Annotated in this window: 39 protein-coding genes and 4 pseudogenes; 28 read left to right on the top strand and 15 right to left on the bottom strand. The window is 69.3% G+C overall.

From position 1 onward, the window contains the following. The first annotated feature begins 593 nt into the window (after nt 1–593). Together ACFU8W_RS45170 and ACFU8W_RS45165 are read left to right on the top strand one after the other, a co-directional pair. A complete protein-coding gene (locus tag ACFU8W_RS45170) occupies nt 594–917 on the top strand; it encodes a hypothetical protein (protein ID WP_327243793.1) in 324 nt (107 codons plus the stop codon). Between the two features lie 75 nt (nt 918–992). Beyond that, a complete protein-coding gene (locus ACFU8W_RS45165) occupies nt 993–1172 on the top strand; it encodes an HNH endonuclease signature motif containing protein (RefSeq protein ID WP_384050986.1) in 180 nt (59 codons plus the stop codon). A gap of 325 nt (nt 1173–1497) precedes the next feature. On the opposite strand, the pseudogene ACFU8W_RS45160 reads toward ACFU8W_RS45165, so the two are convergent. From ACFU8W_RS45160 to ACFU8W_RS45150, 3 genes and pseudogenes are all read right to left on the bottom strand, one after another. Then, nucleotides 1498–1686 (bottom strand): annotated as a pseudogene (locus tag ACFU8W_RS45160) (hypothetical protein); the annotation flags it as partial. A gap of 341 nt (nt 1687–2027) precedes the next feature. After that, on the bottom strand, nt 2028–2480 hold the full coding sequence (locus tag ACFU8W_RS45155; RefSeq protein WP_384050983.1) for a hypothetical protein: 453 nt from the start codon (nt 2478–2480) through the stop codon (nt 2028–2030). A gap of 42 nt (nt 2481–2522) precedes the next feature. Beyond that, nucleotides 2523–2822: a hypothetical protein gene (locus tag ACFU8W_RS45150; protein WP_384050980.1), complete on the bottom strand. Its 300-nt coding sequence runs from the start codon at nt 2820–2822 to the stop codon at nt 2523–2525. A gap of 241 nt (nt 2823–3063) precedes the next feature. On the opposite strand from ACFU8W_RS45150, the gene ACFU8W_RS45145 reads away from it, so the two are divergent. After that, on the top strand, nt 3064–3645 hold the full coding sequence (locus ACFU8W_RS45145; RefSeq protein WP_384050977.1) for an AAA family ATPase: 582 nt from the start codon (nt 3064–3066) through the stop codon (nt 3643–3645). A 7-nt stretch (nt 3646–3652) separates the two neighbouring features. Next, nucleotides 3653–3829 (top strand): annotated as a pseudogene (locus ACFU8W_RS45140) (transposase); the annotation flags it as partial. A gap of 5 nt (nt 3830–3834) precedes the next feature. Here the strand turns inward: ACFU8W_RS45140 and ACFU8W_RS45135 are convergent. The 3 genes and pseudogenes from ACFU8W_RS45135 to ACFU8W_RS45125 form a co-directional block, all read right to left on the bottom strand. After that, a pseudogene (locus tag ACFU8W_RS45135) lies at nt 3835–4311 on the bottom strand (alpha/beta hydrolase); the annotation flags it as partial. A 534-nt stretch (nt 4312–4845) separates the two neighbouring features. Next, complete coding sequence (locus ACFU8W_RS45130) at nt 4846–5757, bottom strand: calcium-binding protein (protein ID WP_384050974.1); 912 nt, start codon at nt 5755–5757, stop codon at nt 4846–4848. 460 nt (nt 5758–6217) lie between these two features. Beyond that, entirely contained in the window at nt 6218–6679 is a 462-nt protein-coding gene (locus ACFU8W_RS45125) for a hypothetical protein (RefSeq protein ID WP_384050971.1), read from the bottom strand. Between the two features lie 263 nt (nt 6680–6942). On the opposite strand from ACFU8W_RS45125, the gene ACFU8W_RS45120 reads away from it, so the two are divergent. Both ACFU8W_RS45120 and ACFU8W_RS45115 read left to right on the top strand, forming a co-directional pair. Continuing rightward, nucleotides 6943–7587: an SMI1/KNR4 family protein gene (locus ACFU8W_RS45120; protein ID WP_384050968.1), complete on the top strand. Its 645-nt coding sequence runs from the start codon at nt 6943–6945 to the stop codon at nt 7585–7587. Between the two features lie 637 nt (nt 7588–8224). Then, nucleotides 8225–8416 carry a hypothetical protein gene (locus ACFU8W_RS45115; protein ID WP_384050965.1) on the top strand — a complete coding sequence of 64 codons (192 nt, stop codon included), beginning with the start codon at nt 8225–8227 and terminating at the stop codon, nt 8414–8416. 156 nt (nt 8417–8572) lie between these two features. Here the strand turns inward: ACFU8W_RS45115 and ACFU8W_RS45110 are convergent, their stop codons facing one another. The 5 genes from ACFU8W_RS45110 to ACFU8W_RS45090 all read right to left on the bottom strand — a co-directional run bounded on the left by ACFU8W_RS45110 (nt 8573) and on the right by ACFU8W_RS45090 (nt 14797). Further along, nucleotides 8573–9010 carry a nuclear transport factor 2 family protein gene (locus tag ACFU8W_RS45110; RefSeq protein ID WP_384050962.1) on the bottom strand — a complete coding sequence of 146 codons (438 nt, stop codon included), beginning with the start codon at nt 9008–9010 and terminating at the stop codon, nt 8573–8575. Nucleotides 9011–9365: 355 nt separating this feature from the next. Next, entirely contained in the window at nt 9366–9749 is a 384-nt protein-coding gene (locus ACFU8W_RS45105) for a DUF6009 family protein (protein ID WP_345519778.1), read from the bottom strand. 202 nt (nt 9750–9951) lie between these two features. Further along, complete coding sequence (locus tag ACFU8W_RS45100) at nt 9952–11502, bottom strand: phage/plasmid primase, P4 family (RefSeq protein ID WP_384050959.1); 1551 nt, start codon at nt 11500–11502, stop codon at nt 9952–9954. Then, nucleotides 11499–12569 carry a bifunctional DNA primase/polymerase gene (locus tag ACFU8W_RS45095; protein ID WP_384050990.1) on the bottom strand — a complete coding sequence of 357 codons (1071 nt, stop codon included), beginning with the start codon at nt 12567–12569 and terminating at the stop codon, nt 11499–11501. Before ACFU8W_RS45095 ends, ACFU8W_RS45100 begins: the two co-directional genes overlap by 4 nt. Before the next feature lie 1013 nt (nt 12570–13582). Further along, a complete protein-coding gene (locus ACFU8W_RS45090) occupies nt 13583–14797 on the bottom strand; it encodes an RNA-guided endonuclease InsQ/TnpB family protein (protein WP_384050956.1) in 1215 nt (404 codons plus the stop codon). 51 nt (nt 14798–14848) lie between these two features. Here ACFU8W_RS45090 and tnpA point away from each other — a divergent pair, with 51 nt between their 5' ends. From tnpA to ACFU8W_RS45075, 3 genes and pseudogenes are all read left to right on the top strand, one after another. Beyond that, a complete protein-coding gene (tnpA, locus tag ACFU8W_RS45085) occupies nt 14849–15277 on the top strand; it encodes an IS200/IS605 family transposase (protein WP_384050953.1) in 429 nt (142 codons plus the stop codon). A 382-nt stretch (nt 15278–15659) separates the two neighbouring features. Next, nucleotides 15660–16229: a GNAT family N-acetyltransferase gene (locus ACFU8W_RS45080; protein WP_384050950.1), complete on the top strand. Its 570-nt coding sequence runs from the start codon at nt 15660–15662 to the stop codon at nt 16227–16229. Nucleotides 16230–16238: 9 nt separating this feature from the next. Further along, nucleotides 16239–16791, top strand: a pseudogene (locus ACFU8W_RS45075) (IS1182 family transposase); the annotation flags it as partial. A gap of 409 nt (nt 16792–17200) precedes the next feature. Here ACFU8W_RS45075 and ACFU8W_RS45070 read toward each other — a convergent pair. Both ACFU8W_RS45070 and ACFU8W_RS45065 read right to left on the bottom strand, forming a co-directional pair. Beyond that, entirely contained in the window at nt 17201–17587 is a 387-nt protein-coding gene (locus ACFU8W_RS45070; RefSeq protein ID WP_384050947.1) for a fic family toxin-antitoxin system, toxin component, read from the bottom strand. Next, a complete protein-coding gene (locus ACFU8W_RS45065; RefSeq protein ID WP_384050944.1) occupies nt 17584–17880 on the bottom strand; it encodes a DUF1778 domain-containing protein in 297 nt (98 codons plus the stop codon). Before ACFU8W_RS45065 ends, ACFU8W_RS45070 begins: the two co-directional genes overlap by 4 nt. 483 nt (nt 17881–18363) lie before the next feature. Here ACFU8W_RS45065 and ACFU8W_RS45060 point away from each other — a divergent pair, with 483 nt between their 5' ends. Beyond that, nucleotides 18364–20712, top strand: coding sequence for a SpoIIE family protein phosphatase (locus tag ACFU8W_RS45060; protein WP_384050941.1), 2349 nt, complete (start codon nt 18364–18366; stop codon nt 20710–20712). 141 nt (nt 20713–20853) lie between these two features. Here the strand turns inward: ACFU8W_RS45060 and ACFU8W_RS45055 are convergent, their stop codons facing one another. Continuing rightward, nucleotides 20854–21699: an alpha/beta fold hydrolase gene (locus ACFU8W_RS45055; protein WP_384050938.1), complete on the bottom strand. Its 846-nt coding sequence runs from the start codon at nt 21697–21699 to the stop codon at nt 20854–20856. 215 nt (nt 21700–21914) lie between these two features. Between ACFU8W_RS45055 and ACFU8W_RS45050 the strand changes: the two genes are divergently transcribed. From ACFU8W_RS45050 to ACFU8W_RS44975, 16 genes are all read left to right on the top strand, one after another. Next, nucleotides 21915–22826, top strand: coding sequence for a VOC family protein (locus ACFU8W_RS45050; RefSeq protein ID WP_384050935.1), 912 nt, complete (start codon nt 21915–21917; stop codon nt 22824–22826). Next, entirely contained in the window at nt 22823–23665 is an 843-nt protein-coding gene (locus tag ACFU8W_RS45045; protein WP_384050932.1) for a fumarylacetoacetate hydrolase family protein, read from the top strand. The genes ACFU8W_RS45050 and ACFU8W_RS45045 overlap by 4 nt, the downstream gene beginning before the upstream one ends. A gap of 56 nt (nt 23666–23721) precedes the next feature. Then, nucleotides 23722–24915: a sugar ABC transporter substrate-binding protein gene (locus ACFU8W_RS45040; RefSeq protein ID WP_384050929.1), complete on the top strand. Its 1194-nt coding sequence runs from the start codon at nt 23722–23724 to the stop codon at nt 24913–24915. Nucleotides 24916–24918: 3 nt separating this feature from the next. Next, nucleotides 24919–26508 carry a sugar ABC transporter ATP-binding protein gene (locus ACFU8W_RS45035; protein WP_384050926.1) on the top strand — a complete coding sequence of 530 codons (1590 nt, stop codon included), beginning with the start codon at nt 24919–24921 and terminating at the stop codon, nt 26506–26508. 2 nt (nt 26509–26510) lie between these two features. After that, on the top strand, nt 26511–27593 hold the full coding sequence (locus ACFU8W_RS45030) for an ABC transporter permease (protein WP_384050923.1): 1083 nt from the start codon (nt 26511–26513) through the stop codon (nt 27591–27593). Nucleotides 27594–27623: 30 nt separating this feature from the next. Continuing rightward, a complete protein-coding gene (locus ACFU8W_RS45025) occupies nt 27624–28796 on the top strand; it encodes a hydroxylase (protein WP_384050921.1) in 1173 nt (390 codons plus the stop codon). Between the two features lie 105 nt (nt 28797–28901). Then, nucleotides 28902–29753, top strand: coding sequence for an alpha/beta fold hydrolase (locus ACFU8W_RS45020; RefSeq protein ID WP_384050918.1), 852 nt, complete (start codon nt 28902–28904; stop codon nt 29751–29753). A 59-nt stretch (nt 29754–29812) separates the two neighbouring features. After that, complete coding sequence (locus ACFU8W_RS45015) at nt 29813–30985, top strand: acyl-CoA dehydrogenase family protein (RefSeq protein ID WP_384050915.1); 1173 nt, start codon at nt 29813–29815, stop codon at nt 30983–30985. A 33-nt stretch (nt 30986–31018) separates the two neighbouring features. Next, nucleotides 31019–31945, top strand: coding sequence for a VOC family protein (locus tag ACFU8W_RS45010; RefSeq protein WP_384050912.1), 927 nt, complete (start codon nt 31019–31021; stop codon nt 31943–31945). 7 nt (nt 31946–31952) lie between these two features. Then, nucleotides 31953–32909 carry an oxaloacetate decarboxylase gene (locus ACFU8W_RS45005; protein ID WP_384050909.1) on the top strand — a complete coding sequence of 319 codons (957 nt, stop codon included), beginning with the start codon at nt 31953–31955 and terminating at the stop codon, nt 32907–32909. Further along, a complete protein-coding gene (locus ACFU8W_RS45000; RefSeq protein WP_384050906.1) occupies nt 32906–34336 on the top strand; it encodes an FAD-dependent oxidoreductase in 1431 nt (476 codons plus the stop codon). The genes ACFU8W_RS45005 and ACFU8W_RS45000 overlap by 4 nt, the downstream gene beginning before the upstream one ends. Then, the gene (locus ACFU8W_RS44995; RefSeq protein WP_384050903.1) at nt 34330–35100 is read left to right on the top strand and encodes an SDR family NAD(P)-dependent oxidoreductase; all 771 of its coding nucleotides are present in this window, start codon (nt 34330–34332) and stop codon (nt 35098–35100) included. Before ACFU8W_RS45000 ends, ACFU8W_RS44995 begins: the two co-directional genes overlap by 7 nt. A 56-nt stretch (nt 35101–35156) precedes the next feature. After that, complete coding sequence (locus ACFU8W_RS44990) at nt 35157–35747, top strand: isochorismatase family cysteine hydrolase (RefSeq protein ID WP_384050900.1); 591 nt, start codon at nt 35157–35159, stop codon at nt 35745–35747. Then, nucleotides 35744–37198, top strand: a complete 1455-nt coding sequence (locus ACFU8W_RS44985; protein WP_384050897.1) for an FAD-dependent oxidoreductase — start codon at nt 35744–35746, stop codon at nt 37196–37198. The genes ACFU8W_RS44990 and ACFU8W_RS44985 overlap by 4 nt, the downstream gene beginning before the upstream one ends. A 1-nt stretch (nt 37199) precedes the next feature. Beyond that, nucleotides 37200–38012: an aspartate/glutamate racemase family protein gene (locus ACFU8W_RS44980; protein ID WP_384050894.1), complete on the top strand. Its 813-nt coding sequence runs from the start codon at nt 37200–37202 to the stop codon at nt 38010–38012. 2 nt (nt 38013–38014) lie between these two features. Further along, nucleotides 38015–39352, top strand: coding sequence for an FAD-binding protein (locus ACFU8W_RS44975; protein ID WP_384050891.1), 1338 nt, complete (start codon nt 38015–38017; stop codon nt 39350–39352). A 298-nt stretch (nt 39353–39650) separates the two neighbouring features. On the opposite strand, the gene ACFU8W_RS44970 is transcribed toward ACFU8W_RS44975, so the two are convergent. Continuing rightward, nucleotides 39651–40901 carry a flavin reductase gene (locus ACFU8W_RS44970; protein ID WP_384050888.1) on the bottom strand — a complete coding sequence of 417 codons (1251 nt, stop codon included), beginning with the start codon at nt 40899–40901 and terminating at the stop codon, nt 39651–39653. Nucleotides 40902–41112: 211 nt separating this feature from the next. Between ACFU8W_RS44970 and ACFU8W_RS44965 the strand changes: the two genes are divergently transcribed. After that, nucleotides 41113–41748, top strand: a complete 636-nt coding sequence (locus ACFU8W_RS44965) for a TetR/AcrR family transcriptional regulator (RefSeq protein ID WP_384050885.1) — start codon at nt 41113–41115, stop codon at nt 41746–41748. Then, nucleotides 41745–42389: a TetR/AcrR family transcriptional regulator gene (locus ACFU8W_RS44960; protein ID WP_384050882.1), complete on the top strand. Its 645-nt coding sequence runs from the start codon at nt 41745–41747 to the stop codon at nt 42387–42389. Before ACFU8W_RS44965 ends, ACFU8W_RS44960 begins: the two co-directional genes overlap by 4 nt. The last annotated feature ends 328 nt before the right edge of the window (nt 42390–42717 follow it).

Here is a 42717-nt window from a genome sequence, read left to right as displayed (position 1 = left end):
CGAGGTCCTCGCGAAGGTCAGGCTCGTCGCGACCAACGTGAAGAAACTCGTCAATAACAACTCGAACTGACATGGACAGGATCACGAGACACTAGATGCTCCTGGGGCACACCTGGGGGAAGGGGCCCCGGGAACGCCGCGGGATTTGAACCCACGACCCCTTCGCCCCGAATAAGGTCCGAGCGAGAACTGCACCTGGCATGCCACACATCGGCCCAGGTCAACGCGTTGGCATGAGTTGGTGTGGCACTGCGGGCGGAAGATCCGGGGAGAAGATCTTCTCCCCGATTTCTCCCAGGTGCGCATCATCCGCCTACCGCTCTGCCGTCAGTAGTTTCGATCCACGGCGAGAGCCCGTTTTTCGTCGGCTTCCCCGATGATCGTCACGAAGATTGCCGATAGCCGATCTTCCTCACGGCGACTATTGTGGATGGTTGTTATTGGAGACCTCCACTCCTAGGACGGCCGGTTTGATGCGCGCTCTGCCGAGTGTGAAGCTCCTGCTGGGAGCGGCGTTCGGCCCTACGAGGTGCTGAAACACCGTTGGTGAACGAGCGCCTGTCTTTCGCTCCGGTAGTCGAAGGGAGAAAGTCATGCGTGGCAAGCGGTACCTCGTCCGGCTCAGCCCACTGCTCATCGCTTCTCTGGCGTTCCCAGCAGGTTTCGCCGCGGAAACGGCCAGCGCCTCACCCCCAGCCGCTGTGGCGGCATCGGCCCCCGCGAAGGCAGCGCCCACGACCATCGACCAACCGCGTTTCCCGGGTCAGCAGCAACAGCAGCAGGGCGGCCTGCCGTGCTTCTTCGATGGGCAGCAACAGCAGCAGGGCGGCCAGCAGCAACAGCAGGGCGGCCTGCCGTGCTTCTTCGATGGGCAGCAACAGCAGCAGGGCGGCTGGCAGCAACAGCAGCAGGGCTAGTTAGAGCGTGCAAGGCGCAGCATTGCCCCTGCTAGTAGCGAATCATGGGGTTGAGCTGCGCACTAGCGTCTAGCAGTGGGCGCGAGAAGACCCCAGTCCCGCTTGGAAACCGGGGTCGAGGGGCTCGCCCTGGGAGCTAGCGCCAGCCTGCCAATCCTGCAGGTCGACCACGTCAAAGACCTGGCCAAGGGCGGGCCCGACGCCCCATGGAACATGATCGCTCTGTGCCCGAACTGCCACGCTCTCAAGACCTAAGGCGAGAACAAGGAAAAGCTCCGACACCTCCTCGCAGCTACAGCACGCCGCCTCCACGCGGCGATTGACCATCCACTGACCTGCGCTTACGCCCGAGGCAGCACCCCGGGCGTCTCGCCTGGCCCACACATGGCTCACGACTGGCCAGTCCAAGTCGATCACGTTCTGGGCCCGGCGTCGCAGGGCGCTGGCAGGTAGCCCACACTCTGAGCTTGGGAATCACGAGTGGTTTCGCTCGGTAAGGCCTGTTGAACTGCGGAAACAGTCGGGATCGGGGTGGGAAGGGGCGTACCGCCGTGACCGTGGTTGACCGCTGATCCCTGGCCTACCTGGTGCGCATCTGGTGCGTCCGCCACTGTTCACAGTGGCCCGGATGATCGGTGTACGGCAGGGCCAGGTCCAGGAGGTCGGGACAGGGCCAGTCCTCGCCGTCGTACTGGCAGTCGTTTCGGTTGTCCCAGGGCAACTCTGGGTCGTCGATTGAGGGGCTGAGCATGTGTCGCGCCAAGACACGGCGCTTGGCTTCTCAGTAGCCGCCCACGGCGGCCGGGCCGCGATCGGGAGGGCGGCCGAAGAGCGCCCGCCCGAAGAGCGGTCCTTCTTGCCCTTCCTCCACCCGACAGCCCGGCCTCGCGGGAGATGGCGTCGGCGCCCTTGTCTTGTCGCTTGTCGTGCCAAGCGGCCGAGACCGTGGCTGGAGACCCCGAAACAGGCTCTGACCTGCAACCCGACAAGCGACAAGCCAGACGACAAGCCGCCGACCGCACAGCGTGCCCCGAGGTGGGCCGTCTGTGGGCCGTCCGAGGGGAACCGACGACGACAAATAACGACAGGCGACAACAGTCGAACTGCAGGTCAGAGACCCGTCAGGCTCCGGCGACCGAGGCCAGATAGGCGGCCGTCTTCTCCGTGACGGGTAGTGGGTATGGGGGGTTCACCTGGGGATCCCTTGATCCATCTATCCGGATCCCACGGGCTGCTATCCATACTCGACACGGATCCGGCCGTGATTGGTAACTCTGTGTCGACGCGGGGCTGGATCTCCACCGTGAAGACGGCGTCGCCGGGGTCGGTGCCTTCTTCGCCCGCCCACACGATCACGCGCACGTGTTGCTCGCAGATGCCGTTCACCTTCCACTCGGTCACCAGGTCGGTGACGACGAGCGCGGCCGCGTACTCGGCGCCCTGCCTGGGGGTGTCGGTGGTGATCTTTCCCCGCCAGCGATGGGAGTGGCCGCCGAGGGGGCGCCAGCCGGCGGAGCCGTGCGGCTCCTCCACCCGGTACGCCCACGTCCTCTCGGTACCCATGGCACCGATCCTGTCACCGTCTGGAGCCTCATGCGCCGGAGATCACGCTGCGTCGATGTCCGACCGGGGTCGGAGCTCCACGATGAAGTTCGCGTCCTCCGTGTCGCCCGCCTCTTCGTGCCAGAGGAAGACTCGCACGTGCATGGCATGGTGGAGGCCGATCCTCCTCCACTCGGTCATCAGATCGCCGACGATCCGGCCGATGGCGTACTTGGCACCCTCGGGCGAGTCGGAGGCGGTGATCGCGCCGTGCCACCGTTCGGGGTCGCTGCCGTAGGGGCGCCATCCCTGGGAGCCGTGCGGCTCGAACACCCGGTACACCCAGTCCGTCTCGGTGTTCATAACACCGATCCTGTCACCGAGGAGTCCCATGCGCCGCATCGGATCCACTCCCGCCGAGTGGGGGTCGACCGGCTACAACAACTGCCCGGACGTCTGCGTTGTCACGCAGTTAGGCACTCACTCGGGGAACGACCCACCCAGGGCGTGTGTCGAAAGTGGATCAAGCGGTCGCTGACTCGGCGAATGATGGGGCAACGCGTACTCTCCCAAGGTCCTGATCGTTTGCGCTTGGAGAACTCGCATGAGCTTGGATCTGGTGCCCGTCGACCGTGAGCCAGCCGCCGGGGCTGTCCTGCTGACCGGCATCCCCGGGAGTGGGAAGTCGACGGTGGCTGCTGCGCTGGCTAAACGGCTCCGGATGTCGGCCCATATCGAGGTGGACGCACTCCAGGAGATGATCGTCAGCGGTGGGCGATGGCCCTCGCCGGCCGCGAACTTGGAAGCCGACCGCCAGATTTTCCTGCGGGCCCGCAATGCGTGCCTTCTGGCGGACAGCTTCGTGCGGGCCGGTTTCATCCCGGTGCTCGATGATGTTGTGGTCCGCCGTTCCCACCTGGACTTCTACCGCACGACGCTGGCCGCCGTGCCGCTCCACATCATCATCCTGGCCCCCGGCCCGGCAGAGACGTGGCGGCGCAACAAGGCTCGGGAGAAGGCCCTGGCCACGGACTGGTCGCCGCTGGATGAGGCGATGCGCTCCGAGCTCGCGCAGCAGGGAACCTGGATCGACAACGCTGCGCAGACGGTCGAAGAGACAGTCAAAACGATCCTGTCCGCGACCGGTCTGGTATCCAGCTCCGAAGTCGATCAGCCTCTGCAATGATCGCCAGGTGGCGCGTGGAGATCTGACGGATACCCAGTGGGACCGGCTGGCACCGTTGTTGCCCCGGGGCAAGAAGTTGGGACGTCCGCCGATATGGACGAGACGGCAGCTGATCGACGGCATACGGTTTCGGACCCGCACCGGCGTCCCTTGGCGTGACGTCCCGGAGCGATACGGCCCCTGGGGCCGGGCCGAGATGCGCGGCTCGACCACCGCCAGCCGAATGCCGATGGCGATCATCCCGTCGTACCCGACCGGGCCGCCGATCTCGGGCAGCGAAAGGAGGGCGTCCAAGGTGGTCCGCCATTCCGGGACCGCCTTTTCGACCAGCGGAACGATGAAGGCATCGACGATCTCATCGACCGGCTCGCCGGCCTGCATCGCCCGGCGGAGGTCAGCGCGGAACTGCTCGGCGGCCGCGGAACGGGGCCGGTCACCACACCCGGGGGCGTCGATGGCGGCCACCGCGAAGCCGTACTGCGCCGCGTAGTGCCGGGCCCGGGCCACCAGCCGGGGGAGCCGCTTGTGCAAGCCGCCGGGGTGGCCGATCAGGATCAGCGGGGCCGGTGCGGCCCCAGGCGTCCACAGGACACCGGGGATCTCACCGAGGGTGAATTCGCGTTCGAGGACGCCGTCGTCGAGGCGCTGTTCAGAAGTGAATTGCATGGTCGTGCCTTTCGGGAGCGCTCTGGAACGGCGCTCCCGGACGACCTATCGCCCGACCGTGACCCCGGAGGAGAGCACCCATGTCGATACGTTCACGGGTACCACCTCCTCATTCTCTCGCACGGCCTCCGGAAAAGTAGCAGCGGTCGCCGTGGTCCGCCAAACGGGTTTTTGCACCTGCGGCAGTTGAAGGCCCCCGTCCACCCCGCTTCGGTCTCGTCCTCCTGCACGCCGTCCCCGTCAGCGTGCAGACCACCAGGGCGTCCCGCCATGAGTCGCCCCTCACTATGGCGATCTCGGCTTCGTGCAGGGCTCGTTGATACGCCGCGGCGTTCCCTGGTTCCTTCTGCCAGACGCGGATCGTGACGGTGGAAGTGTGCAGCGAGCCCAGCGGGATCCCGAGGTGGCGGGCGGCGGAACGCTGGGAGTGGCCGGTGGCCATCTGGACGAGGCGGATCACCGCGTCCCGCCGCAGTTGCCGTCTCGGTGCGTCGCGCTCGCCGAACGGAACGTCCCGCCCGGCCCTGCTGGCCGTCAGACAGGACAGCCGGGCCCGGTGGCGGGGTTGGTGCAGGTGTTGAGGCCGGGACCACCGTCATTGCGGTTGATGCCGACACCACCGTCGAGGCTGTCGTTGGCCTCACCGCCGAAGAGGTCGTCATTACCGGCCCCACCGAAGAGCGTGTCATTGCCGGTGTTGCCGAACAGGTCGTCGTTGCCGTCACCGCCGTCAAGACTATCGTTGCCTTCGCCTCCGAAGACGATGTCATTGCCGTCATCGCCAAAGAGGCTGTCGTCTCCGTCGCCGCCATTGAGTCCGTCGCCGCCGTCGCCTCCGGCAAGGCTGTCGTTGCCAGCGCCGCCGTTGAGGCCGTCGATGCCCTTGCCACCGTCGAGGTTGTCGACACCGTTGCCACCGTCAAGACTGTCGTCGTTGGCCTCGCCAGACAGGGTGTCGCTACCGTCGCCGCCGGAGAGGACGTCGTCACCGTTGCTGCCGTTGAGATCGTCGTTGCCGGCGCCACCGTCGAGTCCGTCGTTGCCGTTACCGCCGAAGATGACATCGCTGCCGCCCCCACCGGAAAGGCTGTCGTCGCCGGAATCGCCGCAGATGCGGTCGTCGCCACCCAGGCCGTCGACGCGGTCGTTCCCGGCCAACGCGACGATCACATCATTGCCCGGGGTACCCACGATGTCGTCGTCGCCGTTCGTACCGACGATCGTCGCGGGCACGCCCTCACAGGTCGGGACGGGCTGCGCGTGGGCGGCAGGCACCACGGCGGGTGGGCGAGCGGCGCCGGTGACGAAGCCCGCGGTCGCCACGGCCAGCAAAGGCAGCAGCAGGCGGCCGACACGGCGTGCCCTGGGCCGAACGCCCGGAGCCATGGCTGACCCGGAATTTCCATGGGGACGGTTGTTCCGGCGGACCGACAGATCCAGTTCCATCGACGTGCACCCTTCAACGGGAAGATCAGTTCCCGTCCAGCAGGCCATGTACCGGCCCCTTTGTAGGTCAGGCCCAGGCACAACACAGAAAGAATCACTCCCGCGGCTCTCCCCGCCGGCGAAGCTCTGTTGTTGACACGGACACTGCTCTGCCTCAAGGTGCGCGGGGGCCAGTCCTCGGAGAAGGCCGCGCGGATCTGTCAGCGCTCGGTGGAGGCTCAGCCGGTAAGTCCAGTCCGCGAGCGATCTTGAAAACCGTCGTGGCAGCGATGTCACCGTGGTTTCAAATCCCACACCCACGGCAGATGAAGGGCCCCTGATCGGGTGAGGCGGATTCAATCGGTCGGGGGCCGTACTCATGGGCGCTGTCCGTCGATCACCGTGAGTCCCCGCCCGATCTGGCGCGGTTGTGGCACGGCGCCTTCTGATATGGCTCCGCTCGTGACAGGGCTGCCGGTGCTCAGGCGGGACGCCACCGAGGCAGGTAGTCCGGGCCTTCTGGGAGGTAGCGTCCGCCCGGTCGCTCGTAAGACCGCCACTCGGGCACGAGGTGTCTGGCATCCGCCGGCGCCCTGCGCTGAGGGTCGAGCAGCACCTGCAACTCGTCGTAGCGCGCGTCGACACCATCGCCGCCTGGATGCGTGTCAGCGGCAACCTCGCCTCCCTCGTACCGGGCATTCCATGAGCAGAAGATGTTCCACTGCTCTCGTTCCATGTCCAGGGTCAGACGGTCGGCGGGCCAGACGAGGAACTCCTCAGTGTCGACTTCAGGGTTCGCATAGCCGTCGACTGACTCGAAGTAATGCGGCATCCCTCCAACGGAGGCCAGGCCCGAACGAGGGCCGTCGTACCAGTCGTTCTCCACGTAGACCTGCTCGAACCCCGTCTCCAACAGGCGCGCCCATTCACCCCGTTCACTCATCCACCCATGATCCATCGGACAGACCTTGGAAGAACAGTTCGCGATGTCCCTGGTTTGGAAGATCGCGTACGCGGGTGGGCGCTGACCTGGTGAGACGGTGACCTGCGCGTTCCTGGGAGGCTCACCGCCGTTCCTCGGTGTTCCCCGTCATCGTTGAGTCCCCTCGCACGGCCCAGGGCCGGCCCCCGTCGGATGTATCGGGGACATGCCACCGTCGGCGGTTCCCCGGCGGTTGTCAGCACCAGGTGGCAGGATGCCGGGCCATGACCGCACCGATCAGTGAGTCGTGGACGCGAATCGAGAACTGGCTGGCCGAGCACGCGCCGGCGACCTACGCCGCGCTGGCACCGCCCGCGAATCCGGCGGACATCGCCGCGACCGAACGCGTCATCGGCCGGCCACTGCTGAAGCCCTTGGTGATGTCGCTGCTGCGGCACGACGGTCTCCTCCATCAGCGGGGCTGCCTGCTGCCAGGGTTCTACAGACCGATGAGTGCACGCGAGATAGCGGCTGCGTGGCAACTTTTCACCGGCTTCTACGACAAGCGCACGGCGGATGAGGAAGGAGAGGAGGCGGACTACGACTTCATGAAGATCGGGTTCAGCAGCGTCCTGTACGGACATCCGCAGTTGATCCCCATTGCGCGGGACGTCAGCGGGGGTTGCCTCGTACTGGACCACCGCCCCGAGATCGACCGGGGACGCGTCCACGAAGCCGAGGCCGTAGAAGGCATTATGCGCGTATCACACGAGATGTGGACGTCCCTGCCGCTGCTCATGAAGGCGATCGCCACGTCTCTCGAGACCTCCCAGCCCCTCAACGGCTACACGCCCGCAGTGGACGAGGAGCAGAGGCTGTACTGGGACTTCATGGCGCTGCGCAATGATCGGACCTTGTACCGGTCATGACGCAGCAGCAGATAGCGAGATCGGTGGAGCGGCTTTGGGCTGGAGTTTCAATGGGTGAGTCAACAGTTTCGTCGAGACCTTCTACAACCGACAGCGACTACGCCGCCATCCGCGCTGGGGCTACTTCACCCGACCACCTCAGCGCGGCCCTGACAGCCGCCTCGCAGTCGTCGGTGGTTGTCAGCGTTGGTTGTCGTTGAGCGCCCTTTGACGGCCCCGAGACGGACCGAGAACGCGTTTGACGGCCCCGGTCGGTCGTACGCTCAGGTACTGCCGCGGGGCGATGTACATCAGTCAGCCTCGATGACCGGCATGGGGCCCGGGAAATCTGGCGGCAGCCCGTCCGGAGGAACCGTCCCGCGCACCATGCCCGCAAGATACGAGGTGAGGCTCCCCTCGTACTCGCACCAGTCATCGTTACGCCCCTCGACCAGCACGGTCCACGACTCAGCGTCCGTGCTCGATGTGCGCCAATAGAAGACGTCACCTTCTGCGGAATCACCCCACGGCAGGAGCCCCCAGGCTCGGGGAACGGGACGTGGCCGTGCGACATGCCGGCGTCACGCAGCCCCGCCAGGTCACGTAGGAGACTCTGCACCCCGGCGATGAAGTACCACTCTTCGCCAACCGATGGAATGTGCAGGCTCAGGAAGTCGTCGACCGTGAACAGCGGGTAGGCCTCCGCGAGGGCAATGAAGTCCGAGGGCAGGACGACACCTGTCTCACGGCGGATGAACTCCCAGTCGACGAGTCGGCGCTCGGCCGACCGGATGTCAAGCAAAGCTGGGACAGCTTCTTCGAGTTCGCGCAGACTCACCAGATCACCTGACTTCTGGGAAGGATGCTGACGATCACACGGCTCCAGCGCAAGTCATGCCGCACCCGGTGAGCCCCTCATCGAGGGCACCCCGGCGCCCTGGGATCGTACGCACCGGACGCATCGAGGCCCGCCCTCCTGGCGGACGACGAGTATGTCAGTCAGGTCCTAAGCGCGCAGGTGACGGCTGACATCGCCCACCAGATGGATCCGGACCCGGCGCTCCGTGAATCGCCAGCGCCCGTCCCGGCGCTCGAAGCGGTCGCTGTAGCGCCCCGCGGCCACCGGCTGCAGCGGAAAGTCGGGCAGGGACTGAAACACCGTGACGTAGGACCGCGCGGCGGCGGTTCCCGCCTCCTCGTCGACATCGACGGCGATGTTGGTCGTGACGTGGTGCGTGCGCGGAGTGCCGTCCTCGTAGAGGATCACGCTGTCCCGGAGCATCTTCTCCACTCCCCCGTCCCGGCCCGGGACCGGTGCGCCGCTGCCGATGAACACGGCGTCGGCGAACAGTTCGCCCACGCCGGCGAAGTCTCCGGTGTCGACCAGCTCGGCGTACTCGGCGATCAGGTTTGTTATGGCAGCTGTATCCGCAGTCGTGCTCATGAATCCGAGAATACATTTCCGTGACCGCATGGGGATCCGGTCGCCGCCCACCGGGGGGCTGGCATACATGTGAGGGCACCGTACACGTCCTCGACCAAGCGAAGCCGAAGGTCCTCTCCGAGGCCGGGGCGGTCGGCGACTTCGTCCTCGGGACTGCAACGCGGCAAGAGCGTGCCACAGAGAACGACGGGAGAACTTCCGTGACGTACGTCGGCCGAAGAAGGGCCGGCGCACGTGAACTCTGCAAGAGGCACGGTCAGTTGTCCTCATGAAGGGTTGTCGGCTCCCCCGCACGCCGCGCGTCGCGTGGACCGCCTGCGTGTCGCCCCGGCCGGCCGAAGCCCGAGGTCCTGCCTCAGGGTGCCAACGTCGCTACGGCCACAGAACCGCTCTGGGACCTGGGTGTCTTCGCTCCCGGCTTCTTCGGGGCGATCGTGCGCGGGTCGACTGCCTCGCCCGGCGCGCCCTCGCGGTAGAGGCCGCCGGGAAGGCTGTCCCGGTCGTGGGGCAGCAGGAAGAACACGCGACGCTTGTACAGGCCGCTGTCCGGGTCCGGGGAGGCGCCCTCGTCCAGCAGGACGTACCCCACCATGCGTCCGTCACGTGCGTACGGTGGCTTGGTGTTCCGCCGCCTGGTCTTGTCCAGTGCCTGACGGACGTAGTCCAGCCTTTCGAGGTTCTCCAGCCACACCACCTCTGCCTCGTGGAGGAGATCGCTCTCGGTCAACAGCGAACTCATGGCTGCAGCCCCTCCTTCGTCGGCATGCCCCCGACCATGGGGACGTGGCCGAGCATCTGGCCGTTCCGCTCCGACCCGCACACCACCAAGTGACGAGCCGCTCTGTGGGGGCCACCGCGTAGGGAGGCCTGTCCACCATCGTAAGGCGCGCGACGACAGTGGTGTAGGGCACGTGCTGCGCACAGGTCACGTGCGACGGCCGTCATGCGTGCTCCAGCAGCGCGATACCCGGATAGTACTTGCGCCCGTTCGACTTGATCATGTCGGTCGGCGAGGTCACGCCCACCTCGTGACGGACCCGATTGGCGAAGGCCCGAGGCGTGGCGGGCCGAATCCCTTCGCCCGCGTTGCACCAGGAGCTGTACTCCGCGTAGAGCAGTCCCTGCTCGACCCGAATTTCCTTCCCCGAGTCGGCGTCCCGCGTGCAACATTCGGCCAGGAAGCGGCCGATGTGGTCCTCGGTGGTGGCGTATGCCGTCGTGGCGATACGGACCCGGTCGGGACCCTCCAGGGGATCACGCGTGCGCAGATAGCGCTGCGCCCCTTCGATGAGCCACTGCAGGATGCCCGGCCCCTCGTCGCGGACAAGTTCGAAGGCGAGGTTGTCGATCCTGCGCTGCGCCGGGACGGTCCGGGTGAAGGGCAGCAGGCGGATGCGGCGCCAGAATGCGAAGCCGCCCGTGGAGACCTCGGGGCGGTGGTTGCCCAGGAGCCACAGATGGTGGGTGGGGGTGAACGAGAAGTAGTCCTGCCGCATGCGACGGGCCTTGATCTTGTCGCCGCCGGTCAGCAGGCGGACGCGGGCCTCGTCGAATGTGTCGTTGGGCTTCAGTTCGCTGCAGACGACCAGGCGGCGGCCGTGCAGTTCGGTCAGCTCTGTGGAGTGTTCCGAGAAGGCCCCGCGGTCCATCAGAAAGCCCGGCGGAGCCGCGTCCGCATAGTCACCCAGGATCTGGATCATGATGTCGAGCAGCACGGACTTGCCGTTCTTTCCCTCACCGTGCAGGAACGGCAGAACCTGGGCGCCGACGTCGCCCGTGATGGAGTACCCGAGCAGCAGATGCAGGAAGTCGATCATCTCCCGGCCATCGTCGTCGTCACCGAAGGTGTCGGCGAGGAACCGGTGCCAACGCGGGGTCTCCATGTCCTGCGGCGCGACGCTGGTAACACGGGAGTGGAAGTCACGGGTGGGGTCGGGCTTGCGCAACTGCCCATTGTGCAGGTCGACCACTCCTATGGGGGTGCACAGGGCGTAGGGGTCCCCATCGAGCCTGTCGGGGTCCACCGTGATGTCCGGCGAGGCCCTCGCCTGGGTCAGCAGGGCCTTGAGGCCAGTCGTGGACAACGTACGCTGTTTGTGCTGCGCGAGCTCGCGGTCGCTGAAGACGCCTCGCGGGTCGGTGGCAGCCATGTCCTCAGCCATCTCCCCCGCGGCCCACAGTGCGGCCTTCTCTCCTCCCCCGCGCTTCCACCGGTGCCCGTCCCAGGCGAACCAGCCCAGTCCCTCCACATGGCGGAACTGGTCACGGTGCAGCTGCACGAACAGACGGGCGTTTCCCCGGTCGGAGAGAGACGGAGGCAGCGGGACGGGGGCAACGGCGCCCAGTACGGCAGGAGTTACGAGGGTTGCGACGGACCCCTGGGCGGGAAGGTGCGGGGTTTCGGGGAGCGGTTCCGCCGCCTGAAGGTCGAGCATCTGCTGAGCGGCCGCCTGCGGATCGAAATGCAGTGAGCCTTCGGCGGTGCTGCTCATGTACGTCCTTTGAGGTGGAGAGGGCGGACGGTCCCTACGGCAAGAGCGTCGTCGACGATCTTTTCATTCCGGGACTGTTGCCAAGGGCGGGCGCAGCAGGCGACACGTACAAGCCTGTCACGAATGGCGGCGTGGTCGAGATACCCGGCAGCGACCAGGCCTCCGGCCGTGTACGCGGCTCGGTTGAGCTTCTCGGAGAACCCGGTCCCGTCCGGAGCCGCGGCGCACTCAGCGACCCTCGCGATCAGAGGATCGATGACCTGAGGTGCACTGGCCGTGCGGCGGCGGCCGGGCACAGGCGCTACGGGTTCAGCGGATGCGGCAGGTGTCTGGCCGTCCAGCGCATGTCCGGTGCGCCGGAGTTCCCGCCGGAGCCATTCGGGCAGCACAGCAGGGCGCCGAGCCGGGCCCACCGCACGGTAGACCCCTTTGGGGGTACGGGTGCCTGGGGCCACGATGTAACCGCCCTCCGCACGGACGTCGACCTGCCGGGCGAGCGCCATGTGCCGACTGGAACCAGTCGAGCAGCGGTAGTGGATGGCCGGCTCCGGGTTCCGGTACCAGACATGCAGACCGCCGGAAGGTGTGAGCACACGCAAGGTGTTCTCGTCCTGCGCCGGATCGTTCTCGCCCCGGTAGGCGGCCGGCAGGGCCAACGTGTCGAAACCGGAGGCCAGACCGTCCAGCCGGACCTGCTCGGGTATGCGGATACCCGACAGTAGGCGTTCCCGATCGGGCACAGGTGTCTGGTGGGCATCGATGTCGATCACGACGAGGCCTGCGGGTCCGCAGGCAACACCTACACCTGCTGCGGGCGCGTCGGTCCACCGCTGCTCGATGAGACCCTGAGCGGTCGTCGCCGCGTGGAAGCCGTGGCAGGGGCGGCCCGCGGGCAGGCAGGGGCACGCTGCCGGCCTGTGCTTGCCCGCCCTGCGGGCAGGGCAATTCTCGACAGGGGTCTTGCGCCCCGGCGCCAGGGGATGAACAGGCCGGCCCTGCGCGACACACCACCCCGCGACCGATCGCGGTGAAGCAGGCCCGAACCTGGCGGGCCTGTCGTGGTTCACACCTTCGAGCGGCACGGAAATCGTCCTCGTCACTTCTGCCTGCCCGATCACTTCACACACCTGACATGGGCGCGGTTGCCCGGTCAGGGGCCGAAGGGACTCTGATGTGAAAGAGTGTACGGCCCATACTCGAAAAATGAGGTGTGTCCTGCTCGACGTGTGCCGTCATATCGTTCCCTTGGTCCCTTGGGTCCCTTGACCGGGGGATCTCTGTCCGAACCCTGGAGGGCAGGAGCGACCGACGAAGGCGATGCGAGTCGTCGAGCGAGGCCGGGGCAAGCGCGAGGGAGAAGACGCCTGGCCCGAAGGAGGGCCCAGGGACCAAGGCTCAGGGACTGAGCGCAGGTGCGTTCCCTGGCAAGGGAGTTGACACCAGCGCAGGTCAGGGCGCTACTCCGACATGAAGACCACCGAAGGAGGGACTGCAGGGACTCGACTTCGCCACTATGAGCCGAGTTCGATATGTGTTTGCATGCCCGTGTGTACGAAAACATCTCTATGCCTACGACATAATTACGGTCTTCAGTCCCTACAGTCCCTGTCAGGGCTTGCACAATCGCCCTGACCTGCGCAAACAGCAGGGACGGAACGTCAGGGACCGAGAACCGCGCAGTCCCTCCAGTTCCGGGGCAGGACTGTCGGGCCCTTGAATCCCCGTTGGATGCGGTTCCTCCGGAGTGCATCGCGTGATCAGGCGGTGAGGTCGTATTCCCCCTGGCTGGGGGTGGGATACAGACGCTGGTACTCGCGGCGCGCGCGGTGGCGCCAGTAGGAGTCGAGGTAGCCGTTGCCGATCAACGTGCGGAGTTTCCGGACGCCTTCGGCTCTGGTGGGTCTCCATCGGGCGCCGGTGATTTCGAGGCGGTCGCCGATCAGGCTTTCCGCAGCGCACGTAGGCGGTGTGGTCGGCTTGGCCTGCGAGGATAGCCGTCAGATATTTGTCGACCCAGGCGTTGGCCTCGACGGTGCCGGGTTTGTGACTCCTCCCCCTCATAAATTGAGGGGGTTTCTCGCTATGCCGGTTGGGCTTCGCGACGGACCAGCCCGGCCCGTAGAACGTTGAGAGCCCCGACTGTGTCTGCGTGCGCGGTGTGGCCGCACGAGACGCAGTGGAACTTTGCTTGTGTGGGCCGGTTCTCCTTGGCGGTGTGCCCGCATTCTGGGCACCGCCGGGAGGTGTTGCGGGGGTCCACGGCCATCACTTCCCGCCCGGCGCTCTCAGCCTTGGCGTTCAGGATCGCGAGGAACACCCCCCATCCGGCATCGGCGATCGAGCGGTTCAGCCCGGCCTTCGCGGCGGCCCCGTTGGGCAGGAAGCTGCCCGGCTGGTCGGGGTCCGGCCTCGGGGCCGGGATCTTGCTCATGTTGCGGATCTTGAGGTCTTCGTGTGCGATGACATCGTGCTCGCGGACCAGGGCCAGCGCGGTCTTGTGGGCGTGGTCGAGCCGCTGACGGCGGACCCTGCCGTGCAGCTTGGCGACCTTCTCGACCGCCCGGCGGTGATTCGCCGTCCGCTTGTCCCGTCGGACACGCGGAAACCGGGCGAGTGTCTGCTGTGCTGCTTCGAGCCGTGCGGCAGCGCTGCGTCCGTGCCGCGGGTTGGGGACGAACCCGCCGTTCGAGTCGGCGAGGAAGTTGGCTATGCCCAGGTCGATACCGACCACGCTGCCAGTCTTGGGCAGTGGTTCGGGCTGTGGCTGCTCGGCGGTCAGCACGACGAACCACTTGCGGCCCTCGCGCTTGACCGAGACGGTCTTGACCTTGCCGACCACGGGCCGGTGCTGGTGCACCTTGACGTGCCCGACGCCCTGCAGACGAACGCGGGTGACCGGGTCGTGCGAGGTGGAATCCCACCGGCAGCCGTCGCCATCCCTGGGGAAGTCGACCGTGTCGAACCAGTTGACCCCACGAAAGCGCGGATACCCCGGCGTCCGGCCGGCCTTGACCCGACGGAAGAACGCCTGCATCGCCTTGTCCAGCCGTCGCAAGGTGGCCTGCTGCGACGAGAACGACCAACGGCCCTGGCGTTCGGGGTCGAACGCCCGGATGTCCTTGAGCTGCGCGGACTGCTGCCCGTACGTGATGCTCGTCTTCGAGGTGTGCCGGTAGGCGTCACGGCGTTCCTGCAACGCCCCGTTGTAGAGCGAGCAGTGATCAAGCAGCATCTCGCCGAGCGCGATCTGTTGGCCCACGGTGGGTCGCATGAGGAACTTGTATGCACGAATCATCCGGCCCACCCCCTTCCAGCCTGGCTTCGACGAACATACCGCGCTGGGCGTATGCCACCATGCTGGGAACCAAACCCCGATATCCGCACCGGTCGTCACGTCGCCTGCAGCCTCCACGCACACTTGGTGTTCGTCACGAAGTACCGGCGGGATGTCTTCGATGACGACATGCTGAAACGGTGCGAAGAGATCATGCGCGAGGTCTGCGCCGGCTTCGAGACGGAGCTGCGCGAGTTCAACGGTGAGGCCGACCACGTCCACCTTCTCGTGCACTACCCGCCGAAGATTGCCCTCTCCAGGCTGATCAACAGCCTGAAGGGCGTCAGCTCCCGGTACCTGCGGGCCGAGTACACCGGCCGCATCAACCGGATCGGCATGGGATCCGTGTTCTGGTCCCGCTCCTACTTCGCCGGCTCCTGCGGCGGCGCACCGCTCACCGTGATCCGCCAGTACATCGAAGGACAGAAGCGGCCCACCTGACCGTCACCGACGTAGACGCAGAGAACTCCGACGCTCCGCGCCGCCGGACCAAGGATGCGTTTCCCTCCCCGGCTGAAGCCGGGGATACCCACGCAAGATCAGGGATGGAAGACACGGGCTGTCGAGCCGAACGGCCCGCCGGACAGGCACGTTGATCAGGCGGTCACGGATGGTCGCGCAGGTGGCCCAGGCGTGGAAGGCGCGGGTGAGGTTGAAGGCCGGTGCGGCTAGGAGCGTGGGTCAGTAAACAACTCCTGGAATGCCGCGCCTCGTGGTGAAGTGCGTCTGCCGAGCGCTGCTCTTGAAAAGGCGTGGCTGCCGGGCAGTCGTGATGCGAAAATCAGTCCGCAACTTGATCCACATCCGCGTCCCGGAGGTCCGCATGGACGTCGCCTCGCTGCTGCCGTTGACCACGGCCCGGTTGTCTCTGCGTCTGTTCACTCCCGGCGACGCCGACGACCTGTACGCCTACCAGAGCCTGCCGAGCGTGGCGCGCTACTTGTACCGGCCGGCGCACACGCGTGAGCGCAGCGAGCAGGTTGCCGCCGAGCGCGCGGCGCAGACGGCCTGGCGCGCCGACGGGGACAAGCTGGCGCTCGCTGTCTGCCGACGCGATGAGCCCGGCGTCCTTGGCGAGGTGAGCCTCGGCCTGGCCGATGCCCGCGCCGCCCAGGCCGAGATCGGCTGGACTCTCGACCCAGGTCACCAGGGGCGCGGCTACGCGACCGAGGCGGCCGCGGCGCTGGCCGGGTTTGCCTTCGACACGCTGGGCGTGCACCGGCTCTACGCACGGCTGGATGTGGAGAACACCGGGTCTGTGCGGGTCTGTGAGCGCCTCGGGATGCGCCGGGAGGCGCACCTGGTCGAGAACGACCTCGACGGGGATCGCTGGGGCAGCGAGTACATCTACGCGGCGCTGTCCGCGGATCTTGGCAGTCGATCAGGCGATTGAGCCCGACGCCGGTTCGGGCCCGACGGCAAGGACGCAGACCTGCCCGCCGAACTCGACCGCAGGGAAAAGCGCCTGGCCAGGTTGCAGACCGCCCGCGCGCAGATCGAGGCCGAGGCCGCCGAGAAGGCCCGCAAGCACGCCGAGGACAAGGAGCGGCAACGCCAAAAGCGTGCCGGGACCGACGAACCCGAGGCGGTGGCCGAAGTCGGCGACCTGGCGGCCGAAACCGCGCGGCCGAAGGACAAGGCGCAGGCCAACTTCACCGACCCCGAATCGCGCATCATGCCGGCGCGTTCATCCAGGCATACAACGCCCAGGCCGTGGTGGACGACGCGCACCAGATCATCACCGCCGCCGACGTCACGACCAACCCGCCGACGCACTCAACTACACCGGCATGCTCGACCAATCCGCCTCGAACACCGGAATCCACGCGCGTCAGGCGCTCCTCGACGCGGGCTACTGCTCCGAGGCCAACCTTCAGGCCACAGCCGAGCGCAAGGAAGAACACGGCACCGACACCTTCATGGCCACCGGCCGCCTGTCCCACGACGAACGCGTCACGTTCTCCGCCTGGATGGCGGAGACGCACCCCCGCTTTCCCTGCGAGGGTCTCGCCGCGCGCTACGCGGACCACCCGGACGGGAACTACCGTCGGCTGGCGGTCCGGGACCCGGCCGCCACGCCTGCGCTGGTCGAACGGCTCAGCCATGACCCCGCGGTCTGAACGCGTCAGGCGGCGGCCTGCGACCCGCGCCTGCCGCTCCACCGGCTCCGCGAGGCCCTTGACGTCCCTGAACTGGCCTCCAGCGCAGCCCACAACCCCGCGCTCCCCGAGGCCGAGATGGCCGCCGTCCTGAACCGGGCCGGCGTTCCCGCCTGGCCGCCGAGCAGAACCGCCCTGCTCTGCGGCGTTCCTCTACGGCTTGTCGCGCCGGTCATGTGACTGGCCGGCGCTCGTTTCGGGCAGGTCAGTCGATGGTCCAGTCGCGCAGCTGACGGGCGAGGCGGGCGACGCCCAGCGTCCCTGCGGCGGCGTCGCGCACGAGGGCGACGGCCGCCTTGGGCGGGTAGTCGAGCCGGTGTCCGTTCAGGGCGAGGTACGCCTCGGTCGAATGCCATGCGAAGGCCTCGCCCGAGTGCTCGAGGCAGGGGAGTTTTGACAGGGTCTGCAACAGTGCGGCGGCCTTGAGGTGCACGGAGCCGTAGATGTCGCGTTCCATGGCGCTGGCGTTGACCCGCGCGACGGCCGCGTACAGCGGTCCCAGGTCGTCGACCTGCGGGTCGCCGTCGAGGAGCTCGGCGGCGTGCAGCAGGAAGGTGATGTCGAGCGGGCGCAGCGGTTCGGGCTGGGTCACGCAGCCTGGCCCCGCTCCTGCTGCCGAAGCTCGGCACGGGCCTGCTGCTCGGCGGCTCGCTGCTCCGGGGAGGGGTCGGTGCTGCTGGGTTCGGCGGCGAACGCGGCGCCGCTGCGGGCCATCGACTCCTTGAAGCCGTCCAGGAACCGCTGCTCCACGGCGGTCGCGCGAGCGTAGGCCGCGGAGAGGATGTACTCCTGCAGGCTCACTCCTTCCTGCGCGGCTGCGGCGGCAATCGCGGCCCGCTGCTCGGGGTCGGGGAAACGCAGGTTCATGGCCTTCGGTTCTGGCATGGTACCGACGGTACCAGTGGTATCACCTTTGGCCCAGAGCAATGGCTCCGCCGGGGTGAGGTGGCAGGTGAGGACAGCTCTGAAGTCAGCGGAAGCCACCCGCCAGGCGGATCTCGCCCAGGCCGCAGCGAACCTGTGGGGCTCAGAAAGTCGTTGCTGCAGGTCAAGGCGCATAGCGGTATTCGTTGATGGCTCTGCCGAGGGTGCGGGTGCGCCGGAGTCGGCGGTTTGCGGGGCCGCAGCACAGGTCGTCAAGGGGGATGTCCTTCGGCGACCGACCCCAGTGCACAGCCGCCACACGGCGCAGACACCCGGGTTTCCGCTCCGGGCCACCCGGCAGCCGAACAGCCCGCTCCGGGATGCAGGTGACACGCGCAGGCGAGTTGAATGGAAAGCAGGCAGCCGCTATGCAAGGCGGTGAGGCAGACGAGTGCGAACCCTGTATCCGATATCGCTGGGCGACTGCTGAGCGACGGAGCGGCGATGGTGCTGGACGACTGCGGGATCATGGTGGCGTGCACGCCCGCGGTCAAGGAGTTGCTCGGCGTAGGGGTCAGGGAGCTGATCGGCCGACCGTTCGCTGACCTGCTCGCCGAGCCCGGCGAGTGGCTGCTCCCGCCCGGCGGCCCGGCGACGCTGCGCCACTACGGTGGCCAGGCCGTGCAGGTGCAGCTCGAGGTGCTACCGCTGAGCGGCGATTCCCAGGCTTTCTGCCTGGTGTGGGCGGTTCCGGCGTCGGCGGCCGCAGACCGGGAACAGGACGACGCCCTGGTGCGCGCGCTGTTCAGGCAGACCGAGGTAGGGCTGGCGCTGCACGACGCCGACCTGCGGATTATCCGGACCAACCACCCCCAGGACGCCGTCGGCCCGCTCGCCCGCACCGGGGTCGGGCCGGCCGGTGTGGCCCTCGACGAGGTGTTGGTACCGGCGGACGCCGGGGCCCTCGTGAAGCAGTTGCGCCAGGTCGCGAAGACCGGGAAGCCGATGACCAACCAGGTGGTCCGAGTGCGTTACCAGAAGGCACCCGAGCAAGAGCGCACCATCTCCTTGTCGGCACTGCGGTTGGAGGAACGGGAGGGCCGCTGCACCGGGGTCGCGGTCATCTTCAGTGACATCACCGACCGGCAACAGGCGCAGCGCGGACTGGGTCTGGTCAGAGGGGCCGAGAAGCTGCTGCTGGGTTCGCTCGACATCGTCCGCACCGCCGAAGGGCTGGCCGGGGTGCTGGTGCCCGAGTACGCCGACCTGGCGGCGGTGGACCTCGCGGAGGCGGCGCTGGTGGGTGAGGAGCCCGGTGACTTCTCCCTCGGGGCTCCGCTGCGGCGGGTCGCGGCGACTGCCAGGGGTGGCGCCTGGCCGGCCGAGCTGCTGCCGGTCGGGGCCTCACTGCGGGTCCGGGAACCGGAGAGCGAGTTCGTCTACCAGCGCTTTGCATTGGCCGTGTCTGACCTGTCCGAGCTGCGAATCGCGCTGGCGGATGACGTCGAGGGGCGGCGCCGAGTGCTGCCCGACGCCGCGGCGTCGCTGCTGATGATGCCGTTGCAGGCCCGCGGGCTGCTGCTGGGGGCAGCGGTGCTGTGGCGCTGCGCCGGCCGGCCCCATTTCGACGAGGACGACGCTGTGCTGGGGACGCAGATTGGTTCCCGGGCCGCGATCAGCCTGGACAACGCGCGGCGATACGCCCGCGAGCACCGTGCCGCGGAGGCCTTGCAGCGCAGTCTGCTGCCACAGGCGGTCGTCCAAATGAGCGCGGCCGACACGGCCGGCTCCTATGTCCCGGCCGGCACCACGGCGGGGATCGGCGGCACCTGGTTCGACGTGATCCCGCTGTCCTCCTGCAGGGTCGCCTTCGTCGTGGGCGACGTGGCGGGGCACGGCGTGGAGGCAGCCGCCGCGATGGGACGGCTACGGACGGCGGTGCAGACCCTCTCCGACATGGACCTGCCCCCCGAGGAGCTGCTGACCCACCTAGACGACCTGGTCATCCGGCTGTCGGCGGCGGAGGCCGCCGCTCCGGGGCCGAACCGCGGGCAGGGCACCGTACTCGGCTCCACATGTGTGTACGCGGTGTACGACCCGATCACCGGGGTGTGCACGATCGCCAGTGCGGGCCACCCACCGCCGGTGCTGTCCATCCCCGGGCGACCGGGGGCTGGTTTCGCCGCGGTCAGGCCGGGGCCGCCGCTCGGTGTAGGCGGTCTGCCCTTCGAGCCGGTGGAGTTGGCGATGGAGCCGGGGGCGCTGCTCGCCTTCTGCACGGGCAAGCTGCTGGCGCACGGTGTGGACGGGACCGAGGAGCGGCTGCGGCAGCTCCGCGAGCAGGTGGAGGCCGCCGTGCAGGAGGACCGGTCACCGACGGAGACCGGACGTACCGTGCTCCGGCATCTGCTGCCCGAGGCGCCCGACCATGACGTGGCGCTGCTGACGGCCCGGCTGCACGCGCTGCCCCCGGACTCCACAGCCATCTGGAAGCTCCCGCCGGATCCGCAGGCGGTGGGCCGGGCCCGGGAGATGGTGACGGCGCAGCTGAGCGCTTGGCAGCTGGAGGAGCTGACGTTCACCACCGAGCTGATCGCCAGTGAGCTGGTGACCAACTCCATCCGGTACGCCGGCGGCCCGGTGGGTCTGCGGCTGATCCGGGACCGAGTGCTGATCTGCGAGGTCTCTGACCCCAGCCAGACCCAGCCGAGGCTGCGCAGGGCCCGGCTGACTGACGAGGGCGGCCGCGGGCTGTTCCTGATTGCTCAGCTTTCTCAACGCTGGGGCAGCCGCTACACCCGCCACGGCAAGACCATCTGGACCGAACAGCCACTGCCCACACCCGGGCCTTGACGGCCTTCTGATCGGACGCGCACAGCCGGTTGACGGTGACGTCGCGGACGCCGGGGACCCTGGTCGGCAGGCCGGCCGCCCGCGCCCCGGACAGGCCGTGGCCCGTGGCCCCACCGGCCACGGGCCTCGGTCGGAGTCGCCTCAGATCCGGTCGTGCAGCAGGTCCTCGAGGAGGTGGACGAAGACGTCGTGCGCCTCGATCTGGGTCCAGTGGCCGGACTTGGGGATGATGTGGAGCGTCGCGTTCGGCAGTGTCTTGGCGAGATACGTGCTCGACTCGACGGGGACGATGATGTCGTCGCGGCCGTGGACGCACAGGGTCTTGTGCGGCAGTGAGGTGAGTTCCTCGACCGTGAAGGCCGGCGGCTTCGTGCCGGGTGCGAACATCGCGGCGTGCGAGCGCTTCACATCGGCCCGCTCGATGTAGGGCATGCGCTCGGCGACGACGCGGTCGACGACCCCGGAGAGCGTGCCCATGTCGAAGACGAAGGACGCGAGGAGCTTCTGAAGCTGCCCGGGCGTCGGGTCGGCGTAGAAGGTGCGCAGGTGTTCCAGCCCGGGCGTGATCGGCAGGTCGGGCGCGCCGCCGGATCCCATGAGGAGCATGGTGCCGACGCGCTCCGGCCGGCTCAGGGCCATGCGGAGTGCGATCATCCCGCCCATGGAGTTCCCGACGAGGTGCGCCTTCTCCACGCCGAGCTCGTCGAGCAGGTCCCACAGGGTGTCGGCCTGGACGAGGTTGAGCGGGCCCATGCCGGTCGGCGGGTCCTCGAGATGGGTCGAGTCGCCGAAGCCGATCATGTCCGGCGCGAGGCAGTAGTAGCGCTCGCCGAGTTCCTCGATGACGGCCTTCCAGTTGGACGTCCCCGTCGCCCCCGGTCCCGAGCCGTGGAGGAAGAGTAGGGCCTCCTTGGCCCCGGTCCCCGTCCGGTGGAGCCGGTAGGTGACGTCTCCGACGGAGATGTCGCTGCTGGTCACGGTGGTCATGGGCGACTCCTTCGCGCTCGCAAGTAATGCGATTCGTTCTGAATCAAGCACTCCAATTTATGGCCGCGTCAGCACAGTCACAAGGCCTGTTCATCCACCAAAATTGCCGATTCTCCGCCTCTTGCGTTCGCGTTGCGGGTCCTGCATCCTCTGGTGCAACCACTACAGGGACGCCGATGTTGCGTCCGTCGTGGTCCAGAATCAAGGGAGATTCGATGATCAGGGAACTCGCGTACCTCCGAGTCGCCTCTCCGCGCCACGAGGACTGGGTCGCCTACGCCACCGAGGTCCTCGGCTGCCAGCTCGCCCCCCGCGGAGCCGACGGATCGGTCCGCCTCCGCGTCGACGACGCGGCCCACCGGATCACGGTCTCGCCCGGGAAAGCGGACGCCTTCGAGGCCGCCGGCTGGGGCTTCGTCAACGAGACCGAGCTCGCGGCATACGTCGCGCGGCTCAGGGGCACCGCACTGAGGGTCGCCGAGGGCACCCCCGAGGAGTGCGCCGACCGCGCCGTCGCCGGCATGTGGTGGGTAACCGACCCGTGGGGGACCCGTCACGAGTTCGTCTGGGGCCAGCAGCGCCACCCCGGCACGTTCTGGCCGGGCCGGCGGATCAGCGGTTTCGTGAGCGACGACTTCGGCCTCGGCCACATCGTCCTCATCGCGCCGAGCCTGGCCGAGGCCGACGCGTTCTACGGCGACCTGCTCGGCTTCACCCTCTCGGACCGGGTGGACGAGGAGTTCATGAAGGTCCGCTTCTACCACTGCAACGGGCGGCACCACTCCCTCGGGATCGCCGAGGTGCCGGGGACGGTCGGGTTCAACCACCTCATGCTCGAGGTGCGCAACCTCGACGACGTCGGCACCGGGTACGACCTCGCCCGTCAGCAGGGCCATCCGATCGTCCGGGCGCTCGGCCGTCACACGAACGACCTCATGACGAGCTTCTACATGTCGACGCCGTCCTCGTTCCAGATCGAGTACGGCTGCGGCGGACTCGTCGTCGACGACCGCACCTGGGTCGCCTCGACGAACGACCGTCCCTCCCTGTGGGGCCACGAGTTGACCGACTGGGGACGGGACAACCCGCCCGGCATCCTGAACAAGCTCGAGGAGGTGGCCCGATGAGGCTCGCCAGCCGCCGAGGCCGCGCGTTCGTCCTGCGGGACGAGTCGGCCGGCTGGGACCTTCGGTCCGCGAGCGGCGGCCGGTTCCCCGCCGACCCGATGGCGATGTACGCCCGTGTCGCCGAGATCCGGGAGTGGCTCGCCGCCTACTCCGGGACCGTGGCCGAGACCGTACGCCCCGAGGAGCTCGACGCACCGGTGCCGAAGCCGGGGGCGATCGTCGCGATCGGCCTGAACTACGCCGAGCACGCGGCCGAGGCCGGCTTCGAGGCGCCGACCGAACTGCCGCCGGTCTTCGCGAAGTTCCCCTCGTCGATCACGGGGGCGTACGGCGAGATCGTCCTGCCCGAGGGCGGCACGACCGACTGGGAGGTCGAGGTCGTCGCGGTCGTCGGAGCCCCCATGCACGACGTCGCGCCCGAGGACGTGTTCGACCACCTCGCGGGCCTGACCATCGGACAGGACATCTCCGAGCGCACCCGTCAGCTCTCCGGGCCCGCACCGCAGTTCGGTCTCGCGAAGTCCCACCCCGGTTTCTCGCCGATCGGACCGTGGGTCGTCACCCTCGACGAGCTCGACGACCCGAACGACCTGCGGCTCGGCTGCTCGGTCGGCGGCGAGGTCGTCCAGGAGGGCACCACGGCCAAACTCCTGTTCTCCATCCCGCGCGCACTCTCCGAACTGTCGAAAATCCTCACCCTTCAGCCGGGCGACCTCGTCTTCACGGGGACGCCGGACGGCGTCGGGATGGGGATGAACCCGCCCCGCTATCTCGCCTCGGGCGAGGTCCTCGAGACCTGGGTCGAGGGCATCGGGCGGATGCGCCACGTCTTCCGCTGAACCCGCGCCGCCTGAGTCCGCCGGACCGGGCACGCACCGGCAAAGGAGCCGAACCCATGACCCCTCCCCTTTCAACCCGGAGATTCACCGCCCTCGCCGCGGCCTCCGTCACCGCCCTCCTCCTCACCGCCTGCGGCGCGGGCGAGCAGGGCTCGAAGGACACGAACACGTCCGGCGGCACCTCCACCTCGGCCGGCGGCGCGGCCGACCGCGCCGGTACCGGCGAGGCGAAGAAGGACGTCGCCGCCTGGGCCGACGCCCCGCAGTGGCCGGACGTCCCGAAGCTGAGCAAGAAGGTCGACCTCAAGGGCAAGAGGTTCACCTACGTCGCCCTCGGTGACCAGGTACCGGTCATCCACGGCATCGGTGTCGGCGTGCAGCAGGCGCTGTCCGCCGCAGGTGCGAAGGTGGACACCTGCGACGGCAAGTTCAACCCGACCTCGGTCGCCTCCTGCCTCAAGACCGCGGGCGACGAGAAGGTCGACGGCGTCATCACGTCGTTCGTCGACTACCAGATGGCCGGACCCGCCTTCGACCAGCTCGCACGCAAGGGCGTCAAGGTCGTCGTCGGCGGCGTCGCCCCTTCGGGCGGCAGGACGAGCGACGCGACCCTCGCGTTCTACGACAACACTCCGCGCGTCTTCGCCCTCCACGAGGCGATGGCGAAGAGCGCGATCGCCCAGCTCGGCGATTCGGCGAAGGTTGTCTGGGCCAAGCTCATGGACTCGACGACCACCAAGTCCGCGAGTGCGAAGGGCATCGCGAAGTTCAAGGAGCTCTGCCCGGGCTGCCAGATCGAGAGCGTCGAGTTCACGACGGTCACCCTCGACAAGCTCGGCCTGGCGATCAGCGCCGCGCTCCTTGCGAACCCTGACACGAACGCGATCGTCGTCCCGGTCGACACGATGGTCCCCTCCGCGCTGCAGGGCATCCAGAGCGCGGGCAAGGCGGGCAAGGTCAAGGTCTTCTCCTCGAGCTCCGACCTCGCCGGGCTCCAGCGGGTCAAGGACGGCCGGCAGGCCTCCGACCTCGGCACCCCGGTCCTCTACGAGGGGTGGCGCTTCGCCCACGCGATGATGCAACTCCTCGCCGGTGACGAGGTGTCCAAGGGCGACCAGCTCGTGACCCGCGACTTCACCAAGGACAACGTCGGCCGACTGACCCTGACACCACAGAAGTACCTCACCGACGACTGGTTCGGCGGCAGCGGCTACCGCGACACGTTCCTCAGCGCCTGGGGACTGAAGTAACCGATGGGGACCGAACTCCGGCTCGAGGCGCGCGGGCTGTCGAAGACGTACGGCGGCTCCCGCGCTCTCAAGGACGCAGGCCTCGCCATCGCGCCCGGTGAGATCCACGCCCTCGTGGGTCAGAACGGGTGCGGCAAGTCCACCCTCGTCAAGATCCTGACCGGCTACCACGCGCCGGATCCGGGCGGCTCGATCAGTATCGACGGGACCGGGCTGAGCCTGCCCGTGCGGTGGAGCGAGGCGAGCGCGGCCGGGGTGTCCGTCGTCCACCAGGACCTCGGGCTCCTCGATCACCTCACCGTCGCGGAGAACATCGGCGTCGGCGGCTACGAGCACTCGAGGACGACACGGAGGATCAACTGGCGTGCCCAGGAAAACATCGCGCGCACGGTCCTCGACCGCCTCCGGGTGCCGATCGACCCCACCGCGCCGGTCGCGTCCCTCTCCCCGACGCGCCGGGCGGAGGTCGCGATCGCACGGGCGCTGCGCGACCTCAAGCCGGGGCGCGGCCTCGTCGTCCTGGACGAGGCGACCCGGGCCCTGCCCCGCGAGGAGCTCGACCGGTTCCACGGCCTGCTCCGGCGGGTCGTCGCCGAGGGCACGTCGATCCTGATGGTCAGTCACAACCTGGAGGAGGTGCTCCGATTCGCCGACCGGGTCACCGTCCTCAGGGACGGCAAGGTAGCGGCGGGGACACTCGCGACCAAGGGCCTCGCCGAGCACGACCTCGCCAGGCACATGCTCGGTCGCACCGTCGATGCCGTGGCGCGCGAGGAACGCGACTTCACCGGCGTCCCGGTCGTCGCGACGGTCTCCGGGCTCACCGCCCGGGGCCTCGGGGACCTCACGCTGGAGATCCGGCGCGGGGAGGTCGTCGGCCTGACCGGGCTGCCGGGCACCGGGTTCGAGTCGGTGCCCCGCCTGGTCGCCGGTGTCGAGCGGGCGAGGGCCGGCACCCTCACCACCGGCCGGCGGACGGTCGATCTGAGCCGGGCCGACGTGAGCGACTGCCTCAAGGCCGGTGTCGCGCTCGTCCCCGAGAAGCGCATCGTCGAGGGGCTCGCCCTCGAACTGAGCATCCGCGACAACATCGCCATCCCCAACATCAGGCACCGCGGCAGGCCCTGGTTCGTCGGCCGCCGCTGGCAGGACTCCACGGCGGCCGAGGCGATCACCCGGCTCGGCATCCACACCCGCTCGTCGCAGACCCTGACCCGCGAGCTCTCCGGGGGCAACCAGCAGAAGGTCCTCCTCGCGAAGTGGCTCTCGGTCGCACCGGACGTCATCGTCCTGCACGAGCCGACCCAGGCCGTGGACGTCGGCGCCCGGGCCGACATCCTCCGCTCGATCCGCGAAGCCGCGTCCCGTGGCCTCGGCGTGCTCCTCGTGAGCATCGAGCCGACCGACCTCGTCGACGCCTGCGACCGGATCCTCGTCGTCGACCGGGACGGGCGGGTGCAGACCCTGCGCACCCATGAGCCGGACGACGTGCTCGAGGCCGTCTACGACGAGCCCGCACCCACCGGGCCAGCACCTACCGGTCCCACCGCCGACGTACGAGACGACCGGTCCACAGGGACCGAGGGGAGGTGACCATGTCGGACTCCACGGGACGTGCCGACTCCGTCCTCGCAGCTGAAGCCGACCAGGAACCGGTCGTCGACCGGTCGGCCGCGAAGGCGGGCAGCACCGCGACAGCAGGCGGCGCCGCGACGACGGGCCGCGGCCGGATGCCCTGGCTCGGGACGATGGCGAGCAGGTACGCCCTCGTCGTCGTCTGGGCGCTCATGGCACTCGTCTACTACATCCTCATGCCCCACCGGTTCGGCTCCACCGCGACGATCTCCTCGATCTTCGGCTCCCAGCAGGTCCTCGTCTTCCTCGCGATGTCGGCGATGATCACCCTCGTCGTCGGGGAGTTCGACCTCTCGATCGCCTCGGTCATGGGCATCGCCGCGACCCTCATCCCGGTCCTCGTGACGAGTCATGGCTGGAACGTCTGGGGTGCGTGCCTCTTCGCACTCCTCGTCTGTCTCGTCGCCGGCGCGGTCAACGCGTTCTTCGTCGTGGTCATCGGGGTGCCCAGCTTCGTCGTCACCCTCGGCATGGGCACGCTGCTGATGGGAGTCGCCCAGGCCATCTCCGGGTCGACGATCGTCTCGGTTTCGAGCCCGTCGCTGAGCGCCTTCGCACTGCACGAGGTCCTGGGCATGCCGATCTCGTTCTACTACGGCATCCTCCTGGCGGCCCTCCTCGCCTACATCCTCGGCTGGACGCCGCTCGGCCGCGGCATGATCTTCGTCGGCGCGAGCCCCGAGGTCGCCCGGCTCGCGGGCATCCCCGTACGCCGGATCCGGATCGGTGCGTACCTCGCGGGCGCGCTCATGGCCGGCCTCGCGGGGGTCATGCTCGTCGCGACCGTCGGCGGCTTCGACTCCTCGTCGTCGGCCACGTACCTGCTGCCGGCGCTCGCCGCGGTCTTTCTCGGCACGGCCGTCGTCCAGCCGGGCATGTTCAACCCGATCGGCACGATGATCGCCATCTACTTCCTCACGACCGGCATCTTCGGCCTCCAGCTGCTCGGCTTCTCCGGCTGGATCCAGAACGTCTTCTACGGCGCCGGTCTCGTCGTCGCGGTCACTCTCGCGAAGGTCGTCCGCGACCGGACGACCGAATAGAACTCCCCCACGCCGAAAGGAACACCGACCATGCACCCGGCAACGGCGTACATTCTCGAGCACGCGGACGCGCTGCGCGCCGAGGCCGAACCCAGCGACCGACTCGGCCGGACCACCGACCGCACCGCGGAGATCCTCCGGGCCTCGGGCGGGATCCGCCTCCTGCAGGCCAAGGACCTGGGCGGCTGGGAGGCCCACCCGAACGACTTCCTCGACTGGGTTCTCGCCGTCGGCGAGCAGCACCCGGCGGCCGGCTGGATCGCCGGCGTCGTCGGCATCCATCCGTGGGAGATCTCGATCGCCTCCCCGCGGCTCCAGAAGGAGGTCTACGGGGAGGACCCCGACATCTGGGTCGCCTCGCCGTACGCCCCCTTCGGGCGGGCGGTGCCGGTGGAGGGCGGCTACCGGTTCAGCGGGAGCTGGCCCTTCAGCACCGGCACGGATCACTGCGAGTGGGTCATCCTCGGCGGCCTGCTCGCCGACGAATCCGGCAGGCCGACGACGCCGCCGACGATGCGCCACTTCATCCTGCCGCGGTCGGACTACGAGATCGTCCCCGACTCGTGGAACGTCATGGGCCTGTCCGGCACCGGCTCCAAGGACGTCCGGATGACCGACGCGTTCGTCCCCGACCACCGCGTCCTCGACGGCGTCGAGGTCCGGGACAACACGTACAGCGACCGGTGGCGGCCGGGCGCGCCCCTGTACGCCATGCGGTTCGGGGTCATGTTCCCCTTCGCGATCAGCGCGGGCACCTTCTCGATCGCCCGCGGAGCCGTCGCGGTCGCCGAGAAGCACATCGAGGGCCGGGTCTCCGCCCAGGGCAGCGTCTCGAAGGTGGACCCCTTCGTCCTCGACGCGCTCGCGAAGGCGCACGCCGATGTGGAGGCCGGGATCGCGCACGTCCGGGCGATCATCGCCGGGTTCTACGACACGGTCTGCTCCGGCGGCGACATCACCGTCAAGGACCGGCTCCGTTTCCGACGCGACCAGGTCCGGGCGACCGACCGCGCGATCGGCTCGGTCAACGAGCTCTACCGGCTCATGGGTTCTTCGTCGATCCAGAAGGCGTCGCCGCTCGAGCGCTACTGGCGAGACCTCCAGGTCGCGGCGACGCACGTGTGCAACAGCCGCGAACCCTGCTATCTCGCCTGGGGCCTGGACCACTTCGGCGGCGAGATACCGCCCACCGCGCAGTACTGAGCAGCCCCGATCCCCCGAGGCGAACGCCGCCCCGCCTCCCCCGGCGGCGACGCTCTCCGAACCTGAATGACCGTCACCACACTTGATATCAGGAGCACTTGAGCAATGGCGCTGACGTACGGCGACACCAGCCGGTCCGTGAAGACCGAGGACTGGAACATCCATTACAACGAGGCGGGCTCTCAGGACGCCCCCGCAGTCGTCCTCCTCCACGGCTCCGGACCGGGCGCAACAGGCTGGAGCAACTTCAAGACGAACCTCGAGCCGCTGTCCGCGCACTTCCGCGTGATCGCGCCCGACATGCCCGGCTGGGGCGAGTCCGACCCGGTCACCAAGGAGGAGCGCGACCATGCGAAAGCCGCCGTCCAGCTCCTCGACGCGCTCGACATCGAGAAGGCCGCGTTCGTCGGCAACTCCATGGGCGGCATCACGACCCTCCGCCTCGCGACCGAGTACCCCGAGCGGGTCAGCCACGTCGTCACGATGGGGCCCGGCTCCGGCCCCCAGCCCAAGCTCCTCACGCCGGGCGGCGGGCTGTCCGAGGGCATGAAGGTCCTCGTCGCCGCCTACCGCGACCCGTCCACGGAGTCGATGAAGCGGCTGACCGAGGTCATGACCTTCGACAACGCGCGCTTCGCGACCGACGAGCTCGCGGCCGAGCGCGCCGCTGGCGCCGCCAAGCACCCGGAGCACCTCGCGAACTACCTCGACGGCTTCGCCCGCGGCGGCGCGATCGCCCAGTGGTTCTCCCTCGACGCCCTCGACTCGATGGACATCCCGACCCTGCTCGTCCACGGCCGCGACGACCGGGTCGTCCACTTCGAGAACTCCCTGACCCTCCTCGCGCGGATCCGGAACTCGCGGCTGGTCCTGCTCAACCAGTGCGGCCACTGGGCGCAGGTCGAGCACGCCGACGAGTTCAACCGGCTCGTGACCGGGTTCGTCACCCAGCACTGACAGTCCCGAAACCCCGCGCGACGGCAACCCGGCGCACGCCCCAGGAAGGTCCTACGCACATGAGCGATGTGAAGAACAAGGTCGAGGCCGCGATACCGGTCCTCAAGGAGGAGTCCGTCCCGAGCGACGAACTCGGCAGGCTGACCGACAAGCTGGCCGCGACCCTCCGCGACACCGGCATCATCCGGATGTACCAGCCGGTCGAGTTCGGCGGTGAGGAGGCACACCCGGTCGACTTCATGGAGGCCGCGATGGCCGTGGCCGCGGCCTCGCCCTCCGCGGGCTGGGTCTCCGGCGTGGTCGGGGTTCACCCGTGGGAGATCGCGATGATGGACCACCGCCTCCAGGAGGAGATCTGGGGCGAGGACCCGGACACGTGGACCGCATCGCCCTACGCGCCCTTCGGCCGGGCCAAGCCGGTCGACGGCGGCTTCCTCTTCTCCGGCCGCTGGCCCTACTCGACCGGCACCGACCACGCCGGATGGGTCATCCTCGGCGGGATGGTCGTCGACGAGGACGGCACCCCCGGTACGCCGCCGGACATCCGCCACTTCGTGATCCCGCGCGAGGACTACACGGTCATCGAGGACACGTGGAACACCCTGGGCCTGAAGGGCACCGGCTCCAAGGACGTCGAGATGCATGACGTCTTCGTCCCCGACTACCGCGTCGTCGAGGGAATGGCGATGCACGACGGGGCCTACGAGGACCGCCGGCCCGGCAAGTCGCTCTACAAGCTGAAGTTCCCCGTGGTCTTCTCCGCCGCGATCAACAGCGCGACCATCGGCATCGCCCAGGGCGCCCTCGACGTCTACCGGGACTACATGGTCCAGCGTGTCTCCGCCGACGGCCGCGTCGCGAGCAAGGACCCGATCCAGCTGAACGCCTACGCCGAGGCCGCCGCCGACGTCGCCGCGTCCAGGGCCCATCTCCTGTGCGACATGCGTGAGCTCTTCGACTTCGTCGACAAGGGCGGCGAGATGAGCTGGACCCAACGGCTCACCGCCCGCCGCAACGGGGTCCGCGCCGTCCGCCGCGCGACCGACGCCGTCGACCGCCTCTACAAGCTCTCCGGCGCCCAGGGCATCCACCTGCGCCTGCCGAACGAGCGGTACTGGCGCGACCTGCAGTCCGGCCTGAGCCACATCTGCAACCTCACCGAAGCCGTGAGTGTCGCCTGGGCCGCCGACGACCTCGGCGGGGAGCTCCCGCCGCCCCCGCCCTTCGCCTGACCCGGCCACCACGAAACCACCAGGAGACCAAGGATGATCACCTCTCTCGCCTACGTCGGCGTCGGCTCCCCCAACAAGGACGAGTGGCCCCGGATGGCCACCGGCATGTGGGGCGCGATGGTTGCCGACCCCGGCCCCGACGGGGCCGTCCGCATCAAGTTCGACGACGCGCCCTGGCGCATCCAGATCCACCCGGCCGACCACGACGAGACCCGCTACATCGGCTGGGGCGTCGACTGGGAGGAGGACCTGGACGCGGTCGAGAAGGCCCTCGCCGACGCCGGCATCAGCGCCCAGCGCGGCGACGCGGAGCTCGCCGCGGCCCGTGACGTCAACCGGATCCTCTTCTTCACCGACCCGTGGGGCTTTCGCCACGAGGTCACGTGGGGCCGTACGGCCCAGCGGGCGACGTTCCGCCCCGGCCGCGCGATCTCCGGTTTCGTGACCGGCCAGCAGGGCCTCGGACACGTCCTCCTGCTCATGCCGGACATCGAGGAGGGCCACCGCTTCTTCACCCGGCTCGGCTTCCGCCTCTCGGACAAGATCATCGTCCCCGGCCGGCTCAACGCCCGCTTCTACCACTGCAACGCGCGCCACCACACGCTCGCGCTCGGACAGTGCCCTCCGGGTGTCGCGGGTCTGAACCACCTCATGATCCAGGTCGGCTCGCTCGACGACGTCGGCACCGGCTACGAGATCGCCAAGGAGATGGGAGTCCCGATCACGCTGACCCTCGGCCGGCACACGAACGACCAGCAGTTCAGCTTCTACCACTCGACGCCGAGCTCGTTCCACGTCGAGTACGGCTTCGGCGGTCTCGAGGTCGACGAGGAGACGTGGGTGCCGAAGGTCTACGACCGCACGGCGGTCTGGGGCCACGAACAGCACCCGGACGGCCAGGGCCGCCCGCCGGGCATCATGCACCCGCTCCCCGAGCCGCCCGCCGGCGTGAAGGACTGATCCGGACATGGCCAACAGCACTGCGCCCTTCCCGGACGCAGGCGCGCTGACCGGGGTCGGCCCCGCGCCGGCCCCGGCGGCACGGCGCGCCCGGCTCCGGTCCCTCCTCACCGACCCCTCGGCCGGTCCGCTCGTGCTGCCCGGGGTCACTGACGCGCTCGGGGCCCGGCTCGTCGAGTCGGCCGGCTTCGAGGCCGCGTACGCCACGGGTGCCGGCCTCGCGAACGCCCAGTTCGGCGTGCCGGACATCGGCCTCGTCTCACTCGGTGAGGTCGCCGCCCACGTCGACCGGGTCGCATCCGCCACGGCACTGCCGGTCGTCGTCGACGGCGACACGGGCTTCGGCGGGCCGGTCACGGCGATGCGCGCGGTACGGATGCTCGAGCGGGCCGGCGCGGCCGCGATCCAGCTCGAGGACCAGGAGATGCCCAAGCGGTGCGGGCACTTCGACAGCCACGCCCTCATCCCCGCCGAGCACATGGCGGCCAAGCTCGTCGCCGTCCGGCAGGCACTCGAAGACCCGGCGACCATCATCGTCGCGCGGACCGACGCGCGCAGCGTCCTCGGCATCGACGAGGCGATCCGGCGCGCGTCCCGCTACGCCGACGCCGGCGCCGACGTCCTCTTCGTCGAGGCGCCGCGCACCGTCGAGGAGCTCGAGCGGGTCGGTCGCGAACTCGCAGGCATCCCCCTCGTCGTGAACGTCGTCGAGGGCGGCAAGACACCCCAGCTCACCCTCGACGAGTACGCCGGTCTCGGCTTCCGCGTCGTCCTCTACGCGAACTTCCTCCTGCGCGCGGTGATCCGCGCCGGCACCGAGGCGCTCGCCCACCTCCGCGAGAATGGTCGGACGGCGACGTACACCGACCGCATCGCGACCTGGCAGGAACGCCAGGACCTGTTTCATCTCCCCCAGTTCAGTGCCGCCGAGGCCCACTTCGATGCCGCCGGGGTCCGGCCGTGAGCCCCGAACCCGGTCTCTCGCCCGAGGGCCTGCCGGTCGAGACGGAGCTGCCCGACCGGGTCGGTGTCCTCATTCTCGGTGGAGGCCTTGCGGGTGCGGCCGCCCTTCTGTCGGCCGCACAGGCGGGGGCGTACGCCGTCCTCCTCGAGAAGGCGGACACCGTTGGCGGGTCGACCGTGCGGTCGGCCGGGCTGTCGGCGTTCGCAGGGACCGACGAGCAGGCCGAGCAGGGCATCACCGATTCGGTCGACCTCCTGCGTGAGGACATCCTCACCACGGGCGGGCGCGTCAATGACCCCGCTCTCGTCGACCTGTACTGCGAGCGTCAACTCGACACCTACCGTTGGCTCAAGGGGTTCGGCGTCCGCTACGGCCATATCCACGCGGCCTCCGGGCAGAGCGTGCCGAGGTCGCACCCGAGCGACACCACCGCGATGCTCCGGGCGCTCTTCACGGCTGCCGGCCGGCTCGGCGCGCGCCTGGTGACCGGCGCCGGCGTGCGACGGCTCCTGAGGGAGGGCGGCCGGGTCGTCGGCGTCGAGGTGGAGCGCGGCGGCGGGCGGCGCGAGGTCCGGGCCGACGCCGTGGTCCTGGCGACCGGCGGATTCTCCCGCGACCGGGATATGCTGGCCCGTTTTGCGCCGCTCATGAAGGAGGCGCTCCTCGCGGGCGGCGGCGAGAACCGCGGCGACGGCCTGCTCATGGCGTGGCAGCTCGGCGCGGGTATGCGTGACCTGCCGTACGTCAAGGGGACGTACGGGATTTACCACGAGGCGCATCCGGGCGAGGATGGCACGGGGATCCTCGCCGTCTACAAGGGTGCGATCGCTGTCAACCGCGCCGGGCATCGCTTTGTCGATGAGTCGATCCCCTACAAGGCGCTCGGTGATGCGAGCCTCGCCCAGCCGACGGCCCGGACCTGGCAGGTCTTCGACGCGAGGACGATGGCCGAGACGAACGACGAGGTCCCGATCTACGATTTCGGCGACCGTCTGCGGGCCGGGATGCTCGAGACGGCCGGCACGATCGAGGAACTTGCCGTCAGGCTCGGGACCGAGCCTGGCGTCCTCGAGGCGACGGTCGCGGAGTACAACGACCGGATCGCGCGTGGCGAGCCGGACCTGTTCGGCCGGGTCCACCTCGTCGGCGGTGTCGGTGAGCGCCGCCGGATCGAGACCCCGCCCTTCTACGCCCAGTTGTCGGGGACGGTCGTCCTTGCGACGTACTGCGGCGTCACGGTCGACCGGGCGATGCGGGTCCTCGACGTCTTCGGCGAGCCGATCCCTCGCCTCTATGCCGCCGGTGAGCTCGTCGGCGGCTTCCACGGGGCCGGTTACATGACTGGCACCTCGATCGGGAAGTCCGCGGTCTTCGGCCGGGTCGCGGGCGCGTCTGCGGCGGCCGAGGAGAGCGAGCTGGAGTGGTGAGCACCCTGTTCGACCTGACGGGCAAGGTCGCGCTCGTCATCGGGGCCGCGGCCGGGGGGCTCGGTGCCGCTGCCGCCCGTGGGCTCTGCGGCCACGGGGCGACCGTCGCCCTCGCTGACCTGGAGGCGCAGCGGGGCGGACTCGCCGAGACCGCCGGGAGCTGCGGCGGCGCCTCGTGTCATGCCGTCGACGTCACTTCCGAGGCGTCCGTCCACGCGCTCGCGGACGCCGTCGTCGCCGCGCACGGCCGGATCGACGTGGTCGTCAACGCCGCCGGCGTCATGCTCCGCAAGGAGGTCGAGCAGACCACCCTGGAGGAGTTCGAGCGCGTCGTCCGGGTCAACCTGACCGGCACCTGGCTTGTCGGCCGCGAGTTCGGTCCCCGGCTCGCGGCGGCCGGCGGCGGTCGGATCGTCAACCTCACCACCGTCTACGCCGAGCGGGTCGGCCCCGTTCCCGAGAGCGCCTATTACGCGAGCAAGGCGGGCGTCGTCAACGTGACGCGCTCCCTCGCCGCCGAGCTGGGACGTTCCGGCGTGACCGTCAACGCGCTCGCCCCGGCCGTCTTCTACCCGACCGCGATGACCGCGCCGCTGGCGCAGACCCCGGACCGGCTCACGTGGTTCGAGCAGCGCACCATGCTCGGCCGGCTCGGCGATCCCGCTACCGATCTCGCCGGACCGGTTGTCTTCCTGGCCTCCGACGCCTCGGCCTATGTGACCGGCCAGGTCCTCTACGCCGACGGCGGCTGGTCCGCATGGTGACCGCCGCTCCCCCAGCCACCGCCCCGTCCCTCCGCAACCGACCCGAGGATCGCTCGATGACCCGCACCGCACTGCTCCTGCTCGACTACCAGGTCGCCCTCGCCGAGGAGGGAGACCTCTGCCTCGCACCCCCGCTCGCCGCAGCCGTCCGCGAGCGCGGCGTCCTCAAGACGGCGCGCCGGGTCCTCGACGCCGCCCGGTCCGCGGGGATCCCTGTCTTCCACGTCCGGCTCGCCTTCGAGACGACGTACGGCCTGCGCACGAACCGCCTTGCACGCTTCGCCGGCTATCCCGCGAACCGCACGATGCTCGGCGACTCGCCGGAGGCGCGGATCGTCGACGAGCTCGCGCCGGCCGACGGTGAGGCGGTCGTCGACAAGGGCTGCGTCAACCCGTTCATCGGGACGCCGCTTCGCGACGTGCTCGCGGCCGAGGGCGTCGGGCACGTCGTCCTCGGTGGGATCGCGACGCATCTCGTCGTCGAGTCCGCCGCCCGGCACGCTTCCGACTCCGGCCTGCAGGTCACGGTCGTCGAGGACATGTGTGCGGCCCCAGCGCCCGGCCTGCACGAGCACGCCGTCACTGCGACCCTTCCACTCTTCGGCACGGTCTCCTCGGCCGACGACATCATCGGGAATTGGGCATGAGCATGTTGGAAAAGGCGTACGACGTCGTCGTCGCCGGGAGCGGCATCGCCGGGCTCAGCGCCGCGATCAGCGCCCGGGAGTCCGGGGCGCGCGTCGCGCTCCTCGACCGCGCGACCGAGAAGGAGAGCGGCGGCAACACCCGCTACACCGAGGCGTATCTGCGGATGAAGTCGCTCGACGAGGTCGCCGACGGCCTCGCCGAGGCGATCGTCGACGACTTCATGGGCCACCCGGACCCGGGCATCACCGCCGACTCGGGTCTGGACTGGAAGCGCCGCAACCCGCTCCTGCGCGCCCACCCCGTCGTCGATCTCGACTACGTCGCCGCGTTCGCCGACAACGCGGGACCGACGCTGCGCTGGCTCGAGGGCCACGGCATTTCCTTCGCCGAGCTGCCGACGCTCTTCCTCACCGTCTCGACGACTCGCCTCGCCCCGGTCGGCGGCGGGCTCGCGCTCGTCGAGACTCTCGGCCGCAAGGCCGTCGAGCTCGGCGTCGACCGGTTCTACGAGACGACCGTCCGCGACCTCGTCGTCGCCGACTCCGGCGAGGTGACCGGCCTCGTCGCAACCGACGCCACGGCGGCCAGGGCCGTCTTCTCGGGCCAGGTCGTCCTCGCCTGCGGCGGCTACGAGGGCAACGCCGAGATGATGGCCCGCTACCACGGCGACAAGGGCATGACCTGCCGGCCGGTCGCCCGTGGCGGCAACTACAACAAGGGCGAGGGCATCGAGATGGCGATCGCCGTCGGCGCCGCGACCGCCGGCAACTTCAGCCTCTTCCACGCCGAGCCGGTCGACCCGCGCTCCGGCGACCCGGAGGCGGCGATCATGGCCTTCACCTACGGTGTCCTCGTCAACGTCGAGGGACGTCGGTTCGTCGACGAGGCCCGAGGCCCGGTCGACGCGTGGTACGAGCGGACGACGCGTGACATCCACGCCCAGCCGACGGGCATGGCGTGGATGATCCTCGACGCCGGCGGCCAGGCGATCCCGAACCTGAAGACCGCGATCCGCACGGAGGAGAAGCCGGTCCGGGGCGACTCGATCACCGCACTCGCGAAGGCGATCGATGTCGACCCGGGCATCCTCACCGAGACGATCGAGGCGTACAACGCGGCCTGCCCCGACGATGAGTGGGACCCCACCCGGCCCGACGGACTCGCAACGACCGGCGTTACACCACCCAAGTCCAACTGGGCCCGGCCCATCTCCCAGGGACCCTTCGTCGCCTACCCCGTCATGGCCGCGAACGTCTTCACCTTCGGCGGGCTCAAGACCGACGCGTCCTCGCGCGTCGTGAACAAGGACGGCCGGATCATCCCGGGCCTCTACGCCGCCGGCGAGATGACGGGCCTGTACTACTCGAACTACACCGGCTCGACCTCGGTCCTGCGCGGTGCGACGTTCGGGAAGATCGCGGGCGCGCACGCCGCCACGAGGACGGTCTGACATGCGGATCTGGCACCAGTCCTTCACGGTCCTCGACGACGTCCCGCACTACCGGGACGCCCTGGCGCGGCACCTCGCCTCGGTCGCCGCGCCGGGGACGGAGGTCGTCCTGCACGGGATGGCGCCCGGGACCTACCCGAGCGACTATCCGGGGACGCACATCCGGTACGCCTACCTTTCCGGCCTGCACAAGGAGCAGTTCGTCCACGCGGCCCTGAGCGCTCAGGACGAGGGCTACGACGCGTTCCTCATCGCGACGATCCCGGACACGGCGTACGAGGAGTGCCGCAGCCTCGTCGACATCCCCGTCGTGACGCTCGGGCAGACCTCGGTCCTCCTCGCCGCGACCCTCGGCGGCACGGTCGGGATCGTCAACTTCATCGGCGCCCTCGAACCGCAGCTGCGCCGGAACACGCGGGTCTACGGCCTGGACCGGATCGTCGGGCCGATCCGCCAGGTCGCCGCGGAGTTCACCGACGTCATGGCCGCGTACGCGTCCCCGGACGGTTTGCTCGCGGCGTTCACCGAAGCGGCCCGCGAGGCGATCGCGGCCGGCGCGAGCGTCATCGTGCCCGGGGAGGGGCCGCTCAACGTCTTCCTCGCCGACCACGGTGTGAGCCGTGTCGACGACGTGCCCGTCCTCGACTCCCTCGGAACCTGCCTCCAGGTGGCGGAGATGCGGGCGCGGCAGTACCACAGCACCGGGCTCGTCGCCTCCCGCGTCGGCTTCCACCACGAGCAGCCGCCGCGCGAACTCGTCGACCGGGCACGGGATTTCTATGGGACGAGCCGTGTCCCGGCCGGCGGGCGGTGACCATGGCCGAGGACTTCGAAGTCGACGTCGTCGTCGCTGGGGCGGGAGCCTGTGGCCTGCTCGCCGGGCTCCGCGCGTCGGAGAACCCCGACCTGATCGTCGCCGTCCTCGAGAAGAGCACCCGCGAGGGCTGCAACGCGCAGGTGTCGAGCGGCAGCCTCGCCGCCGGGGGGACCCGCTTCCAGGCCGCCGCGGGGATCGAGGACTCACCCGCCCGGCACGCCGCGGACATCCTCGTCGAGAACGGCGACGAGCGGCACCGCCCTCTCGTCGAGGCGCTGACCGCGGTCGCACCCCGCTACATCCACTGGATCGCCGACGCCCTCGGCTACCCGCTCGAGGTCGGCCTCGACATGACCCGGCACGGGATCTCCGTGCCCCGCCTGCACACCGACCCGCTGCGCCGCGGTGGCGGCCCGCTCATCAGTCACCTCCGCCAGATCCTCGCCGACCGCCCCAACGTCGCCCTCCTGGACGAGGCGCCGGTGACCGGGCTGCGGGTCGAGGGCTCGGGACAAAAGGCCCGGGTCATCGGGGTGACGGCCCGCCAGAGCGGCGCCGACGTGACCGTCTCCGCGGGGACGACGGTCCTCGCGACGGACGGCTTCGCCGGCAACCGGGCGCTCATGCGCGAGTTCTGCGCCGAACTCGGCGACCCGTTCCACGGCGGTGTGAGCACCGCGACCGGAGACGCCGTCGCGTGGCTGCGCGACCTCGGCGCCGAGTTCCGCAACATGGGCGCCTGCCTGCGCCACGGCCAGGTCACGATCCACGGCACCCGGGTCAACCCGAACCTGCCCTGGCTCGGCGCCGTCCTCGTGAACACCGGCGCCGAGCGGTTCGTCGACGAACAGGCATACGGGTACTCGGGGCTCGCGCCGCACGTCGCCGCCCAGCCGAACGAGCGTGCCCTCATGGTCTGGGACGCCGAGGCCGACCTCGTCGCCTCGCACTCGGAGATGATGCGCGACTCGGCCAAGGCCAGCGCCCTCGGCAGTGCTCCGGACCTCGCGACTCTGGCCGCGGACGTACGCATGGACGCGCTCCTCCTCGATCGCGCCCTCGAGCCGCTCCCCGGCCGTCGTCGCCTCGTCGCTCCGTTCCACTACGCCTGGCTGACCCACGGCGTCCTCACGACCCAGGGCGGAGCCGCGATTGACACGCACGGCCGGGTGCTCCGGAAGGACGGCTCGGCCGTCGCCGGCCTGCGCGCGGGCGGCGGGACGGCCGTCGGGCTCGCGGGCCCGGACTCCTCCGGCTACAGCTCGGGCAACGGGCTGCTCGCAGCGATGGGCATGGGCTGGATCGTCGGCAACGACCTCGCCGCCGGTCTCGCCTGAGGCTCGCCCCATCTGCTGCGACGAGGGCCCGGCAACCACGGCCTTCCACATGCCCAACACGGCAGAAAGGCCGAGGAGAAGCTGTGCCGTGACGACCGGATGACGGCCCGGCGCAGACCGCAGGAGGGGCGGCTCGTGTCGGAGGCTGCCAGGAGTCGAACAGGCCGCGTTCGAAGATGTACCAGAAGACTGGTCTGGACCCGGCCGGCGCCGAGGGCGTAGGACCTCCTGGAGCACTGCTCCAGGAGGTGGCCTGCGCCAGGAATCCCCTCCCCTTCAGGAAGGGGAGCAGTCAGATTCAGATGAGGTAGTCGCCGGTCGTCGCCTGCCATGCGGCGTACTGGTCGCCCGCCCTCGTCTCGAGGCTGCGCGAGATCCTGGCCGCGGCCTCCTTGAGTGACGCGATCCACCGGCGCACCTGGTGCGCGTCGGCCCCGCGGGGCAACTGGCCGAGCCGGAGGCACAGCACGACCGAGCCGTCCGGGCCGAGGACAGGTCCGATGATCGCGCCGAGGTCGTAGGTCTCGCCGTCGACGATCTCGCACGTCTCGTAGAACGGGGAGGCACTGGAGATCACGGCCCGGACGGCGCGCTCGCGGGCCGGCGTCAGCTCACCCCCGGCGTACTCCCGCATCGCGTCGGTGAGGTCGGCGTACTGCGGGCCGCCCTCGGGCTGGATCCTGGACATCGCGTAGCCGAGCTCGCGGACCGTCTTGAGGCGGCGGCGGTACTTCTCGGCGACCTCCGGCTCCTGCGAGGACGCGCGCCCCAGCCACGCCCCGATCGTCTCCTCGGGCGCCCACGCGATGTACGCCTCGCCGAGCGGGGGCATGAGCGGCACCCTCCGTCCGAGCCGCTCCTGCGGCCGGGCGCAGCCGCCGAAGGCGCTCACCGCGGTCGTGAGCTCGTGGTCGTTGACCGCGACGAGGACGGCCGCCTCGCACCGGTGCTCCCGGGCGAGCCGCTCGACCGCTGTCCGCCCGACGTCGGCGAGCAGGACCGCCTCGATGAGCTCGGCGTCACCGCGCGCCGCGAGGCCGCGCGGCGAGAAGCCGCCGTAGCCGCCTTGGAAGAAGAGCAGCGGCGTCGCGGGCCGGGTCACCGCCATGTCCTGGACACGGCACAGTACGACGAGGTGGTCGCCGGCGGGGACGACCCGGTCGAGGGTGCAGTGGATGTGCGCGACGGCACCGTCGAGGGCGGGCGCGCCGTACGCCGACGGGGACCATGCGACGTCGTCGAACTTCCCCGACCGCGGCACGGCCATCGTCCGGCACAGCTCGAGTTGGTCGTGCGCGAGGACGTTGACGCAGAAGGTCCCCGAGTCACGCATGAGGGCGAAGGTCCCCGACGTCGTCTTCGGCATGAACGAGACGAGCGGCGGGTCGAGCGAAACCGACGTGAAGGTGCCGACGACCATGCCGACCGGCTCCCCCGACTCGGTCGTCCCGGTCACCACGGCCACACCGGTGGGATAGTGCCCCATGACCTCCCGGTAGTGCGCGGGGTCGACGGTTCCCGGCTCGCCGGTCTGCTGGGACTCGGTCACGGCGTCTCCTCACTGACCCATATCTCTGTAGCGATCACTACAATGAAAAGTAGAGAATCTGGTGCTGCAGCGCAAGACTTCGCATGCACCACAACGAGAAATGGCCAATGTCCGGACAGGTAAGAGATCAAGCTCTTCCGGAGTTGCTGCTACAGTGAAAGAAGCCCGGCTGCTCCTGGCCCGGGCCCGGCAGCAGGGGGAGAGCAGAGCCGTGCCACGCAAGACCGACCGCCGTCACCGCCAGGGTGACGAGTCCCGGCGCGCGATCCTCGAGGCAACGCTCGAGATCGCGGCGCGCAGCGGCTACGACGGGACCTCGGTCGCCGCCGTGACCGAGGCGACAGGGCTGCCCGCGAGCTCGATCTACTGGCACTTCGGGAGCAAGGACAAGCTGCTCGCCGCGACCCTCGACTTCTCCTATCGGGAGTGGCGGGCGCTCGCCCCGACCTGGGCCGGCCCTGTCGAGAGCGGCTCGGTCGCCGAGGAGGTCGCGGCGCGGTTCCAGCGGGCCGCCGTATCGCTCACGACCTCGCCGGAGTTCTGGTCCCTCGGGCTCCTGCTCACGCTCCAGCAGCGGCTCAAGGAGCCGGCCGCGCGCCGCCTCTACGCCGAGGTACGGCAGGACACCGAGAGCGCGATCGCGGCTTGGTGGGTCCAGGTCCTCCGGCCCGAGGCGGTGACGGAGGATCCGTCTCTGCCGCGGCGCCTCGCCCGGTTCCACATGATGCTCATGGACGGTCTCTTCATGCATGTCCGCTCGACCTCCGGCCGCGACGTCAAGCGCGTCGTCGACCTCGCCGCCCGGGGACTCGCCGAGCACCTCGTGCGGACAGGGGCGGCGGCATGAACCCGCAGCAGTCGGCGGCCGAGCCCGAGTCGGTGTCAACGGAGGCGGCCCCGACCGCCCGATCTGCCGACCGTATCCTCACGGCGGCCGCGGAACTGGCGAAGACCCACGGGGTGGCCGGCGCGACGATAGCGGCTGTGTGCCGCCGCTCGGGCCTGCCTGTCAGCTCGGTCTACTGGCACTTCGAGGACAAGGACGGACTCTTCGCGGAGGTGATCCGGCACAGCTTCGCCGAGTGGCTCGTGACGGTCCCCCGGTGGGAGGCCGAGGACGGAACGACCCTCGGGGAGGGCGTCCGCAATGTCGTGGGCGCGTCGTACCGGACCCTCGGCATGGTCCCCGACTTCATGCGTGTCGGGATGCAGGTCCTCCTCGAGAAGGCCGACACGTACGCCAAGACCCGCCGGGCGTTTCTCGACTGCCGGCTCCAGGTCAAGCGGATGATCTCCGCCTGGGTGCGCCGGGTCCAGCCGGGCGCTTCGGCGGACCGGGCCGATGACATCGCAACCCTCGTCGTCGCCTTCTCCGACGGCGCGGCCGTCGGCTCGCAGATCTACTCCGACTGGGACTCCGAGGAGTACGTCGACCTCATGTCCGGCGTACTCACCTGCCTTCCGCCGGAGGACACGGCCGCGGGCTGACCCGACGGGCGGCCGGTCCGCCTCCGCATGCGGCTTCGGTGGGCATGACCTCCACGTCTCCTGCCCTGTCGTCCCGTCGTCCGTTTTCGAGCAGTTCGCCGCCGCCGACGTTGAGCGTGCCGATTATTACGTCCGTGCAGGTCACCCCGCCGACGGCGATGATCGCCATCTGCGGCAGGATCGGTCGTCGTGCTGCTTCGCCTGGCCTATCTGACCGTCACTCACGCCTTCGCCGCGCTGCGGCATCAGCTGATCGTTCTGAAGCGGCAACTCGGCACCGAGCGGGTGAGGTTCGCCCCGACGGATCGGGCCTTCCTCGCCGCCCTGC

It is taken from the genome of Streptomyces sp. NPDC057565 (genome assembly GCF_042801455.1).
GTDB classification, from domain to species: domain Bacteria; phylum Actinomycetota; class Actinomycetes; order Streptomycetales; family Streptomycetaceae; genus Streptomyces; species Streptomyces yanii.
The sequence above is the reverse complement of the archived record's forward strand: the minus strand, read 5'-3'. Positions and strand labels throughout refer to the sequence as shown.

What these genes read in the sequence shown, in the direction of transcription:
- ACFU8W_RS45170 (WP_327243793.1), top strand. Translation starts at nt 594, where the DNA reads ATGCGTGGCAAGCGGTACCTCGTCCGGCTCAGCCCACTGCTCATCGCT.
- ACFU8W_RS45155 (WP_384050983.1), bottom strand. Translation starts at nt 2,480, where the DNA reads ATGGGTACCGAGAGGACGTGGGCGTACCGGGTGGAGGAGCCGCACGGC.
- ACFU8W_RS45150 (WP_384050980.1), bottom strand. Translation starts at nt 2,822, where the DNA reads ATGAACACCGAGACGGACTGGGTGTACCGGGTGTTCGAGCCGCACGGC.
- ACFU8W_RS45145 (WP_384050977.1), top strand. Translation starts at nt 3,064, where the DNA reads ATGAGCTTGGATCTGGTGCCCGTCGACCGTGAGCCAGCCGCCGGGGCT.
- ACFU8W_RS45130 (WP_384050974.1), bottom strand. Translation starts at nt 5,757, where the DNA reads ATGGAACTGGATCTGTCGGTCCGCCGGAACAACCGTCCCCATGGAAAT.
- ACFU8W_RS45125 (WP_384050971.1), bottom strand. Translation starts at nt 6,679, where the DNA reads ATGAGTGAACGGGGTGAATGGGCGCGCCTGTTGGAGACGGGGTTCGAG.
- ACFU8W_RS45120 (WP_384050968.1), top strand. Translation starts at nt 6,943, where the DNA reads ATGACCGCACCGATCAGTGAGTCGTGGACGCGAATCGAGAACTGGCTG.
- ACFU8W_RS45110 (WP_384050962.1), bottom strand. Translation starts at nt 9,010, where the DNA reads ATGAGCACGACTGCGGATACAGCTGCCATAACAAACCTGATCGCCGAG.
- ACFU8W_RS45105 (WP_345519778.1), bottom strand. Translation starts at nt 9,749, where the DNA reads ATGAGTTCGCTGTTGACCGAGAGCGATCTCCTCCACGAGGCAGAGGTG.
- ACFU8W_RS45100 (WP_384050959.1), bottom strand. Translation starts at nt 11,502, where the DNA reads ATGAGCAGCACCGCCGAAGGCTCACTGCATTTCGATCCGCAGGCGGCC.
- ACFU8W_RS45090 (WP_384050956.1), bottom strand. Translation starts at nt 14,797, where the DNA reads ATGATTCGTGCATACAAGTTCCTCATGCGACCCACCGTGGGCCAACAG.
- tnpA (WP_384050953.1), top strand. Translation starts at nt 14,849, where the DNA reads ATGCCACCATGCTGGGAACCAAACCCCGATATCCGCACCGGTCGTCAC.
- ACFU8W_RS45080 (WP_384050950.1), top strand. Translation starts at nt 15,660, where the DNA reads ATGGACGTCGCCTCGCTGCTGCCGTTGACCACGGCCCGGTTGTCTCTG.
- ACFU8W_RS45065 (WP_384050944.1), bottom strand. Translation starts at nt 17,880, where the DNA reads ATGCCAGAACCGAAGGCCATGAACCTGCGTTTCCCCGACCCCGAGCAG.
- ACFU8W_RS45060 (WP_384050941.1), top strand. Translation starts at nt 18,364, where the DNA reads ATGGTGCTGGACGACTGCGGGATCATGGTGGCGTGCACGCCCGCGGTC.
- ACFU8W_RS45055 (WP_384050938.1), bottom strand. Translation starts at nt 21,699, where the DNA reads ATGACCACCGTGACCAGCAGCGACATCTCCGTCGGAGACGTCACCTAC.
- ACFU8W_RS45050 (WP_384050935.1), top strand. Translation starts at nt 21,915, where the DNA reads ATGATCAGGGAACTCGCGTACCTCCGAGTCGCCTCTCCGCGCCACGAG.
- ACFU8W_RS45045 (WP_384050932.1), top strand. Translation starts at nt 22,823, where the DNA reads ATGAGGCTCGCCAGCCGCCGAGGCCGCGCGTTCGTCCTGCGGGACGAG.
- ACFU8W_RS45040 (WP_384050929.1), top strand. Translation starts at nt 23,722, where the DNA reads ATGACCCCTCCCCTTTCAACCCGGAGATTCACCGCCCTCGCCGCGGCC.
- ACFU8W_RS45035 (WP_384050926.1), top strand. Translation starts at nt 24,919, where the DNA reads ATGGGGACCGAACTCCGGCTCGAGGCGCGCGGGCTGTCGAAGACGTAC.
- ACFU8W_RS45030 (WP_384050923.1), top strand. Translation starts at nt 26,511, where the DNA reads ATGTCGGACTCCACGGGACGTGCCGACTCCGTCCTCGCAGCTGAAGCC.
- ACFU8W_RS45025 (WP_384050921.1), top strand. Translation starts at nt 27,624, where the DNA reads ATGCACCCGGCAACGGCGTACATTCTCGAGCACGCGGACGCGCTGCGC.
- ACFU8W_RS45020 (WP_384050918.1), top strand. Translation starts at nt 28,902, where the DNA reads ATGGCGCTGACGTACGGCGACACCAGCCGGTCCGTGAAGACCGAGGAC.
- ACFU8W_RS45015 (WP_384050915.1), top strand. Translation starts at nt 29,813, where the DNA reads ATGAGCGATGTGAAGAACAAGGTCGAGGCCGCGATACCGGTCCTCAAG.
- ACFU8W_RS45010 (WP_384050912.1), top strand. Translation starts at nt 31,019, where the DNA reads ATGATCACCTCTCTCGCCTACGTCGGCGTCGGCTCCCCCAACAAGGAC.
- ACFU8W_RS45005 (WP_384050909.1), top strand. Translation starts at nt 31,953, where the DNA reads ATGGCCAACAGCACTGCGCCCTTCCCGGACGCAGGCGCGCTGACCGGG.
- ACFU8W_RS44990 (WP_384050900.1), top strand. Translation starts at nt 35,157, where the DNA reads ATGACCCGCACCGCACTGCTCCTGCTCGACTACCAGGTCGCCCTCGCC.
- ACFU8W_RS44985 (WP_384050897.1), top strand. Translation starts at nt 35,744, where the DNA reads ATGAGCATGTTGGAAAAGGCGTACGACGTCGTCGTCGCCGGGAGCGGC.
- ACFU8W_RS44980 (WP_384050894.1), top strand. Translation starts at nt 37,200, where the DNA reads ATGCGGATCTGGCACCAGTCCTTCACGGTCCTCGACGACGTCCCGCAC.
- ACFU8W_RS44975 (WP_384050891.1), top strand. Translation starts at nt 38,015, where the DNA reads ATGGCCGAGGACTTCGAAGTCGACGTCGTCGTCGCTGGGGCGGGAGCC.
- ACFU8W_RS44960 (WP_384050882.1), top strand. Translation starts at nt 41,745, where the DNA reads ATGAACCCGCAGCAGTCGGCGGCCGAGCCCGAGTCGGTGTCAACGGAG.